Annotated in this window: 53 protein-coding genes (1 of these 53 only partly in view); 26 read left to right on the top strand and 27 right to left on the bottom strand. The window is 61.4% G+C overall.

All coding sequences use genetic code 11. The features are described 5' to 3' along the window. The 5 genes from JQ616_RS34855 to JQ616_RS34835 form a co-directional block, all read right to left on the bottom strand. Nucleotides 1-1,143 carry the 5' portion of a glycerate kinase type-2 family protein gene (locus tag JQ616_RS34855; RefSeq protein ID WP_212022762.1) on the bottom strand. The gene continues 153 nt to the left of window position 1, outside the view, so the window shows 1,143 of its 1,296 coding nt (coding positions 1-1,143); the start codon lies at nt 1,141-1,143; its stop codon lies beyond the left edge, outside the window. Next, complete coding sequence (oxlT, locus tag JQ616_RS34850) at nt 1,133-2,452, bottom strand: oxalate/formate MFS antiporter (RefSeq protein WP_212022688.1); 1,320 nt, start codon at nt 2,450-2,452, stop codon at nt 1,133-1,135. Before oxlT ends, JQ616_RS34855 begins: the two co-directional genes overlap by 11 nt. 64 nt (nt 2,453-2,516) lie before the next feature. Beyond that, complete coding sequence (locus JQ616_RS34845; protein ID WP_212022687.1) at nt 2,517-3,299, bottom strand: fumarylacetoacetate hydrolase family protein; 783 nt, start codon at nt 3,297-3,299, stop codon at nt 2,517-2,519. Between the two features lie 5 nt (nt 3,300-3,304). Next, nucleotides 3,305-4,324: a 2-dehydropantoate 2-reductase gene (locus JQ616_RS34840; RefSeq protein ID WP_212022686.1), complete on the bottom strand. Its 1,020-nt coding sequence runs from the start codon at nt 4,322-4,324 to the stop codon at nt 3,305-3,307. Nucleotides 4,325-4,409: 85 nt separating this feature from the next. Then, on the bottom strand, nt 4,410-4,823 hold the full coding sequence (locus tag JQ616_RS34835) for a CBS domain-containing protein (protein ID WP_212022685.1): 414 nt from the start codon (nt 4,821-4,823) through the stop codon (nt 4,410-4,412). Nucleotides 4,824-5,061: 238 nt separating this feature from the next. Here JQ616_RS34835 and JQ616_RS34830 point away from each other — a divergent pair, with 238 nt between their 5' ends. The 4 genes from JQ616_RS34830 (at nt 5,062) to JQ616_RS34815 (ending at nt 9,611) form a co-directional block, all read left to right on the top strand. Next, nucleotides 5,062-5,907, top strand: a complete 846-nt coding sequence (locus tag JQ616_RS34830) for an IclR family transcriptional regulator (RefSeq protein WP_212022684.1) — start codon at nt 5,062-5,064, stop codon at nt 5,905-5,907. 182 nt (nt 5,908-6,089) lie between these two features. Then, nucleotides 6,090-7,877, top strand: a complete 1,788-nt coding sequence (gene gcl / locus JQ616_RS34825) for a glyoxylate carboligase (protein WP_212022683.1) — start codon at nt 6,090-6,092, stop codon at nt 7,875-7,877. Nucleotides 7,878-7,913: 36 nt separating this feature from the next. After that, nucleotides 7,914-8,699: a hydroxypyruvate isomerase gene (hyi, locus tag JQ616_RS34820; protein ID WP_212022682.1), complete on the top strand. Its 786-nt coding sequence runs from the start codon at nt 7,914-7,916 to the stop codon at nt 8,697-8,699. A gap of 24 nt (nt 8,700-8,723) precedes the next feature. Then, nucleotides 8,724-9,611, top strand: coding sequence for a 2-hydroxy-3-oxopropionate reductase (locus JQ616_RS34815; RefSeq protein WP_212022681.1), 888 nt, complete (start codon nt 8,724-8,726; stop codon nt 9,609-9,611). 201 nt (nt 9,612-9,812) lie between these two features. On the opposite strand, the gene JQ616_RS34810 is transcribed toward JQ616_RS34815, so the two are convergent. Next, entirely contained in the window at nt 9,813-10,301 is a 489-nt protein-coding gene (locus tag JQ616_RS34810; RefSeq protein ID WP_433996031.1) for an Lrp/AsnC family transcriptional regulator, read from the bottom strand. A 483-nt stretch (nt 10,302-10,784) separates the two neighbouring features. Here JQ616_RS34810 and JQ616_RS34805 point away from each other — a divergent pair, with 483 nt between their 5' ends. The 7 genes from JQ616_RS34805 (at nt 10,785) to JQ616_RS34775 (ending at nt 17,919) form a co-directional block, all read left to right on the top strand. After that, nucleotides 10,785-11,177 (top strand): RidA family protein, encoded by a 393-nt coding sequence (locus tag JQ616_RS34805; RefSeq protein WP_249137650.1) that lies wholly within the window; start codon nt 10,785-10,787, stop codon nt 11,175-11,177. Nucleotides 11,178-11,217: 40 nt separating this feature from the next. Continuing rightward, complete coding sequence (locus JQ616_RS34800) at nt 11,218-12,603, top strand: MFS transporter (RefSeq protein WP_212022679.1); 1,386 nt, start codon at nt 11,218-11,220, stop codon at nt 12,601-12,603. Further along, entirely contained in the window at nt 12,600-13,403 is an 804-nt protein-coding gene (locus JQ616_RS34795; protein ID WP_212022678.1) for a putative hydro-lyase, read from the top strand. Before JQ616_RS34800 ends, JQ616_RS34795 begins: the two co-directional genes overlap by 4 nt. 77 nt (nt 13,404-13,480) lie before the next feature. After that, nucleotides 13,481-15,016 carry a gamma-glutamyltransferase gene (gene ggt / locus JQ616_RS34790; RefSeq protein WP_249137649.1) on the top strand — a complete coding sequence of 512 codons (1,536 nt, stop codon included), beginning with the start codon at nt 13,481-13,483 and terminating at the stop codon, nt 15,014-15,016. Nucleotides 15,017-15,024: 8 nt separating this feature from the next. Next, complete coding sequence (locus JQ616_RS34785) at nt 15,025-16,284, top strand: diaminopropionate ammonia-lyase (protein ID WP_212022676.1); 1,260 nt, start codon at nt 15,025-15,027, stop codon at nt 16,282-16,284. Further along, entirely contained in the window at nt 16,281-17,498 is a 1,218-nt protein-coding gene (locus tag JQ616_RS34780) for a M20 family metallopeptidase (protein ID WP_212022675.1), read from the top strand. The genes JQ616_RS34785 and JQ616_RS34780 overlap by 4 nt, the downstream gene beginning before the upstream one ends. Nucleotides 17,499-17,538: 40 nt before the next feature. After that, nucleotides 17,539-17,919, top strand: a complete 381-nt coding sequence (locus JQ616_RS34775) for a RidA family protein (protein ID WP_212022674.1) — start codon at nt 17,539-17,541, stop codon at nt 17,917-17,919. 639 nt (nt 17,920-18,558) lie between these two features. Here the strand turns inward: JQ616_RS34775 and JQ616_RS34770 are convergent. Further along, a complete protein-coding gene (locus tag JQ616_RS34770) occupies nt 18,559-19,782 on the bottom strand; it encodes an acyl-CoA dehydrogenase family protein (protein WP_212022673.1) in 1,224 nt (407 codons plus the stop codon). A gap of 513 nt (nt 19,783-20,295) precedes the next feature. On the opposite strand from JQ616_RS34770, the gene JQ616_RS34765 reads away from it, so the two are divergent. The 7 genes from JQ616_RS34765 to sfnG all read left to right on the top strand — a co-directional run bounded on the left by JQ616_RS34765 (nt 20,296) and on the right by sfnG (nt 27,811). Continuing rightward, complete coding sequence (locus tag JQ616_RS34765; protein WP_212022672.1) at nt 20,296-21,717, top strand: LLM class flavin-dependent oxidoreductase; 1,422 nt, start codon at nt 20,296-20,298, stop codon at nt 21,715-21,717. Nucleotides 21,718-21,723: 6 nt separating this feature from the next. Beyond that, nucleotides 21,724-22,494, top strand: a complete 771-nt coding sequence (locus tag JQ616_RS34760; RefSeq protein ID WP_212022671.1) for an ABC transporter ATP-binding protein — start codon at nt 21,724-21,726, stop codon at nt 22,492-22,494. Nucleotides 22,495-22,501: 7 nt separating this feature from the next. Beyond that, entirely contained in the window at nt 22,502-23,383 is an 882-nt protein-coding gene (locus JQ616_RS34755) for a branched-chain amino acid ABC transporter permease (RefSeq protein ID WP_212022670.1), read from the top strand. Between the two features lie 3 nt (nt 23,384-23,386). Beyond that, complete coding sequence (locus tag JQ616_RS34750) at nt 23,387-24,454, top strand: branched-chain amino acid ABC transporter permease (RefSeq protein ID WP_212022669.1); 1,068 nt, start codon at nt 23,387-23,389, stop codon at nt 24,452-24,454. Nucleotides 24,455-24,535: 81 nt separating this feature from the next. Continuing rightward, nucleotides 24,536-25,885, top strand: coding sequence for an ABC transporter substrate-binding protein (locus JQ616_RS34745; RefSeq protein WP_212022668.1), 1,350 nt, complete (start codon nt 24,536-24,538; stop codon nt 25,883-25,885). Between the two features lie 32 nt (nt 25,886-25,917). Further along, entirely contained in the window at nt 25,918-26,709 is a 792-nt protein-coding gene (locus tag JQ616_RS34740; RefSeq protein ID WP_212022667.1) for an ABC transporter ATP-binding protein, read from the top strand. Between the two features lie 16 nt (nt 26,710-26,725). Then, nucleotides 26,726-27,811: a dimethylsulfone monooxygenase SfnG gene (gene sfnG / locus JQ616_RS34735; RefSeq protein ID WP_212022666.1), complete on the top strand. Its 1,086-nt coding sequence runs from the start codon at nt 26,726-26,728 to the stop codon at nt 27,809-27,811. Nucleotides 27,812-28,331: 520 nt separating this feature from the next. Here the strand turns inward: sfnG and JQ616_RS34730 are convergent. The 10 genes from JQ616_RS34730 to JQ616_RS34685 all read right to left on the bottom strand — a co-directional run bounded on the left by JQ616_RS34730 (nt 28,332) and on the right by JQ616_RS34685 (nt 39,576). Next, the gene (locus JQ616_RS34730) at nt 28,332-28,751 is read right to left on the bottom strand and encodes a DUF2000 domain-containing protein (RefSeq protein ID WP_212022665.1); all 420 of its coding nucleotides are present in this window, start codon (nt 28,749-28,751) and stop codon (nt 28,332-28,334) included. An 82-nt stretch (nt 28,752-28,833) separates the two neighbouring features. Continuing rightward, nucleotides 28,834-29,652, bottom strand: a complete 819-nt coding sequence (locus JQ616_RS34725; protein ID WP_212022664.1) for an SDR family oxidoreductase — start codon at nt 29,650-29,652, stop codon at nt 28,834-28,836. Between the two features lie 3 nt (nt 29,653-29,655). Further along, nucleotides 29,656-30,450 carry an enoyl-CoA hydratase/isomerase family protein gene (locus JQ616_RS34720; protein WP_212022663.1) on the bottom strand — a complete coding sequence of 265 codons (795 nt, stop codon included), beginning with the start codon at nt 30,448-30,450 and terminating at the stop codon, nt 29,656-29,658. A gap of 106 nt (nt 30,451-30,556) precedes the next feature. Beyond that, complete coding sequence (locus JQ616_RS34715; protein ID WP_212022662.1) at nt 30,557-31,759, bottom strand: ABC transporter substrate-binding protein; 1,203 nt, start codon at nt 31,757-31,759, stop codon at nt 30,557-30,559. Nucleotides 31,760-31,851: 92 nt separating this feature from the next. After that, nucleotides 31,852-32,604 (bottom strand): enoyl-CoA hydratase/isomerase family protein, encoded by a 753-nt coding sequence (locus JQ616_RS34710; protein WP_349630084.1) that lies wholly within the window; start codon nt 32,602-32,604, stop codon nt 31,852-31,854. Between the two features lie 45 nt (nt 32,605-32,649). Next, nucleotides 32,650-34,650, bottom strand: a complete 2,001-nt coding sequence (locus JQ616_RS34705) for an acetyl/propionyl/methylcrotonyl-CoA carboxylase subunit alpha (protein ID WP_212022660.1) — start codon at nt 34,648-34,650, stop codon at nt 32,650-32,652. Between the two features lie 16 nt (nt 34,651-34,666). Continuing rightward, nucleotides 34,667-36,274 carry a carboxyl transferase domain-containing protein gene (locus JQ616_RS34700; RefSeq protein WP_212022659.1) on the bottom strand — a complete coding sequence of 536 codons (1,608 nt, stop codon included), beginning with the start codon at nt 36,272-36,274 and terminating at the stop codon, nt 34,667-34,669. Between the two features lie 166 nt (nt 36,275-36,440). Then, the gene (locus JQ616_RS34695; RefSeq protein ID WP_212022658.1) at nt 36,441-36,857 is read right to left on the bottom strand and encodes a Zn-ribbon domain-containing OB-fold protein; all 417 of its coding nucleotides are present in this window, start codon (nt 36,855-36,857) and stop codon (nt 36,441-36,443) included. Further along, entirely contained in the window at nt 36,857-38,038 is a 1,182-nt protein-coding gene (locus JQ616_RS34690; protein ID WP_212022657.1) for a thiolase C-terminal domain-containing protein, read from the bottom strand. Before JQ616_RS34690 ends, JQ616_RS34695 begins: the two co-directional genes overlap by 1 nt. After that, the gene (locus JQ616_RS34685) at nt 38,035-39,576 is read right to left on the bottom strand and encodes a class I adenylate-forming enzyme family protein (protein WP_212022656.1); all 1,542 of its coding nucleotides are present in this window, start codon (nt 39,574-39,576) and stop codon (nt 38,035-38,037) included. The genes JQ616_RS34690 and JQ616_RS34685 overlap by 4 nt, the downstream gene beginning before the upstream one ends. Nucleotides 39,577-39,706: 130 nt before the next feature. Here JQ616_RS34685 and JQ616_RS34680 point away from each other — a divergent pair, with 130 nt between their 5' ends. After that, nucleotides 39,707-40,516: an enoyl-CoA hydratase/isomerase family protein gene (locus tag JQ616_RS34680; protein WP_212022655.1), complete on the top strand. Its 810-nt coding sequence runs from the start codon at nt 39,707-39,709 to the stop codon at nt 40,514-40,516. 101 nt (nt 40,517-40,617) lie between these two features. On the opposite strand, the gene JQ616_RS34675 is transcribed toward JQ616_RS34680, so the two are convergent. Next, nucleotides 40,618-42,564, bottom strand: coding sequence for an AMP-binding protein (locus JQ616_RS34675; protein ID WP_212022654.1), 1,947 nt, complete (start codon nt 42,562-42,564; stop codon nt 40,618-40,620). 69 nt (nt 42,565-42,633) lie between these two features. On the opposite strand from JQ616_RS34675, the gene JQ616_RS34670 reads away from it, so the two are divergent. Then, nucleotides 42,634-43,446 carry an enoyl-CoA hydratase/isomerase family protein gene (locus JQ616_RS34670; protein ID WP_212022653.1) on the top strand — a complete coding sequence of 271 codons (813 nt, stop codon included), beginning with the start codon at nt 42,634-42,636 and terminating at the stop codon, nt 43,444-43,446. A 7-nt stretch (nt 43,447-43,453) separates the two neighbouring features. Here JQ616_RS34670 and JQ616_RS34665 read toward each other — a convergent pair whose 3' ends face one another. The 8 genes from JQ616_RS34665 to JQ616_RS39535 form a co-directional block, all read right to left on the bottom strand. Further along, nucleotides 43,454-44,218 carry a TetR/AcrR family transcriptional regulator gene (locus tag JQ616_RS34665; RefSeq protein WP_212022652.1) on the bottom strand — a complete coding sequence of 255 codons (765 nt, stop codon included), beginning with the start codon at nt 44,216-44,218 and terminating at the stop codon, nt 43,454-43,456. A gap of 766 nt (nt 44,219-44,984) precedes the next feature. Next, nucleotides 44,985-45,242, bottom strand: coding sequence for a hypothetical protein (locus JQ616_RS34660; protein WP_050406590.1), 258 nt, complete (start codon nt 45,240-45,242; stop codon nt 44,985-44,987). Between the two features lie 666 nt (nt 45,243-45,908). After that, nucleotides 45,909-47,012: a DNA polymerase IV gene (dinB, locus tag JQ616_RS34655; RefSeq protein WP_212022651.1), complete on the bottom strand. Its 1,104-nt coding sequence runs from the start codon at nt 47,010-47,012 to the stop codon at nt 45,909-45,911. Between the two features lie 93 nt (nt 47,013-47,105). Next, a complete protein-coding gene (locus JQ616_RS34650) occupies nt 47,106-47,399 on the bottom strand; it encodes a hypothetical protein (protein ID WP_212022650.1) in 294 nt (97 codons plus the stop codon). Nucleotides 47,400-47,759: 360 nt separating this feature from the next. Further along, a complete protein-coding gene (locus JQ616_RS34645; RefSeq protein WP_212022649.1) occupies nt 47,760-48,293 on the bottom strand; it encodes a thermonuclease family protein in 534 nt (177 codons plus the stop codon). Next, nucleotides 48,290-48,955 (bottom strand): SOS response-associated peptidase, encoded by a 666-nt coding sequence (locus JQ616_RS34640; RefSeq protein ID WP_212022648.1) that lies wholly within the window; start codon nt 48,953-48,955, stop codon nt 48,290-48,292. Before JQ616_RS34640 ends, JQ616_RS34645 begins: the two co-directional genes overlap by 4 nt. 1 nt (nt 48,956) lies before the next feature. Then, nucleotides 48,957-50,807: a recombinase family protein gene (locus tag JQ616_RS34635; RefSeq protein WP_283812704.1), complete on the bottom strand. Its 1,851-nt coding sequence runs from the start codon at nt 50,805-50,807 to the stop codon at nt 48,957-48,959. A gap of 679 nt (nt 50,808-51,486) precedes the next feature. After that, nucleotides 51,487-51,900 (bottom strand): hypothetical protein, encoded by a 414-nt coding sequence (locus tag JQ616_RS39535; RefSeq protein ID WP_083991904.1) that lies wholly within the window; start codon nt 51,898-51,900, stop codon nt 51,487-51,489. A gap of 169 nt (nt 51,901-52,069) precedes the next feature. Here JQ616_RS39535 and JQ616_RS39715 point away from each other — a divergent pair, with 169 nt between their 5' ends. The 3 genes from JQ616_RS39715 to JQ616_RS34625 all read left to right on the top strand — a co-directional run bounded on the left by JQ616_RS39715 (nt 52,070) and on the right by JQ616_RS34625 (nt 53,591). Continuing rightward, the gene (locus tag JQ616_RS39715) at nt 52,070-52,198 is read left to right on the top strand and encodes a hypothetical protein (protein ID WP_283812703.1); all 129 of its coding nucleotides are present in this window, start codon (nt 52,070-52,072) and stop codon (nt 52,196-52,198) included. Between the two features lie 500 nt (nt 52,199-52,698). Next, nucleotides 52,699-52,872, top strand: coding sequence for a hypothetical protein (locus JQ616_RS34630; RefSeq protein WP_212022646.1), 174 nt, complete (start codon nt 52,699-52,701; stop codon nt 52,870-52,872). 503 nt (nt 52,873-53,375) lie between these two features. Further along, a complete protein-coding gene (locus tag JQ616_RS34625; protein WP_212022645.1) occupies nt 53,376-53,591 on the top strand; it encodes a hypothetical protein in 216 nt (71 codons plus the stop codon). A 54-nt stretch (nt 53,592-53,645) separates the two neighbouring features. Here JQ616_RS34625 and JQ616_RS34620 read toward each other — a convergent pair whose 3' ends face one another. Beyond that, entirely contained in the window at nt 53,646-54,539 is an 894-nt protein-coding gene (locus tag JQ616_RS34620) for a 3'-5' exonuclease (RefSeq protein WP_212022644.1), read from the bottom strand. A gap of 636 nt (nt 54,540-55,175) precedes the next feature. Here JQ616_RS34620 and JQ616_RS39710 point away from each other — a divergent pair. The 3 genes from JQ616_RS39710 to JQ616_RS34610 all read left to right on the top strand — a co-directional run bounded on the left by JQ616_RS39710 (nt 55,176) and on the right by JQ616_RS34610 (nt 56,870). Beyond that, entirely contained in the window at nt 55,176-55,310 is a 135-nt protein-coding gene (locus JQ616_RS39710) for a hypothetical protein (protein WP_283812702.1), read from the top strand. A gap of 181 nt (nt 55,311-55,491) precedes the next feature. Next, nucleotides 55,492-55,674, top strand: coding sequence for a hypothetical protein (locus tag JQ616_RS34615; protein ID WP_212022643.1), 183 nt, complete (start codon nt 55,492-55,494; stop codon nt 55,672-55,674). Between the two features lie 215 nt (nt 55,675-55,889). Further along, nucleotides 55,890-56,870 (top strand): S1/P1 nuclease, encoded by a 981-nt coding sequence (locus JQ616_RS34610; protein ID WP_212022642.1) that lies wholly within the window; start codon nt 55,890-55,892, stop codon nt 56,868-56,870. Nucleotides 56,871-56,969 lie beyond the last annotated feature (99 nt).

Here is a 56,969-nt window from a genome sequence, read left to right as displayed (position 1 = left end):
TGTGGCGGCGCGCCGCAGCGTATCCGGACCGATCAAAGCGCCAGCCGCATCTTCCGTTCCATCAATTCCATCGCTGTCTCCCGCAATGGCCCAGATATCGGATGCACCGGACAGGGCTATGACAAGACCAAGCAAAAACTCGGTGTTGCGGCCGCCGCGGCCCGCCGGTCCGCGTCCAATGGTGACCGTCGTCTCCCCGCCCGAAAGCAGCACCGCAGGGGCTGGGCCCGGCTGCGCATGCCCTGCGACCGACCGGGCAATGCCCGCCATCACGGTTCCGAGTTCCCGGGCCTCGCCTTCGATCGCGTCCCCGAGAATGATCGGATTGAGACCTTCATCCCGGGCTGCATTGGCCGCAGCCTCAAGCGCGAGGGACGGCGCAGCGAGGATGCGGACGTCAGCGTCGATCTCGCCGGGCTTCGGGGTCTCGTCGGCTCGCTCGAGGATAAGCCGCGCCGTGTCCGGCAGGTCAATCGCAAACCGGCTCACGATCTCCCGGGCATCGGCCTTCGTGCTGCGGTCCGGCAGCGAGGGGCCAGAGCCAATCGCGGCGGGATCGTCGCCGGGAATATCCGAGATCACAAGGGTCGTGACGCGGGCGGGACGGGCGGCCCGCGCCAGCCGTCCGCCCTTGATCGCAGACAGATGCTTGCGAACGACGTTCATCTCGGCAATCGTCGCGCCGCTTGCCAGCAAGGCCCGGTTGACCGCCTGCTTGTCGGCGAGCGTCATCGGGGACGCAGGCAGCGTCATCAGGGCCGAGCCTCCGCCGGACATCAGGGCGATGACGAGATCATCAGCTGAAAGCCCCTCGACGGCACGCAGCATGCGCAAGGCAGCGGCCTTGCTCGTGTCATCCGGCACCGGGTGAGACGCCTCGAGGACTTCGATGCGGCCGGCGGGTACCGAATGGCCGTGGCGCGTCACCACGACGCCCGAGAGGTCGACATCAGGCCATGCCGCGTCGAGGCCGGCTGCCATCGCCGCCGAAGCCTTGCCCGCGCCGACGACGATGCATCTGCCCTTCGGCTTTGCCGGCAGAGCGCGCGCGATGGTCAGCTTTGGATCGCAGCTGGCGATGGCCGCATCGAAGATCCTCCGGAGCGCAGTCCGAGCTCGCAGGTCCGTCCAATCAGTGCTCAATCGCCGCGCTCCGGCCGGGTGCAGGGGCGATGGTGGCCTTTGCGGTCGTTTCACTGCCGAGAATGAACGCGCGCCGCATCGGCTTGATCAGCAGCAAGGCGGTCAGGGCCGCGGTGGCATTGAGTCCAACCGCGACGATGAACACGGCTTGCCAGCCGAACTGCGTGGAGATGATGCTCGCAAGCGGCACGAGCAGCGCCGCCGTGCCCTTTGCCGTGTAGAGCATGCCGTTGTTGGTGGTTGCGTATTTGGCGCCGAACGTGTCGCCCGAGGTTGCCGGAAACAGGCTGTAGATTTCGCCGAACACGCCGAAATAGATCGCCGTGGCCAGCACGAAGACAACCGGAATATGGCCATACACGGACAGCGTCAGCAACATTAGCGCCGCGGTCGCGAACGCGATGAACATCGTGTGCTCGCGGCCGATATTGTCGGAGATCCAGCCAAAAACCGGACGGCCGAAACCATCAAACACGCGATCGAGCGAGATGGCGAAAGTCAGCGCCGCCATCTGGAAGCCCGCCAGCGTCACCGGCGTATTGGCGATCTTGAAGTCATGGGCGATCGGCCCGATCTGCGCGGCGGTCATCAGCCCGCCGGATGCCACCATGACGAACACCAGGTACATGACCCAGAAGATCGGGGTGCGCAGCACCTGGGGCGGGGTGTAGTCGATCGCGCTTTGCGGCAGATTGAGCTGCTTTTTCCTGGGGGCCGCGACGCCATGCGGTGAGCGGACGAACCAGGCCAGCAGCAGCACCACGAGGCCTTGCCCGATTCCGAACGTCAGGAAGGTGCTCTGGTAGCCACTCGTGGCAATCATGTTGGCAATCGGCACGACGGTCAGCGCCGCGCCGGCGCCGAAGCCCGCGGCGGTCGCGCCTGCGGCGAGGCCGCGCCGGTCCGGAAACCATTTCAGCGCGTTGCCGACGCAAGTGCCGTAAACGGCACCGGCGCCGATGCCCGCGACGACCGCTGCGGCATAGAGCATGACGAGAGAAGAGGCGTATGAGTTCATCACCCAGGCCAGGCCGATCATCAGCCCGCCGAACATGATGACGATGCGGGGACCATATTTATCCACGAACCAGGCCTCCACCGGCACCAGCCATGTCTCGGTCATCACGAAAATCGTGAAGGCGAGCTGGATTGCCGGACGGCCCCAGTGAAACTGCGCGTCGATCGGATCAACGAACAGCGTCCAGCCATATTGCAAATTGGCGATCATCGCCATGCAGACGATGCCGATCGCGAGCTGAAGCCAGCGGAAGCCGCCGAGCGATGAGTTCGGTTTCATGCTGGAGGTCATGTGTGCTCCCAAAGCAGTATTTGCGGTTTGGTCCGGTGGCGTCAGGATCTCGTCCTGCGGCCGCCTACTGACGAAATTCGTTGGTCAGTTCGCCGATCCCGTCGATCGCGACGGTGACCGTATTGACGGGCTCCTTCATCACCCCGACGCCGATCGATGTTCCGCAGCAGATCAGGTCGCCCGGCAACAGCGTCATGTCGTGTGAGATCTTGCTGACCAGCGCCTGCGCGCTGAAGATCATGTCTGCGATCGGATAGTTCTGGCGCTCCACGCCGTTGAGGATGGTGCGCACCACAAGGCTCGCGGGATCGAGTCCTGAGGCAATGACGGGACCGAAGGGCCCATAGCCGTCGAAGCCCTTGGCCCGCGCCCATTGCGGGAAGGTCGGATCGCGATTGAGAATGTCCGCGGCGGTGACGTCGTTGGTGCAGGTGTAGCCGAAGATGAATGCGTCGGCCTGTTCGGGAGCGACCGCGGTGCAGCTCTTGCCGATGACAATGCCGAGCTCGCCCTCGTAGGTCGTCTTGCCATCATAGCCCACCGGACGCGTGATGACGGCACCGGGCGCCGTCACGCTGGTCTGCGCCTTCAACAGATACAACGGTTCGGGCGGCTCAGGTGATTTCAGCTTCGCCGCAAGTGCGTGAAAATTGTTCCAGAGCGCGATGATCTTGCTCGGTTGCGTCGGGGCTAGCAGCTCGACATCGTCAAGCGCCAGCGTTTGTCCCGTCGGTCGCGCGTCGCCGAACATGTCCCCGTCGTGCACGGAAATGCCGGACGGGGTGAGGTGCCCGAAGCCGATTACGGCGTGGTGGCGGAAGCGGACCCAGCGTGTCACATTGGTCATCGCGATCACGCCACCGCCAGCGACTGTGCTGCGGCCGCACCAGCGGCCCCGTCATAGAGACCTGCCAGTCTGGTGCGCTGCGCGACCAGCGCCAGCACCGCGTCGAGCGCGGGCGTCGCGATCCCGGTCATCCGGCCCATCTCGTGCACCACGGTGATCAAAGGATCGATCTCGACGGGGCGTCCTCGCTCGAGATCCTGCAGCATCGAGGTCTTGTGCGCGCCGACCTTGCGTGCGCCTTCGATGCGGCGTTCGACATCGACCCGGAATTTGACGCCGAGGCTTTCCGCGATCGTCTGGGCTTCCAGCATGATCGCCTTGGACAGCGCACGCGTGCCGGGATTGCTGCAGATCACGTCGAGGGTGGCGTGGGTGAGGACGCTGATCGGGTTGAAGCAGACATTGCCCCACAGCTTGAGCCAGATCTCGTCGCGGATGCGGTCGAGCACCGGCGCCTTCATGCCCGCCGCAGCGAACAGCTCGGAGAGGCGCTGGACGTCAGGCGTGATCTCGCCGGATGGCTCGCCGAGCGGGAAGTTGCTGCCGTAGACGTGGCGGATCACGCCGGGCGCCTCGATTTCGGTTGCGGGATAGACCACGCAGCCAATGGCACGCGCTGGGTTGAGTTCGTTCCACTGCCGTCCGCCGGGATCGATGCTTTCGAGCGTGGATCCTTCGTGCCGCCCGCCGTGCTTGTAGAAATACCAGTAGGGAATGCCGTTTACGGCGGTGACGATGCGGGTCCGATCGCCCAGCAGCGGGCGCATCGGCTCGATCACGCCGGTGATCGAATGCGCCTTGAGGCAGATGATGACGTAATCCTGCTCGCCGAGTTCGGCGGGGTTATCGGTACATCGAGGATGCACCACGCGTTCCTCATCGCCGATCAAGAGCTTCAGGCCGTTCTGCCGCATCGCGGCGAGGTGCGCACCCCGCGCGACCAGGCTGACGTCGGCGCCAGCGCGCATCAATTCGACACCGAGATAGCCGCCGATGGCACCGGCGCCGTAGATGCAGACCTTCATGAAATCCTCGCGAGCAGAGTGGGGACACGGTGCGGGCCGAGGCGGCGCGAACCGGATTGCGTGGCAATGGCCTTGAGAAAGTCCGTCAGGCCGCGCAGGCGGCCTCCTCGAAAGCAAGGGTGATGTCCCGCATGCTCACGACGCCGACAAGCCGGCCGTTGTCGATGACCGGGATGTGCCGGATCCCGTGACGAGCCATCAGATGCTCGGCATCGGTGAGCGTGTCCTGCGAATTGCAGGACACAAGCGGCCGCGGCGAAATGAACTGCGCAACCTTCATCGCAAGACCGCCGGTGCCGCGCTCGGCGATCACAGCGACGACGTCGCGCTCGCTGAACATGCCGACCACGGCGGCGTCCTTGCTGCGCGAGAGGTGCCTGACCACGAGTGCGCCGACATTGCTCGCGTACATCAGGTTCGCCGCAATGCTCACAGTCTCGTTCGAGCCGATCGTCACCACGTGCGCTCTGTTGGTGCGCAGGATGTCCCCGACGTACATGGCAGCGTCCTCCCGGTAGCATGATTGGGTCGTTGTGGAATAATCGTGGTATACATTATTCCAGAAGTCAAACGAAAGAATCGACGGGTTTCATAAGAAGAATGGCAAAAACACTGACCTATTCGTGCGCCCTATCATCTTGACTTGCGAGTGGTTTGGCATGCCAAATACCAATACCGCTGCTCGTCTTCACGAGCTATTTTTGTTCTGAACCACAACCGGTTAGGGGCAGGTCGCGATGAAGAGAGAGCCGATCCGGCGCAAGCCGTCCGATCCCGATTTTCGCGCGCAGCCGGAGCAGGACGGACGCGACGGCGGCGTCCAATCCGTCGATCGCGCGCTGCAAATCATCGAAGCGCTTGCAGAGGATGACGAAGGCTATCGGCTGACCGATCTTGCGATCCGGATCGGCTTGCCGCCGTCAACGGCGCATCGGCTGCTGACGACGCTGGAGAACCGCCGCTTCGTGCAGTTCGACCGCGAGGAATCCAAGTGGCACATCGGCGCGCAAAGCTTCGTGGTCGGCTCGACCTTCACGCGCCGGCGCAATTTTTCTGCACGGGCACTGCCTTATCTGCGCAAACTGCGCGACCAGACCAGGGAAACGGCCAATCTTGCGGTGGTCGATGATGAATCCATCATCATCGTATCCCGGATCGAAAGCCGTGAAATCATGCGCTCGCTGACCAAGGTCGGCGGACGTGTCGCGTTGATCGCTTCGGGCGTGGGGAAAGCGGTGCTCGCCGCGTATTCCGATGCCGACGTCAACGCGATCATCCGCCGTCGTGGCATGCCGCGCCTGACGGAAAAGTCGATCGTGCGGCCCGGCGAGCTGTTCAAGGAATTGGAGATCGTGCGCCGGCAGGGTTATGCGGTGGATGATGAAGAGGCGCGGCTCGGCCTGCGCTGTGTGGCCGCGGTCGTCTTCAATGACTGCAACGAGCCATATGCCGCGGTCTCGGTCTCGGGCATGGCGGACCGGTTGATCGATGATCGCTTGCCGGAGATCGGCGCCACCGTGCACCGGATCGCAGCCGAGCTCTCGGCAGAGCTGCGCGGCAGCAGCGGCACGCAGCAGGCGTAAGTCCGCCGGCTTTCGCAGTCGTTGCCGATTTTCCATTTTTCGTCGACGCTAATCACTTGGAGACATGCAAGAAATCGCGAGCGCTGCCACTGCGCGGAAAATCTGATCGATTGCGTTGAGATCGATGATCGCGGGCCTGATGATCCCACTCAGGCCAACTCATAGCGAAGCGGGATCATCAGATGAAGATGCGAGCGATAGATGCGGCGGTCCGCATACTGGAACGCGAGGGGATCACCTGCGCTTTTGGTGTTCCCGGCGCGGCGATCAACCCGCTTTACTCCGCGCTGAAGCGCAACGGCTCGATCCGCCATATCCTGGCGCGGCATGTCGAGGGCGCCTCGCACATGGCCGAAGGCTACACCAGGTCGGAAGCCGGCAATATCGGTGTTTGCATCGGCACGTCGGGCCCCGCCGGCACCGACATGATCACCGGCCTCTATTCGGCGATCGCGGATTCGATCCCGATCCTCTGCATCACCGGGCAGGCGCCGCGGGCTCGGCTCTACAAGGAGGATTTCCAGGCCGTCGACATCGAGGCGATCGCAAAGCCGGTGACGAAATGGGCGGTCACCGTGCGCGAGCCGGCGCTGGTGCCGCGGGTGTTCAGCCAGGCTTTCCATGTCATGCGGTCGGGGCGGCCGGGCCCGGTGTTGATCGACCTTCCCCTCGATGTGCAGTTGGCCGAGATCGAGTTCGACGACGAGACCTATTCGCCGCTGCCGGTCTATAAGCCGACCGCGACGCGCAAGCAGATCGAGAAGGCGCTCGAGATGCTCAACGCCGCGGAGCGGCCGCTGATCGTGGCCGGCGGCGGCGTCATCAACGCCGATGCGTCCGAGCTGCTGGTGGCCTTCGCCGAAGCGGTCAACGTTCCCGTGGTCCCGACGCTGATGGCGTGGGGTGCGATTCCCGATGACCACGCGCTGATGGCGGGCATGGTCGGCCTGCAGACCAGCCATCGCTACGCCAACGCCACGATGCTCGAATCCGATTTCGTGCTCGGCATCGGAAACCGCTGGGCCAACCGGCATACCGGCTCGATCGAGACCTATACCAAGGGTCGCAAATTCGTCCATGTAGACATCGAGCCGACCCAGATCGGGCGGGTCTTCAATCCGGACCTCGGCATCGTGTCCGACGCCAAGGCCGCGCTGGAACTGTTCGTGAGCGTCGCGAAGGAGTGGCGCAAGTCGGGCAAGCTGCGCGATCGGCAGGCCTGGCCCGCCGCCTGCCGCGACCGCAAGCGTTCGATGCTGCGCAAGAGCCACTTCGACAACATCCCGATCAAGCCGCAGCGCGTCTACGAGGAAATGAACAAGGCGTTCGGCCGCGACACCTGCTACGTGACCGTGATCGGCCTGTCGCAGATCGCGGGGGCCCAGTTCCTCAACGTCTATCAGCCGCGCAACTGGATCAACGCCGGACAGGCCGGTCCGCTCGGCTGGACATTGCCGGCCGCGCTCGGTGTGCGCGCCGCCGATCCGAACCGCGAGATCGTCGCGCTGTCGGGTGATTACGACTTCCAGTTCCTGATCGAGGAACTCGCCGTCGGGGCGCAGTTCAATCTGCCCTACATCCACGTCGTCGTGAACAATTCCTATCTCGGGCTGATCCGGCAGGCACAGCGCGGCTTCGACATGAACTATCATGTGCAGCTGTCGTTCGAGAACATCAACGCGCCCGAGATCGGCGTCTACGGTGTAGACCACGTCACCGTCGCGGAAGGGTTGGGCTGCAAGGCGATCCGGGTGACGGATCCGAACGACGCACAGGCGGCGTTCGCGACCGCGCGCGAACTGATGGCGAAGCATCGCGTGCCTGTGGTGGTCGAGTTCATCCTCGAACGCGTCACCAACATCGCGATGGGCACGGAGATCGACAACATCGTCGAGTTTGAGGAGGTCATCGATCTCCCGCTCGATGATGTGCCGAGTGCGGCACGATCCGGCACGCTGTTGCCGGCCTGACCACATCATTCAGCGCTCAAAGCGGAGATACGACCCGTGCCTCAATTTGCCGCCAATCTCACCATGCTCTTCAACGAGCTGCCGTTCCTCGATCGGTTCGCGGCTGCCAAGGCCGCCGGCTTCAGTGCGGTCGAGTATCTCTTCCCCTACGACTACGAGAAAAGCGAGCTGCGGGAGGAGTTGGTTCGGTCCGAATTGACCCAGGTGCTGCACAATCTTCCGGCTGGCAATTGGGCCGCCGGCGAGCGGGGCATTGCGATCCTGCGCGATCGGGTCGATGAATTCCGCGACGGTGTGGTGCGCGCGATCGACTACGCGAAGGCTTTGGATTGCCGGCAGCTGAACTGCCTGGTCGGTATCGCTCCCGCCGGAGCGGACGCGGCAGAGCTCAACGAAGTCCTGGTGTCCAATCTGCGCTTCGCTGCCGGCGCGCTCGCCCAGCATGGCATCAAGCTGCTGGTCGAGCCGATCAACACGCTGGATATTCCCGGCTTCTTCCTGAGCGGGACCGAGCAGGCGGTGCAACTCATCTCCGACGTGGGCTCATCCAACCTGTTCATCCAGTACGACATCTATCACATGCAGATCATGGAAGGCGATCTGGCGCGGACCCTGCAGAAGCATCTCGGCCGGATTGCGCATGTCCAACTTGCCGACAATCCGGGCCGTTATGAGCCGGGCACCGGGGAGATCAACTATTCCTATCTGTTCAAGCATCTCGACAGCATCGGATACCGCGGCTGGATCGGATGCGAATACAAGCCGCGGACGACCACGCTCGAGAGTCTTGCCTGGCACGCCGCGCAGACTCTCGTGACCTAATCAGGCTGACAGGAGCATCACCACATGAAGGACATTGGATTCATCGGGCTCGGCACCATGGGGCGTCCGATGGCGAGCCACCTCCTGGCTGCGGGCTATCGTCTGTTCCTGCACGACGTCGCGGCGCTTCCGGCGGAACTGATTGCGGCCGGCGGCATTTCTTGCGAGTCCGCCAGGCAGGTGGCGCAGGAAGCGGACGCAGTGATCATCATGGTGCCCGATACGCCGCATGTGGAAGCCGTGCTGTTCGGCAAGGGCGGCGTTGCGGAGGGCATCTCCAAGGGCATGATCGTGGCGGACATGAGCTCGATCTCGCCGCTGGCCACGAAGGAGTTCGCACGGAAGATCGATGCGCTCGGCGCCGATTATCTCGACGCGCCGGTCTCAGGCGGCGAGGTTGGCGCCAAGGCGGCGAGCCTGACCATCATGGTTGGCGGGCGGGAGCGGGCGTTCAACGCGATGAAGCCGCTGTTTGAAACGATGGGGAAGAATGTCACGCATGTCGGCGGCAATGGCGATGGTCAGACCACCAAGGTTGCCAACCAGATCATCGTGGCGCTGACCATCGAGGCGGTGAGCGAGGCCCTGCTGTTCGCGTCCAAGGCAGGTGCTAATCCTGCGCTGGTGCGTCAGGCGTTGATGGGAGGCTTTGCGTCGTCCCGGATCCTTGAAGTGCACGGCGATCGCATGCTGAAGCGCAATTTCGATCCGGGCTTCCGCATCGAGCTGCATCAGAAAGATCTCAACCTCGCGCTGGACGGCGCGCGGGCGCTTGGGCTGTCGCTGCCGGGCACCGCCGCAGCCCAGCAGCTATTCAACGCCTGCACCGCCCTTGGCGGTAAGGCCTGGGACCATTCCGCCATACTGCGAGCACTGGAAGTCATGGCGGGCCACGAGGTCGCCGCTGCCTGAGCCTTAGGCAAGGCACAGATGGCTATCGTAGAATTGGGTGGTGTGGGGAAACGTTCCCCCGCCGTTAAGTCTGCTCGTTGACAAGCATGCAGTACAAAACGCAGTACCGCTTCATCGATGAGCGCTCTTTCGCGAATGGCATCCGGCTTGATCTTGCATTCGGCGGCCGCGACGAAGTGAGAACCGCGGAAGAGTGGCACATCAACGGCGATACTCTCCGGGATCCGATGGCAATGTCAGGCCCATCGACGCCTTCACTCGGTCCATCACGACCAAACTCTTGAAGTGCTTGATGTTGTGATTTTCGAAGAATAGGCGCTTGGTCAACTCCTCGTACTCCTGCATGGAGCCCACCGTGACCACGAGTACAAAATCCGTCTCTCCCGTCACGTAGTAGCACTGCTGTACTTCGGGCGCCGAGGCGAAGCTCGCTTTCATCGCGTCCAGCAAGTCCAGCCGCTCGTTCACGATCTGCACTTCCACCAGAACCGTAATTGGCTGGCCAACGGAGGCGGGATTGAGGATGGCGACGTTGCCTTGGATGACACCGTGCTTTTCCATGCGGCTGATCCGCCGCTGGACTGCAGCCGCGGATAGATTCACCATCTCTCCGATCGTGCGCTGGGGCGTTGCGCTGTTTCGCTGCAGAATCTCCAGGATAGCCAGATCCTGGGCGTCGAGATCGTTCAAGCGAAGTTCTTGGGTCTGTGACATCGGACTTAGCAGTACTAGGGAAAATGTCCCCAGTTAGAGGCCGTTTCCCGACAAAGCACAATACCGTCTCATCTCCAGGACCGGCCGACAGCCACCAGCCCAATGAGATCTTTCCGGTGGCGCGCGGTGCACGAACGAACTTGAAAATCCGGGCCGCCGAGTGAATCGCTCATCTTCGAAGCGCGGACGCAACAAAATCGCGCAAATCGACCGTACTTGGAGGCCTTTTCTCGACAGACCACAATACTGTTTGTCGTGGCTGGCTTGGCTGGTTTGCGTTCGCCTCGCCAATGGTTAGCCGCCGCGGCCCCCGGATTCCTGCGAACCTTGAAGGGCTAGAGGCCTGAAGCTTGGGTTGCCGGAGAAGGCGACATTCACGTCTTTGGGGACGATCTGAGGCCGTTGCTGCCCCGAAATATCGATCGGCTTAAGTGCCGAGAGACGCCTGAGGAGGTGAGGATGAGCACGATCGCGCGTCACATGGTGCCGGGGTTGCCTCCGTCCATGTCGCCCAGCAGTCACGCCGTCGAAGTCGACGGTTTTGTATTTCTGACGGGCCAGTTCGCAAGAGATCTCGACGACCCCGGCTTGCAACTTCCTGAGGGTATCGCGGCGCAGACCGAGCGGACGCTCAAGAACATGGAGCGGGTACTCGCCAGCCTCGGCCTGGGCATGGATCGTATCGTCAGCGTGCGGGCGTTCCTCACGAACTTCAAACGCGATTACGACGAGATGAACAAGGTCTACGCCCGGTTTTTTCAACCGGATCAGAGGCCAACGAGGACCTGTGTCGGCGTCACCGATCTGGTCAGGGATGCCTTGATCGAGATCGACTGCGTCGCGAAGCGATAGGCGACGACCAGAGCAAAGAAAAAATCAGGAGAGGGACAAAATGCAACAGGCAAATTCGGTTTCGGCGCGGCTCGATCGTCTTCAAATCTCGAAGGTTCACAAGCGCATCGTTGCCCTTGTTGGCGGCGGCATGTTCTTCGACAATCTCGACATCTACATCGCCGGCGCGGTCCTGGGCGTGTTTCTCTCCAGCGGCTTTTCCAATCTCGATCAGAACGCGTATTTCGTCTCCGCGACGTTCCTCGGCATGTTCCTGGGGACGGGCTGCGCGGGCGTAGTTGCCGACCTGCTCGGCAGGCGGGTGACATTCCAGTGGAATCTGGCGATCTTCGGCCTGGCATCGCTCGCCGGTGCTGTCGCGCCGAACATAGAATGGGTGATTTTCCTGCGCTTCCTTTGCGGCGTAGGGCTCGGAGCGGAAATTGTTCTCGGCTACGGGACGCTAGCGGAGTTCGTTCCACCTCAACAACGAGGACGTTGGGTTTCCACGCTCTCGATGATTTCCAGCATGGGGCTGCTCGTCTCGACCCTGCTGAGTTGGGCGCTCATTCCAGTATTCGGATGGCGCATCATGTTCGTGATCCCAGGGATCGGGGCGCTGATCATTCTCTGGCTGCGTAAGGCCCTTCCCGAGTCACCGCGCTGGCTTGAGGTAAAGGGGCGCATCGCCGAGGCGGACCAGGTCGTTTCGAGAATCGAGAGCGAGGTGCGCGCCGAGCATGGCGAACTGCAAGCTCCGGAGCTTCGGCCACTTGTTGCACCCGAAACCATTTGGCAGCAGGCTTTGGTTCGGCCACTTGTGCTGGGAACGATGATGCAGGTCATCATGTTTGCGGCTCTTTACGGCCTCGTTTCGTGGATTCCGACCTTTCTTCTCAAGCAAGGCATTCCGATCAACCAGAGCCTTGGCCAGTCCGCACTCATGTCGCTTGGTGCGCCGACTGGAGCGTTTTTTGCCAGGCTTTGGGTGGATCGCCTGGGCCGACGCGTGGCCATCATAGGAGGATCACTCGGGGCGGCTGTCATGACCGTATTGTTCGGTCAGGCCAGTTCGCAACTCGTTGCGGTTTGCTTTGGTTTCGCCACCTTTGCGCTGATGTACTTCCTCTTCGCAACGATCCAGGCAGTTTATCTGCCTGAACTGTTTCCAACATCGGTGCGCATGCGTTGCAATGCGGTCTGCGTTGGCATTGCAAGGCTTACAACGGCCGTTGTTCCCTTTGGCGTGGTCTATCTTTTCAATACTTGGGGCGTGGCCGCAGTACTGTCTGCTATTGGCGGGCTGTTTTTCGTGCAGGCGGTCATCATGGGATTGCTCGGACGTGAAACGGCCGGACGTTCGCTTGAACTCGCGACTGAAGCCACGCATCGCGCTTCGCTGGAATACGGGTCCGTCGAGGCTACGGCGGACAAGGCGGTCTCATGAACGGCCGGCTCCCTGACTTCGACATCAGCAACGCGGCCTCGATCCGGAGGGCAGTTCGCATCGGCGGCTATGCCGGCTATACAGCCGGCTTTGCGAGAGAGCGCGTGCAGGCGAACATCTGCATTCTTCCTCGAAGCCATGCAGAGGATTTCCTTCTGTATTGCCAGCGAAATCCACAACCGTGCCCCTTGCTCGCTCGATCGGACGTAGGTGATCCCTATCTTCCCAGTCTGGGAACGGACATCGACATCCGCACAGATGTGCCGCGGTATCATGTCTTCCGCGACGGCGAATTCGTGGAGGAGGTAGCCGACATATCGCACCTCTGGCGCGATGATTTGGTGTCTTTCGCGTTGGGCTGCTCCTTTTCGTTCGAGTACGCTTTGGCCGACGCAGGAGTTCCGCTCAGGTATCTTGATCGCGGAGACGTGGCCGGCGTCTATGAGACCACGCTCGATACGAAGCCTGCCGGCGATTTCCGGGCCAAGCTCGTGGTCACGATGCGTCCGTTTGCAGCCAGAGACGCTATTCGCGCCATCCAGATCACATCTCGCTTTCCAAACGTTCATGGTGCGCCGGTTCACATCGGAGACCCAGGACTGATCGGCGTGGACCTGTCGAAGAGGTATCGCGGGGTCGGTTCGGGAGAGGTGCTCGCAAACGAGGTTCCGTTGTTTTGGGCATGCGGGCTGACCCCGCAGCTCGCGGTGGCCAACGCAAAACCGCCCCTGTGTATTACCCACGCTCCGTCGTCCATGCTCGTTACAGATCTGAGGAATGCGAGCCTTGCTTCATTTTAGAAAGTCCAAAGTCGAGTGAATGAACTATGAGAAACTTCGAGTTGCCCGGACGTTCCGAAGCGTTGGGCGTCAACGGAATGGCTGCCACCACGCATCCGCTCGCCACTCTTGCGGCGATCGACGTGCTGCGCGAGGGCGGCAATGCCGTCGACGCAGCTGTGGCGGCGGGCGCAATGCTGGCTGTCATCGAGCCGACGCAGACTGGCGTTGGCGGTGATTGCTTTGTTCTGCTGAAGCGCGAAGGACAGCCGGTGATTGCGCTCAACGGATCCGGCGCGGCGCCAGCAGCAGTCAGCGTAGGCCGGCTCGCCGAGGCGGGCATTACGGCGCTCGATCCCGAAAGCGCGCATACGGTTACCGTTCCGGGAGCCGTGCGGTCGTGGGCTCGGCTCGTGGAAGACCACGGAACGTTTGATTTTGCGCGGCTCTTGGCACCCGCGATCGGGGCGGCGGAAAATGGCTATCTGGTCACCGAGCGCCTGTCGCGAGACTGGGGCAGGCAATTGCCTAAGCTGTCCCGTCGAACCGCAACGGCCTCCGTCTTTCTTTCCGGAGGCGGAGCACCAGAGCCTGGCTATCTGCACGTTCAACCGACGCTTGCCCGTGCCCTCAAAGACGTCGCCGCAAAAGGGGCGGATGTGTTTTATGAGGGATGGATCGCAGAGAGCATCGTGAAGACGCTTCAAGCGCTCGGCGGCTTTCACACGCTTGATGATTTCGCAGCCTTCAGGCCCCGTTACGAAACGCCGATATCAGCGTCCTATCGTGGTTACGAATTGTGGGAATGTCCGCCAAACGGCTCGGGCGTTGCGGTGCTTGCCATGGCAAGCTTGCTTGATCGATATCATGTCGCGAATTACGCGGCCGTATCGGTCGAACGCTACCACTTGCTGGCAGAAATCGCCCGCATTGGATATGCGGAGCGAGATGCCTTTGTAGGTGACCCTGACGCCGGACCTTCACCGGTCGCGCGCATGACGGCATCGGCACGTGCCGATATCCTGACCAGCCGGATATCGCAGAATTCACGGCTGGTCGACGTCGCCCCTATCGCGATGCCGGAACACAAGGACACTGTGTTCCTATCCGTAGTCGACAAGGATCGCACAGCAGTTTCGTTCATCAACTCCATCTTTGACGATTTCGGTAGCGGAATCGTCGCACCCGAATGCGGTGTCTTGTTACACAATCGTGGCTTCGGCTTCGCGCTTGAACCGAACCATCCGAACACGCTCGTTGGCGGAAGACGCCCGATGCATACGATCCTTCCGGCCATGCTTACTCGCGATGGCGAGTGCGTGCTGTCTTTCGGTGTGACGGGGGGCCATTTCCAGCCAATCGGACAGTTGCAGGTCCTGTCGAACCTGCTCGACTACCAGATGTCCGTGCAGGACGCCATCGATCAGCCCCGCATCTTCGCTCGCGGAGACGTGTTGGATTTTGAGAGGACGGTGCCAGCGAACGTCGTGGAAAGGCTCCGCACGCTCGGGCACCGACCGACGCCGGCGCCCAATCCACTCGGAACTGCCCAGGCGATCTGGATCGATCGACAACGTGGATTGCTAAGAGGCGGGGCGGACCCCCGTCGTGATGGTATCGCACTAGGGTATTGAGAGATCAAATGTCGAGAATTCTGAGCGAACACTTCTCCCTTCAACTCAACCGCAAGCCTGTTCGCCGGGGGGCGTACGGTGAGAACGGACGCGGTGATATCCTCAGCCTCGCAGGCCTCGAACTGGCGCGAAATGAGATTGCCACGTGGCCCGGCTATCGTCCCACCGCGCTGCGGCGTCTGGACGGGCTGGCCCGCGCCGTGGGCGTGCGCACTGTCCTCTATAAGGATGAGGGAGCTCGTTTCGGTCTCGGCAGCTTCAAAGCGTTGGGTGGCGCCTACGCGGTGGCGTCGGTCTTGCAGCGAGAAGTTGAGGCGCGGACCGGTAAGCGTCCAACGACCGAGCAGCTTGCGGCCGGCTTGCTGAAGGAAATGACCGCCGGCATGACGGTGACTTGCGCGACGGACGGAAATCATGGGCGGTCCGTTGCATGGGGCGCCCGCACTTTCGGATGTCAGTGCGTGATCTTCGTGCACGCAACAGTGAGTCAAGGGCGTCGTGACGCCATTGCGGCCTGCGGCGCCGAAGTCCGCGTGGTCGACGGGACCTACGACGAGGCCGTTCGCGAGGCTGCACACGTCGCCGCGAAAAACGGCTGGCAAGTGATCTCGGATACCTCCTACGAGGGATACACTGACGTTCCCCGCTACGTCATGCAGGGATACGGGGTCATGGTGGAGGAGGCCATCGAACAACTGCCGCGCGCCGTGTTGCCGACCCATGTCTTCGTGCAGGGCGGGGTTGGCGGGCTGGCTGCGTCCGTCTGCTCTTATCTGTGGGAGCGCTTCGGGGCGAAGGCTCCCTTGTTCTACGTGGCCGAGCCTGAGACGGCACGGTGCCTTTACCTCAGCGCGGCAGAAGGGCGGCCGACAGCTGACCATGGTTCGCTGGATACGATCATGGCCGGTCTCGCCTGCGGCGAGGTTTCCCTTCTGGCTTGGTCGATTCTCGACTCGGGCGCCGACGGGTTCTTTTCGATTACCGACGCCTCCGCGGCGGAAACGATGCGTCTACTGGCCGAGGGTAGGTACGGCGACAATCCGATCGTCGCCGGTGAATCCGCCGTCGCGGGCCTGGCTGCGGCGCTCTTGGCCGCAGGCGACCCTGACATGCGGCAGGCGGTGAGGCTCACCGAAGACAGCGTGGTGTTGGTCATCGGAACGGAAGGCGCGACCGATCCGGCAGTTTACGAACGGATCGTCGGGAAGGCGCCCGAGCACGTGGTCGCCAACTGGTCGAACACGGTCAAGGAGGAAGAACTCCAATGATGCCCTCCAGTCTAAGCGAAGTTGTAACGCGTGAGATCGACGAAGATCGCGAGGTCCTTGTCGATCTATGTCGCCGGTTGGTGGCGGCGCCGAGCATGAATCCCCCGGGGCGGACGACGGAGGTAGCGAACGAACTACAGACCTTTCTCGCCACGCGTGGCCTGGCGAGCGAACGGATTACCGTCGACGATGACGCTTCGAACGTTCATCTGACGCTGCGTGGAGCGGCGAAAGGGAAGCATGTGGTGTTCAACGCCCACATGGACACAATGCAGCCTGGCGACGAGGCCGCTTGGAGCGTTCCGCGTCTGGAGTTGACGCGCAAGGAGGGGCGTCTTTACGGCCTTGGCATGGGCAATTTGAAGGGCGGTCTGGCCGCGATGGCTCTTGCGACCGCCGTCCTTGCACGGCATCGCGAGCGGCTTCCGGGAACATTGAGTTTTACGGCCGTCTGCGACGAAGTCATGTTCGGCGGACGCGGCACCGAGCATCTGCTCAGCGTTTGCCCGGATCTCGTCGGGGACTTCATGATCAGCGCCGAGGGGCCCGGATTTATGGACTTCGCTGTCGCGGAGAAAGGTCTCCTCTGGGTGGATGTCGAGGTGAAGGCACCGGGAGGGCATTCCTCCCGGGCGCTACGCGGCGAAAGCGCCGTCAGCAAGCTAGCCATCTTTATCGCCCAGGCTGATGCACTCAACGATGTGTTCGCGACCTTGCCGCATGAGCTCGATGGAGCTAGCGGCGGCGAGGGAAACTTGGGGCTTCGCCTGTCTGCCAACGCGGGGGTGCTCCAAGCCGGTGAAGTGCGCAGCCTGATCTCGACATCCGCAACTGCGCGATTCGATTTTCGGCTTCCGCCTGGAATCACTGCTGCGCAGGTCAAGGATCGCCTCCAGAAGATCGCCGACACCCTTCCGGGCATCTGCCTCTCGTATCCGAAGGAGTGGGACGCGAACTGGGAGGCGGTCGATAGTGCATACGCGAAGAGCTTGATTCACGTGATTGGCAAGGTGCGAGGAAAGACACCGCGTTTGGTGGTGCGGCTTCCGGGCAGCGATGCCCGCCACTGGCGGGACAAAGGCGTTCCCGCCGCCTGTTTCGGTCCGCAGCCGACATTGTCGTCTGGAGTGGACGACTATGCCAACGAGCAAGACGTACTCGATTGCGCCAAGATCTATGCGCTTGCGGCCGTCGATCTCATGGGCCTTCCTTGAGAGGACGCGCCTGTTAGCGTCGCAACAATGGAGTTGAAGAATGCGCAGAGAAGCGATCAAGGCCTCGGGGGCTGCTGCAGTCGGCCCATACTCGCACGGAGTCCTGGCAAATGGTTTCATCTACCTCTCAGGCCAGACTCCAGTGGATCCCATCACCGGCCGTCTCATCGAAGGCGGAATTGGGGCTCAGGTACGCCAATGCTTTCGAAATCTCGTAGCCGTATTGGAGGCGGCAGGCCTCTCGCTAGACAGCGTGATAAAGTGCAACGTCTTTTTGACGGATATGGGCGACTTCGCCACGATGAACACGATCTACGGGGAGCACTTCTCTGAGCCCTATCCCGCGCGTACAACGATAGGCGTCGCCTCGCTGCCATTGGGTGCAAGGATCGAGATCGAGATGGTTGCTGTCAGGTCCTGAGAGAATCTGGCCTCACTCAACCAGCGCAAAACATCAGAACCGACATCGCAAAAGCAACGGCCGCCGCCTCCCGGTGGAATTCGACCTCTGGAACCGCAGCACGCAACTGTTCTTGCTCTGCTATCGCCGGTGGAAACAAGAGGTAGGCGACGATCCCAACCCGGGTGCTACTTTGCATGGGGTTGTTTTCGATATTTGGCTGAGCGGCCCGGCAAGGTCGTCAAAAGCATCATGTTGCATTGAACCGGCGTTGCGGGTAAGCAACTGAGATGAAATGGAAATTTTCCGTTGCCCCGATGATGGATTGGAACGAGAGCTCAAGTTTTTCAATCAGTTAGAAGGCTGCGTGTGCATGACGTGTGCACCGGGAGGTCAAGAAAAATCTAACGAAGGTCACCTTCGGCGGAGGGACCAAGGAAGCGGATTGATGTCCGCGAACAAGCGTGAGCGGCGGAGATAGCGACTCGGGCAGCAAGAGCTGGGTCCTGACCTAAAATTTCGGACGTGACCCGCTGTAGAGCCGGACGTTCGGCCGACGCGCAACGCCCCTCGAACATCAGTGAATGCAGGCGGCGTTGTGGGGCACCCTACTTGTGGCTCCATCGGTTCGAGGCGAAAAGCCTTCGAGCGGGCGAAGTGTTAATTGCTGCGTTGTCTTGCTGAACGAGCACCGGCGCTCCAGGCATATGGAAGTGCCTCGCCATTCAACTCGTATGCGCCAATCGCGCGGAGCTTGAAGATCGCGGGATTGTGCGAAGCGATGGTACGTGCGTTACGCCAGTGCCGGTCGATGGCGAGCTTCTCCGAGTTGAGCGAGGCGCCGCCGACCTCGAACAGGATGGTTACGGCGTCGAGCACCAGCTTGATGACAGTCGTCTGCGCCTGTGCCGCCGCAAGTTCCGAGGCATCGAGCTGCTGAGGGTCCTGGTGGCGGCCATCAAGCGTCCGCGCGAGCTCGTCGACCGCGGCGAGGACCGTTGCCCGCGCGCCAAAGGCCGCGCTGAGGAGCTGGCCGATGACCTGCTGCACCAGGGGATCGTTGCGTGGCAGGTCGGCGACGGCATGGGTGAATGTGCGCGTTCGTGTCTGGATCCAGCCGCTCGTATCCGCCGCGGCGCGCTTCGCAATCCCTGCAAGCGTGGCAAGCAGGATCAGCTGAACGTGGGCGGTACCAAACACCCGGCCTTCCGTCCCATAGCCTGGACCGATGATCCGGTCGGGGGTGACCGTGACATCCTTGAACTCCGCGGTGCCGCTTGCCGTGAGCCGCTGGCCGAAGCCGTCCCAGTCGTCCGCAACGCTGACGCCTGGCTGGCTGGTGTCGATCAGAACGGTCACTCGTTTGCCGTCCTGGTCGGCCGCGACAAGAAGGTGATCGGCGTAGAGTGTGCCGGTCGTGTAATACTTCAGCCCGTTGAGCCGCAGCGCGGCACCCTCCGATGTGACAGCGGTCCGGTAGCGGTCGACCGCGCCAAGGCCCGGTTCGGTAACGGCGACACCGACTAGCGCGCCGTTCGCGATGGCGCCGAGCCATCGCGCCTTGATTGCCTCATCCTTGTTCAACCGCAAGTCTTCGACCAGGTTGAAGTGCGCCCGCAGCGCCTGTGGCAAGTTGGAATCCGCGGCCGCGAGCTCGATCAGCAACTCGAATGTCTGGCGGAGCGTTGCACCGAGCCCTCCGAACTCGATCGGCACGCGCAAGGCTCCGAAGCCGGCCTCCTTCAACAGTCTGATCTCTTCGATCGGCAGCGTGCGATTTCGTTCGCGTGCTACCGCACCTGCCGCGATCGTCTCAAAGATAGGAGCGAAGCGCTGGTGAAGGTCGTCGTCGCCGATGTTCGGTATGCCGGGATGAATCGTCATCGTGCTGCGTCCGCTCGTTCTATGGGTCCTTGAATGGACCGGCTCTATCGCTCCGAAGAATAGTCCGCGCGCCGACGAGAGCCAGACTGAATTTCCGTTCGGATACAGCATAATCGTTTGGAGCAGTTGGATGCGAGAAGAAAGATCTGTCGCGCAAGCCTCCCGTTCAATGTTCCGTCAAGCGAAGCCTGTCGCAGATTGAGATTGCGATGTCTGCGGTTATGTCAAACTCGAAACAAGTTACCTCCATGACGCGAGATCTGCGCAGGGGCGCGAGATCGAATCGAAGCGAGTTGTCGCCGCGGCATCGTTCGACCGTTCTGCATCGCCGCGCCCCTGATGTCAGGTTGGATTAAGCCAAGAGTGAGTTTTTCATCTCGCAGCGAGATGCGACGAAAGATGCGTCTCGAAAGGGATTGATAAACGCAATGGACGATTGATCGCGTCTTGTGGCGAGATGTCGCGCGAATGAGCCAACGGTGTCGTGCTGAGCGACGCAACGGAGATGTGTGAATGGCGCGACAGATCAGGTTCAATGCGTTCGACATGAATTGCGTCGGCCATCAATCTCCGGGTGTCTGGGCGCATCCGCGAGATCGTTCCTACAAGTACAAGGATCTCGATTATTGGCAGGATCTCGGGCGAACGCTGGAGCGAGGGATATTTGACGGCATCTTCATCGCCGATGTGATCGGCTACTATGACGTCTACAAGAACTCCCTGTTCCATGCGCTGGAGCAGGCAGCGCAGATCCCCGTGAACGACCCCTTGCAACTGGTCGCGCCGATTGCCCTCGCAACCGAGCATCTCGGCATAGGCATCACGGCATCGACCTCATTCGAGCATCCCTACACTTTCGCGCGCAGGCTCTCGACCGCGGACCATCACAGCAAGGGGCGTGTCGGCTGGAACATCGTGACCTCGTATCTGGAGAGCGGCGCCAAGAACATCGGCCAGGGCGGGCTGCGCCGTCACGACAACCGGTACGAAGTAGCGGCCGAATATACCGAGGTGCTCTACAAGTTGCTCGAGGGCAGCTGGGAGGAGGGGGCCGTTCTGCGCGATGCCGGGAAGCGGATATTCACCGACCCTTCGAAAGTGCACGAGATCGCGCACAAGGGAAAATACTTCGAAGTGCCGGGCTATCATCTCTGCGAACCGTCGCCGCAGCGGACGCCGGTGCTGTATCAGGCCGGTGCATCCGGCGCCGGCAAGGCCTTTGCTGGCGGGCACGCCGAATGCGTGTTTGTCGCCGCTCCGATCAAGCCGGTTCTGAAGTCCTACGTCGCCGAGGTGCGGCGGCTCGCGGCCGAAGCCGGCCGCGATCCGCGCAAGGTCCTGACCTACAATCTGGTCACGGTGATCGTCGATGAAACCGACGCCAAAGCCGAGGCAAAGTTCAGGGAGTATCAGCAATACGCCTCCTATGACGGCGCGCTGGTGTTCATGTCCGGCTGGAGCGGCATCGATTTCGGGCAGTACGCGCCGACCGATCTGGTCAGGAAAGTCGAGACCAATGCGATCGTTTCCGTCGTCGACAATCTCGCCAGTGGCAGCAAGTCCTGGACCATCGAGGAACTGGCGCGCTGGGGCGGTATCGGCGGGCTCGGCCCGGTGTTCGTCGGTTCGGCGTCGACGGTGGCCGATATCCTGCAGCAGTGGGTGGAGGAGACCGACGTCGATGGCTTCAATCTCGCTTATGCGGTGACGCCGGAGACCTTCGAGGACGTTGTCAATCTGCTGGTCCCGGAGCTGCAGAAGCGTGGTGTCTATCCGACCGGCTATCATCCCGGCACTTTGCGGGAGAAGCTGTTTGGAGATGGCCCCTACCTGCCGTCGAGCCATCCCGCTGCGGCCTATCGCGACATTGAGGCCGTCAAGCGCCGCGAGCGCGAGGCGGCCGGTGTCGCTTCGCGGCAGCCCGTCGAGGCGTAATGAACAATGGCCGAACCTATCCTGCAGCTGCGTGACGTCTCGCTGTCGTTCAAGGGGATCAAGGCGCTCAATGCCCTCAGTTTCGATGTGGGACGCGGCGAGATCTGCGCGCTGATCGGTCCGAACGGGGCCGGCAAGAGCTCGTTGCTCAACATCATCAACGGGGTGTATCGGGCCGACGGCGGCAGCATCACCTTCAATGGTGAGCAATTCGTCCGTATTCGACCGGCGCAAGCCGCGCATTTGGGTATTGGCCGCACCTTCCAGCACAACGCGCTGTTCCGGCACCTCAGCGTCCTCGACAACGTGCTGGCCGGACTGATCCGGCATTGCCGCTCCAGCATGGTCGAGCATGCCTTCGGTATCGGCCGTGACCGGCGCGAGTCGCGCGAGTTCAATCGGCGGGTTGATGAGATCGTCGCCTTTCTGGACCTGAGCAGGCACCGCGACAGAGTGGTCGCGACGCTTCCTTACGGCGTTCAGAAGCGGGTCGATCTCGCGCGTGCGCTGGTCGGAGGGCCTGACTTGCTGCTACTGGACGAGCCGATGGCCGGGATGAACCAGGACGAAAAGCAGGAGATGAGCCGTTTCATCCTTGAGACCAATGCGCGCCTCGGCACCAGCATCGTGCTGATCGAGCACGACATGAGCGTCGTGATGGGGCTCTCGCATCACGTGGTCGTGCTCGATTACGGCCGTAAGGTCGGCGACGGCCCTCCGGAGCAGGTGCGCAAGAACCCGGACGTGATCGCCGCCTATCTGGGCACGGCACATTGAGGTCCAGATGAGCTTCTTCGTTGAAACGCTGGTCGGCGGCTTGCTTGCGGGCGTCATGTACTCGCTGGTCGCGATCGGATTCGTGCTGGTCTTCAAGGCGTCCGGCGTCTTCAATTTCGCGCAGGGGTCGATGGTGCTGTGCGCGGCGCTGACTTTCGTCACTTTGCGCGACAAGGGCCTCGATTTCTGGCTTGCCGCGCTGATCACGCTTTCGGTGATGGTGGCGCTCGGAATCGCGGTGGAACGCGTCGTGCTGCGGCCGTTGGTCAACCGGCCGCAGATCACGCTGTTCATGGCGACGCTGGGTGTCTCCTTCGTGATCGAAGGCGTCGCGCAGATCGTGATGGGCGCCAGCGTGCACGAACTCGATCTCGGCATCGTCGATACGCCGATCGAGATCGGCGGCGTCCAGGTCAGCCAGTTCGACCTGGCGGCGGCGGGCACGGCCGGCCTTCTGGTGATCGCGCTTTCGATCTTCTTCAACAAGACGCGCGTCGGGATCGCATTGCGTGCGATCGCCGACGATCCCCAGGCCGCGCTCTCGATCGGGATCCGGCTCCAGACGCTGTGGCAGATCGTGTGGGGCGTTGCCGGCTTCGTCTCGCTGATTGCAGGTCTGCTGTGGGGCGCGCGCCAGGGCGTGCAGTTCGCGCTCACTCTCGTCGTGCTCAAGGCATTGCCGGTGCTCATCATCGGCGGCTTCACGTCGATCGCAGGCGCGATCGTCGGCGGGCTGATCGTCGGTGCCGGCGACAGCCTTGCTGAAATCTATCTTGGAAGCCTGCTCGGGGGCAGCGTGTCGACCTGGTTTGCCTATGTGCTCGCGGTCGCCTTCCTGCTGGTTCGTCCGGCCGGCCTGTTCGGCGAAGCGCCGATCGAAAGGATCTGATGCATGTCTGCGATCGGCACCGACGCCATCGAAGGGTTTAGTGCGGCTGATAACACCGCGCAGGCGACGCGGGATCGGCTGCGTGTCGGCGCTGCGGTGCTGCTGCTTGCGGCACTGTTCGGCATTCCGCTGGTGGCCAACGACTATTGGCTCAATGCCGTCCTGATTCCATTCCTGATCATGTCGCTCACTGCGCTGGGGCTGAACCTGCTGATGGGCTATGCCGGTCAGGCCTCGCTCGGCACCGGCGGGTTCATGTCGGTCGGTGCGTATGCGACATACAATCTGTTGCTGCGCCTGCCGGAGTTGCCGCTGCCGGTCAGCCTGCTGCTCGGCGGCATCATCTCCGGGCTCGTGGGGATCGTCGCCGGGCTGCCGAGCCTGCGGATCAAGGGCTTCTATCTCGTCGCATCGACGCTGGCGACGCAGTTTCTGCTCGAATGGCTGTTCAATCAGTATGGCTGGTTCTCGAACTATTCGACCTCCAGCTCGATCTCGGCGCCGCGGCTTGCGATCTTCGGCCATGATCTCTCGAACCCGACCGGTCGCTATTTCCTGACGCTGGCCACCGTCGTCGTCGTCACCGTCGTCGCGACGCGGCTGGTCCGCAGTCAGACCGGCCGGACCTGGATGGCGATCCGTGACATGGATACCGCGGCTGCGGTGATCGGCATTCCAGTATCCGCGGGAAAGCTGAAGGCGTTCTTCGTCAGTTCGCTGGTGATCGGAATCGCGGGGGCGCTGTGGGCCTTTGCCTATCTCGGCACGGTCGATGCGCGCAGCTTCAACCTGGATCGTTCGTTCCAGGTGATGTTTGCGATCATCATCGGCGGCATGGGCAGCATCAGCGGCAACTATCTGGGCGCCGCCTTCATGATCTTGCTGCCGATCCTGCTCGATCACCTCGGTGGCGGACTGTTCGGAGGCGCGGTCGATGCCGGTCAACTCGAAAATCTTCAGAAGGCGTTGTTCGGCGCGCTGATCGTCTGGTTCCTGATCAAGGAACCGAGAGGGCTCGCAGCGCTGCTGTCGCGCGCATGGACGCAGCTGACCTCGCGCGTCGACCGTTAGCAAGCAGCGCAATCATCATCCGTGGGTGTGAGGGACACGCACGGCCAAACCTGAATTCTGCATCAAATGGAGGGTAAGCAGATGTCTTTGCTGAAACGGAAACGGATCATAACCAAGGCGATCGGGCTGGCGGCAGTCGTTCTGTCGGCAGCCGTCGGCGCCGGCGCGTCGGCGGAAGAGGCGAAAACACAATACTTCCCGCTCGCGACGTTTCGCGTCGGCGCCTACGCATCGAGCGGCATTCCGGTCTGGGCCGGCGAGATCGATTATTTCCGCTACATCAACGAGGTCGAAGGCGGCATCAACGGCATCAAGCTGGTCTGGGACGAGTGCGAGACCAACTGGGAAGTCGAGAAGGGCGTCGAGTGCTATGAACGGGTGAAGGCGGGCAAGAACGGTTCGCCGGTGCCGATCTTCCTGCCGCATGGCGATCCGATTTCGAAGGCCCTGACCGAGAAATCGGTGGCCGACAAGATTCCGCTGGTCACGATCGCCTATGGCCGCACCGAGGCGATCGACGGGCGGGTGTTCCCGTACAGCTTCCCGGTCGTCTTCAGCTTCTGGAGCGAGGCTTCCTCGGCGGTCAATTTCATCGCCGAGAAGGTCGGCGGCAAGGACAAGCTGAAAGGCCTCAAGATCGCGACCGTCTATCATGACTCGCCCTACGGCAAGGAGACGCAGGTCCCACTTGCGCATCTTGCCAAGACCTATGGCTTCGTGGACATCCAGATTCCGGTGCCGCATCCCGGCAATGAACAATCGGCGCAATGGGCCAAGATTCGCCAGCTCAAGCCGGACTGGGTGTTCCTGCGGGGCTGGGGCGTCATGACGCCGGTTGCGATCAAGACCGCCGCCAAGGTCGGCTTTCCGGTCGATCACATCATCGGCGGGATCTGGTCGGGCTCCGAGGAGGACGTTCGTCCCGCTGGCGCCGTGGCCAAGGGCTATCTCGCAATCACGCCATTCCCCGCCGGCGCGAATTTCGAGATCCATCAGAAGCTCAAGAAGCACATTCTCGACAAGGGCCTCAGCGATCTCAAGGACCCGAAGAGCTTCGGCTCGGTCTACTACAATTCCGGCGTGGACGAGGCAATCGTCGCGGTGGAGGCGATCCGGACCGCGCAGGCGCATTTCGGCGTGCGGCCGATCAATGGCGAGGAAGCGCAGTGGGGCCTCGAGCATCTCGACCTCTCCGAGGAGCGCCTTGCGGAAATCGGCGCCACCGGTCTTCAGCAGCCGCTGAAGCTCTCGGCAAAGGACCACGAGGGCGGTGGCGCTGGCAAGGTGCTGCAATGGGACGGCGAGAAGTGGAACGTGGTGTCCAACGGCTGGGTGAAATCCGACCGGGAGTTGCTGTTGCCGCTGATCTATGAGCGCGCCGCCGCCTACGCCAGGGAAAAGGGCATCACGCCGCGCGATGCAACCAACTGATATTACCCTGAAGGATCGCTGAAGGGATCGGCATGACCACGTCGAAGTTTCTCGAAGTCGATAACATCGAGGTCCTCTACAGTCAGGCGATCCTGGCCTTGCGCGGCGTCTCGCTCAGGGTCGAAGAGGGATACATCGTTGCTCTTCTCGGCGCCAATGGCGCCGGGAAGACCACCACGCTGAAGGCAATCTCGAACCTGCTCGGGTCCGAGCGCGGCCACTTGAGCCGTGGGTCCATCACGTGGCGCGGCGAGATCACTGGAACGCTTGACCCCGCCGACCTTGTTGCCAGGGGCGTGGTCCAGGTTCTCGAGGGCCGCCACATCTTTCACCAGCTTACGGTCGAGGAGAATCTTCTCAGCGGCGGGTTCGTGCGCAGGCCGAGCCACCGTGAACTCACCAACGACCTCGAACGCATCTACAACTGGTTTCCAAGGCTCAAGCAGCGCCGTGGCGTGCGTTGCGGCCTGACCTCGGGCGGCGAGCAGCAGATGGTTGCGATCGGGCGTGCGATGATGACGCGCCCGACCCTCGTGCTGCTCGACGAGCCATCGATGGGCCTCGCGCCGATCATCGTGGAGGAGATTTTCCACATCATCCGTGATCTCAACAGGAACGAGGGCGTCAGCTTTCTGCTGGCCGAGCAGAACGCCCATCTCGTTCTTCAATTTGCCGATCACGGCTACGTGCTCGAGAACGGCAGGGTCGCCGCATCAGGCACCGCGGCTGAGCTCGCCGGCCGGGACGACGTTGCCGAATTCTATTTGGGGACCGCGGCCGCGGGATCGGCCGCCGCGGAGCCGATCCAAACCCCGGTCGCATGAGCAGGAGCAGCGCGTCATGGCAATTCGTTTCGGATATTGGATGCCGCTCGGCAGTGGCGGTTTCGTCATCAGCAATGTTCCGCAGCGTACCGACTGGACGCTCGACTACAATGCTGCTCTCGCCCGCGAGGCTGAGGAACTCGGCTTCGAATATGGCCTGGCGCCGGCGCGCTTCATCGCGAGTCATGGCTGGGAGTTGCAGCAGGAGGCCATCACCTGCACGGCAGTGCTCTCCGCGCAGACCTCGCGGCTGAAGCTGATCAGCGCGATTCACACCGGCTTCTGGCATCCGGCCATGATCGCGAAGGTGGGCGCCACGATCGACGTCTATTCCAAGGGGCGGTTTGCAATCAACATCCTCACCGGCTGGTTCAAGGATGAGTTTCGCGCCTTTGGCGAGCCCTGGCTGGAGCATGACGAACGATATCGCCGCTCGGAAGAGTTCATCCAGGTGCTCAAGGGCCTCTGGACACAGAACCGTTTCACCTTCAAGGGCGACTTCTACAGCATCAATGATGCCTGGTTGAAACCGCGGCCGATCTCGCAGCCATACCCGGAGATTTTCCAGGGCGGCAATTCCAAGGCCGCGCGCCGCATGGCCGCAAAATATTCAGATTGGTATTTTCTCAACGGCACCACGGTGGAGGGTGCCAAGCAGCAGATCGAGGACGTCCGCGCACTGGCCAAGGCGGAAGGCCGCACCGTCAAGTTCGGGCTCAACGGCTTCATCATCCAGCGGCCGACCGAACGGGAAGCGCTGGAGCAGCTCGAAGCGATCATCGCCGGCGCCGATCCCGAGATCGTTCAGGCCTTCGCCGACCAGGTCAAGCAGGCCGGCGCATCGACTGCGGAGAAGATCGGAATGTGGGCGGATTCGAGCCACGCCAACCTGGTCCAGCCCAACGACGGCTTCAAGACCCGCCTGTTCGGGCCGCCTGAGCTGATCGCCGAGCGCATCCGTGCCTATGAGGCGATCGGCGTCGACATGATCCTTTGCGCATTCCTGAATTTCACCGACGAGTTGCCGGCGTTCGGCCGCGAGGTGATTCCGTTGTTGAATTCGGCCAACGCCAGCCGGACCCACGAGCATGAGCCTGCTTGAACCTGCCGATCAAGCAGGCGGCGCCTCCCGATTTGTCGATCTGAAGAGTTAGCCTCGGTATCCCTCGCGGGCATTGGTTGTTTCTTGGGTGGCCTCTTTGGCGTGAGTTAGCTCAAATTGGCCCATCATGGATTGGAGCGAGAGCTCAGGTTTTTCAACCGGTTAGGAGGCGGCGTGTGCACGACGTGTGCACCGTGACATCAAGAATAATCTCACAACATTCAACGTAAGCAGGCACGCTAGCGCACCACGGTCGCGACTGCCGACAGCGCTACACGTGAGCCACGTCGAGGATCGACGCCGTTAATTTTGGCCGAGATGATCGGCTGGGCATGAAAGCTGCGCGCCGTCCATGGCGGTCGGAGCTACAAGACGACCAGGCTGACTAGCGCAAAAGTTTTCCCACCGTGATGAGGACAGCTTCGGCCCGGGAAGGTCTGCGGGCTGGCCGGCCACCGGTCGAAATCCCGGGAGATTGATGTCACACGGCTTTCCTTGAGGTCGGCAACGAGCGGCATCTTCAGCGCAAGAGCTTCAAATTGCCCGTCAGCGACCGAACCCATTTTTCAGGTCCGTAGAAGCCCAGGCCGTCAATAATCTCGTTCGAGAGTGAGCGCAGGGGAAATTCAGCGAGATAATCCTCAAAGCGATGCAGCGCCCTGGCGAATTGCGGAAAAGGTACCAAAACGGCGCCGCTCACTAATGGCTGCGCGCGCGTCAGCAGGGCGGACAGCGCTTCGGGCGTGGCTTGCAGAATTGGTACTGGACGGTTTGCACTGGTCCGGACAGTGAGCCCGTTGCCGTCGGTCAAGCGGGTTCCTCCAAGATCGGGCTCCGCTGCGCCGATACCGATGCTCAAGGCTGCAACTGTGTTCGCGATCAACCCAAGCGGCAGGGCTGGATTCACGATAATGGCGATGCGCGCGCTGACGGCATTCATTATGAAATCATTCCTGCAGCCGGATAAGTCCCAGTCCTTCCATGCGTCCCTGCCGGGAAGCTCTCCCTGACGGCTACGGCCGTCATTCGATCAAGATGTCTGGCGCCAGCTGGCTGGCTGGATCAATTGCATAAACTGACAGGTCGTCGACACCCTGCGAACGCAAAACCTCCTCGTCGATCAAAGTCCTGCCCGACAATTCGCGACTGTCTTGGGTTACGATGAAGTGTGCAGCATCGGCCATGATTGAAGGCGAGCGGCTGCGGCGATAATCCGATTCGTAGTGCACGCGCACGGCGTCGGTTGCGATCATGGTCTTTGGCCAAAGAGCATTGGCGGCAATTCCAAACGATCGAAATTCCTCGGCCAGTGCCAGCGTGTACATGGTCATGCAGTACTTCGAGGTGGCGTATGCGGGATATTTGCCGAGCCAGATTGCCGACTTCGGTAGTGGCGGCGACAAGGTGAGGACGTGGGGATTTGACGATCGCTTCAGATGCGGTACGGCATGATAGGCACAGATGTAGGTTGCCCTGCCATTCACCGCACTCAGCAAATCGAACTTCCTGGCCGGCGTATCGAGCAGTCCGGTCGGACTGATGGCGCTGGCATTGTTCACGAGGATGTCCAGCCCGCCGAATTCCTGGACCGTCCTTTCGATGGCGTTTGCGAGCGCGTCTGCGTCGCGCACATCGACGCGGAGGGGAAGGGCATCGGTACCGAGTCGACGGATCTCCTCAGCCACCGTATGGATCGTTCCGGGAAGGGTTGGGTGGGGCTCGCTCGACTTGGCCGCCAGCGCAATTCGAGCTCCTTCCAGTGCGAATTTGAGCGCGATCTCCCGGCCGATGCCGCGACTCGCGCCTGTAATGAAAACGACCTTACCGTCCAGGGATCCCATTTCTCATTCTCCTCCGAAAACCGGCGGCCGCCTCTCGTTGAACGCCTTCAGGCCCTCGCGAAAGTCCGCCGAGGAGGCGCAGTCGACGAACGAAGCAAGCTCTGCTGACAGTTGCTCATCGAAGGTTGCGGTATCGGCGCGCCAGATCAGGGCCTTCACCGCACGGCTTGCGGCGGGTGAATTATCGGCTAGCGCTTGCGCCATTCCGGTCAGCTCGGCCTCGAGCTCCCGCTCCGCACATACTCTTGTGATCAGCCCGCGCGACAGGGCCTCGCTTGCGTTGATGCGATCCGAGAGGAGCATCAGCTCCAGCGCTCGTCTCGGCCCCACCAGGGACGTCAGCGAGTGTGTCAAGCCGCCATCGGCTGGAACGCCCAGCCGTCGGTACGCCACTGAAAAATGTGCCGTTTCGGCGGCCAGAACGAAATCACAGGCCAACGCCAGAGACATTGCTCCGCCGGCGCAAGCCCCATGGACCGCGGCGATAGCCGGCTTTCCTGAACGCCTCAGTGAAAGGAGTGCGTCGTGGAAAGAAGTGATGATGTCCGTGGCTAGTCGCGGGAACGTGGCGCCGGCAGCAGAGAAAGCTCGAAGATCTCCGCCGACCGAGAAATGCGCGCCGCGGCCTCGAATGACTACGACCTTGACGCTCGCGTCACGCTCGAGGTCCAAGGTCGCCGTCCTGAGTGCCGTCGCCAACTCGAGCTCGATCCCGTTGCCTCGCTCGGGTCGGTTCAACCAGATCGTCCCGATCCCGTCGGCGACGACGAGTTCGATTGGTGATGATGCCGTGCTCATGAACTGATCGTCCTTCCGATGTTCGGCGATGATTACCTTGCCCGCCCCCGAAGGTCCGTTCGGTCAGGCGGCGGCCTTCGCTCTCTCTTGCGCCGATCAGATCGCTTCACTTCTTGAGAAGCGTGCACTTCGATTCGCTGACCGGCCGATAGGCGTCCTCACCCCGGATCGTCTTGACGATCTCGAGATAGTCCCACGGCTCCTTCGAATCTTGCGGCTTCTTCACGCGCGCCAGATACATGTCACGGATGACCCGCCCGTCCTCGCGCAGCCTGCCGCCGTGTACGAAGGTGTCCTCGACCGGAAGTTCGCGCATCTTGGCCATGACCGCGGCAGGATCATCGGTGCCGGCGGCCTTGATCGCCTTGAGATAGTGCAGCACCGAGCCATAGACGCCGGTGTGGATCATGGTCGGCATGACGTTGGTTCGGGCGAAGAACCGCTTTGACCAGGCGCGGGTCGTGTCATCCATGTTCCAGTAGGAGGCCGTCGTCATATAAGTACCTTGTGCCGCCTGCAGGCCGACTGCGTGCACGTCGGTATCGAACATCAGCAGGCCAACAAGCTTCTGGCCGGCCTGAACCAGGCCGAACTCACCGGATTGCTTGATGGCATTGTCGGTATCCTGGCCCGCATTGGCAAATGCTACGACATCCGCCTTGGAGTTCTGCGCCTGCAGTACAAACGACGAGAAGTCGGCCGTGTTGGTCGGATGCCGCACGCTGCCCAGCACCTTGCCGTCCAGCTCCTTGATGAAGCGCGTCGCGTCTTTCTCAAGCTGCTGTCCGAAGGCATAGTCGGCGGTGACGAAGAACCAGGACTTGCCGCCCTCCTTGATCACCGCCGACGCGGTCACCTTGGATAGCGCGTAGGTATCATAGGAAAAATGGACGGTGTTCGGGCTGCACAGCTCGTCGGTCAGGGAGCTCGCGCCCGGGCCGGAGAGCAGCGCAATCTTGTTGCGCTCCCGCACCATATTGTGAACGGCTATCGCAATTCCCGAGTTCGGAATGTCGGCGACTGCGTCGACCTTGCCGTTGTCGAACCAGTCGCGAACGATCTGCAGGCCCACGTCGGTCTTCATCTGGTGGTCGGCGCTCACGATTTCGATCGGCTTTCCGAGTACCGTCGGGCCGAACTCCTCAACGGCCATTTTTGCCGCCTCGACCGAGCCGGGACCGCTGTTGTCGCGTCCCCAGCTTGAAAGGTCCGTTAGCACGCCGATCCGGACCACATCATTCGAGATTTGGGCCGAGGCGGTCGACGCTGCCGCAACCAGGATGGCGAAGGCCAGGAAAGTCCTCTTCACGTGTTCTCCCTCATTTTCTTCTATTGGACAGTGGAGTGTTGGTCGCGCGGGCAGGATGTCTGCGCGACGATGCGTAATCGCGGATGTTGCAGCTACCCGTTTTCGAAACGTGGCGAGCGTTTCTCCAGAAATGCGTTGATGCCTTCGCGTGCATCGGCGTGCGTCAGGAGGAACGGAAACCCGTCGATTGCGTGGCGCATCTCGTCGCCGCCGAGACCGCGATTGTAGAAGGACTTGGCCATCTGCACGGCAAGGCGCGGCTGTGAGGCGATGCGTTCCGCGAACGCGATTGCGTCGGAGAGAAGGCGTTCGTCGGGAACGACGCGCGATACGATCCCGAGGCGGCTTGCTTCGGTGGCATTGACGGGATCGCCAAGCATGCTCATCTCCTTGGCTTTCGCGCGCCCAACAATGTCCTGGAGGCGCACGATAGCGAAGCCAGGCAATAGGCCTAGCTTGATCTCGGGTACGGCGAAGCGGGCACTCTCGGCCGCCAGGATGAAGTCGGATGCGATGGCAAGCTCGAATCCACCGCCATAGGCGATCCCGTTCACGGCAGCGATCACCGGCTTGAGTGCGCGTTCCGGAGCGCTCAGGACCTCCATGGCGTCGATGAAGAAGGCGCGCACTTTCTCCGGATCGAAATCGAAGGTACCGATATCGGCGCCGGCGCAGAATGCCTTGCCGCCGGCACCAGTGATGATGCTGACACGTACCCCATCGTCCTTGTCGGCCCGCTGCAGGCCCTCTCGTATGCCTGCGCGAATGCCGGTGGTCAGTGCGTTCAGCTTTTCCGGTTCGTCGAGCGTCAAGATCGCGACCTTGCCGCGGACGTCGTAGTTCACGCTTCCTAATCGCAACATATGCTGTCCTGATCGTTCATAAGGCGGCTACTGTGGGATGAGTTCGGGCTCGACGATGGCGACGACGGCGTTTCGCTCGACGGTATCGCCGGGTTTGAAGTGGACGGCGGTCACCACACCGTCCACCTCGCTGGCGATGCGCAATTCCATCTTCATGGATTCCATGACGACGATCGGATCGCCTGCCTTCACGCGGCTGCCGACCGTGACGTCGATCTTCAGCACGACGCCGGTCATCGGCGCGCGCAGCTCGCCGCTGATCTCGGCGCTGGCGCTGATGTATCTGAGGTAGGGGATCGCGGTCATGGTATGGGCGCGGCGCGGATCGTGCACGAAGATCGCATGGTCTTTCTGGGTGATCCGCACCGTCTCGCAGCGCGCGTTGACTGCGGCAGCGAACATGTCATCGGCAAGCGGCGAAAGCTGCACCCGAATCCTGGCATCGTCCACGCCGATCAGCATCGAGCCGTCTGGGTGCAAGGGTGCAAAGCGGATCTCCGCGCTGTCGCCTGCGGTCTCGAGGTGGAGAATGGGGATCGGTGACAAGCCGTCATCGGCAGCCGCCATCTGCCAGCCGGTCAGGCTGCTGGACTGCCAGGGATTGCCGGAAGCGGCAGCGCGCTGCCGCTTCATCCAGAAATACGCGCCAACTGCCAGCGCTTCGGAGTCAATGCCGCCGGCGGCGGTCGCAAGCGTGTCGATCCGTTCGTCGATCAGACGGGTATGAAACGTCGCGGCCCGGGTCGCGGGCAGAGCGATCAATCGGCGGAGGAAATCCCGGTTGGTGATGACGCCGAAGACCGAGGTCTCGCCGAGTGCGCGATCAAGCTGGTCGAGCGCCTGATCACGAGTAGTGGCGTGAGCAATCAGCTTGGCGAGCATTGAGTCGTAATAGGGCGTAACGGTCGATCCGCTTTCGACACCAGTCTCGACGCGGATGTCGCCCGACGGGAACCTGACGTAAGCGAGCTCGCCGGTGGACGGCATGAAGTTGTCATTCGGATCTTCGGCGCAGATGCGCGCCTCCACCGCGTGGCCCTGGCACACTACCTCGCCCTGTTTCGCAGGGAGTCCTTCGCCGGCGGCAATGCGGAGCATCGCCTCGACGATGTCGATGCCGGTGACCAGCTCGGTTACCGGATGCTCAACCTGGAGCCGGGGATTGACCTCCAGAAAGTAGTAGTCGGTGCCGCTGACGATGAATTCGACCGTGCCGACACCACGATATCTGAGCTTGCGTCCAAGTCGGACGGCGTCGTCGAGGATGCGTTGGCGAAGGGCGGGAGGCAGGTTGGCGGCTGGCGCTTCTTCGATCAGCTTCTGGTGGCGACGCTGCAGCGTGCATTCACGTTCGAACAGGTGGATCACGTTGCCGTCGCCGTCGCCCGCGATCTGCACCTCGATGTGTCGGCCCTCCAGGATCAGCTTCTCGACGATCAGTCCTGCGTTACCGAAGGCATTCCGTGCCTCGCGCATCGCGGACTCGATTTGGTCGCCAAGCCCGTCGTAGGTCGAGATCGCCCGCATGCCCTTGCCGCCGCCGCCGGCCGCGGCCTTGAGCATGACGGGAAGGTCGAGCCGGCGGACGAAACGTTCGACTTCGAGGCGATCTTCGCTCGGCGCTTCACTGCCGGGTATGGTAGGGACGCCGGCGGCGATGGCTTCCCGTTTCGCGGATGCCTTGTCGCCAAGCCGCTCGATGGTTTCCGGCGTCGGTCCGATGAATACCAGACCGGCGGCTTCGACGGCCCGGGCAAAGTCCGTATTCTCGGCCAGGAAGCCGAACCCGGGATGGATCGCCTCCGCGCCGGTGGTTTTCGCGGCGGCGATGACGGCATCGATCCGCAGATAGCTTTCCGAGGCCGGCGCGCCCCCGATCTCGATGGATTCACCAATGGTCTTGACGTGCAGGGCGTCGGCGTCTGCGGTGGAGTGCACGGTGGACACCGCAATGCCGAGGCGTTGGCAGGTGCGGGCGATGCGGCAGGCGATTTCGCCTCGATTGGCAATCAGAATTTTCTTGAACATCGCGGATCCCCTGCATCTACATCCGGAACACGCCGAAATCGGTGTGCTGACGCGGGACGCGCCCGGCGAGGTCAAGTAAGAGCGCCATCACATTGCGGGTTTCGAGCGGATCGATCACCATGTCGCACCAGGTGTTGCGGGCGAAATTGTAGGCATTGGCGAAATCCTCGAATGTCCGCCGGGTCGGCGTCATGTAGGCCTCGCGCTCGCCTTCCTTCCAGGTCGTGCCTTCGCGTTTGTGCACCTCGTCACGAACCATCGCGAGCGTGGTCGCGGCCTGGTCGGGACCCATGATGGCGGAACGGGCATTTGGCCACATCATCATGGCGTTCGGCCGGAACGCCCGGCCGCACATGGCGAGGTAACCCGCGCCGTAGGCATTGCCCATGATCAGCGTGTATTTCGGGACGTTGGCGCTCGCCATTGCCGTAATCATCTTCGCGCCGTTTTTGGTAATGCCGCCTTCCTCGGCTTCGCGGCCAACCATGAAGCCCGTGACGTCGGCCATGAACAGCAGCGGAATGTCGCGCTTGCAGCACAGCTCGATGAAGTGCGTGGCCTTCAGCGCACTTTCGGAGAACAGGACGCCGTTATTGCAGAGGATGCCGATCTCGAAGCCCATGATCCGTGCGAAGCCGGTCACCAGCGTATCGCCATAAAGCGGCTTGAACTCGTGGAATTCACTGCCGTCTACGAGACGCGCAAGGACGTCGCGATTATTGGTGGGAATGCGTGGATCCGAACTGATCAGGCCGTAGATTTCGTTGGGGTCGAATTGTGGTGCACGCACCGGAGCGACGGTTCGGCTTTGCCGCGGAATCTCGCCGAGACTGGCGACGATCTCGCGCGTGATGGCAATTGCATGGGCGTCGTTCTCGGCGAGATGATCAGTGACGCCGCTCACCCGGCTATGCATCTCGCCGCCGCCGAGTGCCTCGATGCCGACCTCTTCGCGAGTTGCCGCATAGACCAGCTGCGGCCCGCCGAGGAACATGGCGCCCTGGTTTCGGATGATCACGGTCTCATCGCTCAAGGCGGGAATGTAGGCTCCTCCGGCGGTAGAAGGACCGTGCACCACCGCAATCTGCGGGATGCCTTCAGCCGACATTCTGACCTGGTTGTAAAAGATCGAGCCAAACTGGCCATCGTCAGGGAAGATATTGGGCTGGTCGGGCAGGTTGGCGCCGCCGGATTGGACCAGCGTCACGCAGGGCAGGCGGTGCTGCCAGGCGAAGCGCTGCGCACGAACATGCTTCTTGCAGGTGATACCGTAGTAGGTGCCGCCCTTTACGGTAGGCTCGTTGGCGATGATCATGCAGGGACGATCGGAGATCATTCCGACGCCGGTGATGATGCTGCCGCCGGGCGGCACGCCCTCGTACAGGCCTTCGCCGGCCAGTTGACAGAATTCGAGGAATGGGGATCCGGGATCGATCAGTGCCGCGATCCGCTCGCGCGGCAGCAGCTGATCACGTTCCTTGTGAAGCTTGCGCGCCCGTTCCGGACCGCCGAGCGCTGCCGCAGCGCGGCGCCGCCTGAGATCCGCAACACGCTCGGCATAGGCGCTGCGGTTGCGGGCGTATTCCTCGGTCGAGGTGACGACGTCCGATTTCATGATTGCCATTGCGGGAGGTCCTGGCGGCTGTGGGGCAAGCCGATGGATGGCTTGCCGCGAGTATGAAACGACCGGTGGGTTGGCGATGCGAGTGCTACAAAATCGCGGCACGGCAAAATTCTAACAATTGTTAGAATCGATAGCGCGTGGATGCAAGCAGAACTCATGCTGGTCCTCAGGCTTTCCGGAAGCGGGGCAGGGTTATGTCGTCAGACACCTGGTCGAATGCGAGCTCGACCTCCATGTCAAAGGTGACGTCCTCCGGATCGCTTCCCGTCAAGGTGCTGATCATGCGCGGCCCTTCCGCGAGCTCGACGAGCAACACGGCATAGGGGACATCCGCCTTGAATGCGGGACCAGGAGCTCGATGGACCACGCTGAAGGAGTGTACCTTGCCGCGGCCGGTTGCCGGCCGGTGCTCGAGCTCATCGCCGCCGCATTCGCGACAAGTGGCTTGCTGGTAGTACTGCACGTTCCGGCATCGGCGGCAGTGCTGCAGCAGGAGCTTGCCATGTCGCAAGCCCAGCCAGAACGTGGTCGTATCGGCATCCGGTGCGGGCAGGGGCTTTCGCGTGGAATCCTCGGGTGCCATCACAACGTTCCCTCCGTGCCGAGAATGGTCGTGGCGTTGGTGGCGAATCCCGCGCCGAGGCTGTGCACCAACCCAAGTGCGGCGCGTTCGACCTGCCGCTGGTCGCATTGACCGCGCAGCTGCGCGATCACCTCATGGAAGTGGAACAGGGCACCGGGCATTCCGGAATGTGCGAATGACAGCAAGCCGCCATGGGTGTTGGAGGGTATCTGGCCGCCGTAGCTCATCTGTCCGTCGGCGACGAACGGACCGCCTTCGCCCTTCCGGCAAAAGCCGAGGTCCTCAAGCATCATGACCACAGTGCCTGTGAAGCAATCATAGATGCCGGCGACATCCATATCGCTCGGCTGGTAGCCGGCCATTGCATACGCCCTCCGGCCGGACTCGACGGCTCCGGTCGTGGTCAGGGACGGCATCAGGAAGATGTGCTCGTGGGTGTAGCATTCTCCGCAACCGAGGATGTAGATCGGCTTCCCGATCCCGAGGGCCTTCGCATGTTCGGCCGATGTGAGGACAAACGCCGCGCCGCCGTCCGAGATCAGCGAGCAGTCGAGCTTGTGATAGGGCGTGGTGACCATCGGCGAATTCAGCACGTCTGCTATGGTGATCGGTGCGGTCTGTTGTGCACCGGGGGTCCGCGCCGCGTGACGCCTGTGCACGACGGCGACCTCCGCCAGCTGCTCTGGCGTGGTGCCGAACTCCCTCATATGCCGGTGCGCGGTCATTGCGAAGGTGTTGGCAACCGGAATGCCGAACGGCATCTCGTATTGTTGATCGCGGCTTTCCGTGAGCGAACGCAGCGCCAGGTCCGGCGTCAGTCCCGTCATGAGACTGTCGGCCGCGACCAGCAGCACCACCTTGGCGAGACCGCCGTGAATGGCGGCCGCACCAATGCTGAACATCGTCGCCGCCGTGGCGCCGGACACCTGCAACGTGTTCGAGAATGTCGGCCGGATTCCAAGATATTCGCTGAAGGCAACGCTGAAGCGATGGAACGGTGAGGCGAAGGCGTGGCTCGACAGCACGCCGTCCACCTCGCCCTTGGCGACCCCGGCATCGGCAAGCGCGTTTCTGGCTGCCTCTGCGGCAAGCGAGAGCGGACTGCGGCCTGGCACCTTGCCGACCGCTGATAATCCGATGCCGATGACGGCAACCTTTCCTCTGAGGCTGGTGTCGCTCATGTCGAAGCTTTCAACAGGCGCTCGAGTTCGTGGCGCTGGACCTTGCCGCTTGTCGAGCGAGGGAATTCACCAAAGGCAATGAAGCGAAATTCGCGCGGCCGCTTGTAGCTTGCCAGTTCCCGGCGGCACAGCTCCGTGAGTTCGGCCTCCGTCATCACAACCCCTTCGCGGCAGGCGACAAAGGCGACCGGGGCTTCTCCCCACCTTGGGTCGGCAGCGCGGACGACTGCGACTTCCGCGATCCGGTCATCACCGAGCAGGACACGCTCGATTTCGGCGGGATAGATATTCTCGCCACCTGATTTGATCAGGTATTTGGCACGGTCGACGAAATCGAGCGATCCGTCGGTGTTGCGCCTGAACACGTCGCCCATGTGAAACCAGCCGCCGCGGAAGTCGCGCGCGTTGGTCTCGTTGGCGCGCCAATAGCCCGAGAACAGCGTCGGGCTGCGGATGGCCAGCTCGCCGGGCTCGCCGGCTGCGACCTCGTTGTCGGAGGTATCCACCAGCTTGATCTGGCAGAACGCATTTTGCCGTTTGGACAGCCTCGTTGGCACATCGCCGGGCGCAATCAGCGCTCGCGTCGCCGGCGGCAGGCCGGTCTCGGTCGAACCGAAGCTGTTAAGATAGGGCGCGCCGAGCAGCTGGGTGACCTCGGCAATGGCATGTGGGGCGACAAGATCCGCCATGGCTCCGCAGACCCGCACGCCTTTCACTTTGGTGCGTTGCGCTTTCAGGCCATCGATAAGGGCCTCCACCATGCCGGGAATGAGAACCAGCCAACCAATGTGGTGTTGGGAGACCGCCGCCAGCAACGGCTCCAGCTGGAAGCCGTCGATCACGACGACGGTTCCACCTCGCAGCAGGGTGGCCAACGCATGATCGGTCGAGGCCATGTGGAACAGCGGTGCCCATGCGACGAACGTGTCGTGCGGTGCGATGCCGAGCTCGGAAGAAAACACCAGCGCCCGCATCACCATTGCGCGGTGCGAAATCACGGCACCTTTCGGCAGGCCGGTCGTTCCGCTGGTGTAGAGAATGACGAGCCCATCTTCCGGTTGGGCGATGGACGGGCAAGCCCGCCCATCCTGTCGGGCGAGCTCGCTTTCGTATTGAGGCCCAATCTCCAGGATTGGATTCGCCCTGACAGCCGGCGGGAGGCCTGCTGCGAGGTCGACCTCGATCAGGAGCAGCTTGGGCGACACCAGCTCGATGCAATAGGAGAGCTCGCGCTCCGACAACCGCCAGTTAAGACAAGCCGTGATGATCCCGAGATTGGCGGCAGCCAGCTCGATCTCCAGGTATTCGGGGCGGTTGCGCGACAGCAAGCCGAGCCGGTCGCCCCGTTGCAGGCCCCGCGCCGCAAGCAGGGCAGTTAGCCGACGGACCCGGTCGCGTAACTCGCCGTAGGTTACGAGCCGGTCGCGGTATTCGATCGCAAGCCTGTGGGCGTGAAGCTCCGCGCAGGCCTCGAACAGCGCACCGACGGTTCCGATGCCGGATCCGCCGTCGGTCTGGATATTGAGGCCGGTTTCCATCAACGTTTCCTCGAGCGCTCTTTTGATATTCTTGTTTCGAACCAGTGCTTGCGCCGGCCGATTGTAAATTCTAACATCTGTTAGAATTAATTGGTAGCGCTTCTTATGCGCCAAGAGCGGGAAGATCAATATGTCCAATCGATACGCGGCCTACACGAGATTGAAGCTCGACTATCCGGCTGAACGGATCCTTCGGATCACCTTCGACCGACCGGAGACCTACAATTCCGTCGACGCCGAGACCCATACACAGCTCACCCACATCTGGAGAGACATCGACAGCGACCCCGACATCAACGCCGTGATTGTCACGGGGGCGGGCAAGGCATTCTCGGCTGGCGGCGATTTCGAGCTGATCAAGTCGCTGCTCGACAATCCGGCCGCGCGGATGGCGACCTGGAAGGAGGCCAAGGATCTCGTCTACAATGTCATCAACTGCAACAAGCCCATCATCTCGGCGATCAACGGTGTCGCCGTGGGAGCCGGCCTCGTGGTGGGGATCCTTGCCGACGTGTCGATCTGTGGCAAATCGGCGCGGATCGTCGATGGGCACACCAGGCTCGGTGTCGCCGCTGGCGACGTCGCATGCATCATCTGGCCGCTGCTCTGCGGGCTGGCGAAGGCAAAGTACTATCTGCTCACATGCAAGCCGTTGTCGGGTGAGGAAGCCGAGCGGATCGGCCTGGTTTCGCTGTGCGTCGAAGATGCGGAGCTGCAAAACATCGCGTTGGAAACAGCGCGGGATCTCGCAACGGGTGCGCAGAGTGCGATCCGCTGGACCAAATATGCGTTGAACAACTGGCTTCGCGTCAACGGGCCGCTGTTCGACACGTCCACTGCGCTCGAGATCCTCGGCTTTGCCGGCAATGAGGCTCGCGAAGGGCTGGCCTCGCACCTCGAGAAGCGCAAGCCTGCGTTCCCCAAGGATTGCCCGATCTAGATTCGCCCATGTCTCGTCAAGGCAACTCACTTGTGGTTGCCTTGACGCCTTGCTTCGCACTATGCGGACGTTGCCCGGTCCGGACCAGTCCGGGCCGACTGTTACACTTTGAGCTTCTGGCGAATGTGCTCGATCGCCTCGGGATTGGCCAGCGCCGACAGATCGCCGGGGTCCTTGTTCTCGAACACTGCGCGGAGCACACGGCGCATGATCTTCATGTTGCGCGTTTTCGGCAGGTCATCGACCAGCAACACCCTTTCCGGGCGGTACGAGGTGCCCATTCCGTGCACCAGGGCTTGGGCGAGCTCTTCTGACAGCACGCGTGAATCCTTTGTACCGGGGCTCGGCACGCAGGCACACACGATAGCGGAGCCTTTGACAGGGTGCGGGACGCTGAAGACGGCGGCTTCCGCAACCTTGCCGGTTGCGGTCAGCACGCCCTCGAGCTCCGCCGGTCCGACGCGCTTGCCCGAGATCTTGAGAGTGTCGTCCGAGCGGCCAAGAATATAATAGAGGCCGTCCTTGCCGCGCATGGCAAAGTCGCCATGCACCCAGATTCCCGGAATCGTGTTCCAGTAGCTCTCGAGATAGCGCTGGTCGCCCTTCCACAGGCTCTTGGTCAGCCCGATCGATGCATGACGCAGCACCAATTCGCCGACCTCACCGTCGGGGACAGGGCTACCCGCCATGTCGACGATATCTGCGCCGACGCCGAGGGCCGGCCGGGAGAACGAACACGGGTTCATCGGATGGTTCGGGGTGCCGGTGAAGATGCATCCGCCGACTTCCGTTCCGCCGGAAATGTTGATGATCGGAATCTTCGACTTGCAGACGTGCTCGAAGAACCATCGCCACGGCGTTTCGGTCCAGGCCTCGCCGCCCGAAGCCGTTATCCGCAGGCTGGAGAGGTCGTATCCGTCGACTTCCTCGCCATGGCGCATCATGCCGCGCACAATGGTCGGCGAAACACCGAGATAGGTGACCTGGTGATCGGCGATCAGGCGCCAGAAGCGTCCCGTATCGGGATAATCGGGGGTCCCCTCGGCGACGAGCAGCCTGCCGCCGGCGAAGCTCGGAATGCAGGCGCACATCGCGCCCACCATCCACCCCATGTCACTGAAGAAGAAAAACAGGTCGGTTGGCTTGAAGTCGCCGCAGATGATCATATCCCGCGTCACCATCGAGCCAATGAAGCTGATATGCGTCCACACGCAGCCCTTTGGTTCGCCAGTCGTTCCGGACGTATAGAGAAGGATGGCGGGATCTTCCGCGTCCATCTCGACGGTCGGAAGGTTTGTCGCCTCCTTCGCGATCTCATCCCACCAGTGGTCGCGATCCATTCGCATAGGAGTGTCGATGCCAAGCCCGCCGCGGTCGGCCACGATCACATGCTGGACGGTTGGCGCGGTCTCCAGCGCCTCATCGAGAACCGATTTCAGCGGAGCAGGAGCGCCGCGGCGCCAGGTGCCGTTCGCGGTAATGACGGCCTTTGCTTCACCATGGTTGAGCCGCGCCCGGATCGGGTCGGGCCCGAAGCCGGAAAACAGTGGCATCACGATTGCGCCGATCTTCAGGATTGCAAAGAAGGCCACGAAGGTTTCGGGCAGGTTGGGCATATAGATCGCAACAACGTCGCCCTTGCCCATTCCAAGCTTGCGCAGGCCCGAGGCTAGCCGCCCGACGGCGGACTCGAATTCGGCGTAGCTCAGTCGTCGCTGCTCGCTGTGGTCTTCGCCTTCCCAGACCAGGAATGTTCTGTCCCAGAGTTCAGTTCCGCGGTGCTTGTCGATGCAATTGAGGACGATGTTCGTGGTCCCGCCGACGCACCAGCGCGCCCACGGTTCGCCCCGTGCACGATCCAGGATCTTCTCGGGCTTGCGATAGAAGCGGACGTCGCAGAACTCGAACACTTCCCGCACGAGCCAGGCCGGATCAATCTCGGCTTTGACCGCCAGCGCGTCGTAGTTGGGTTGCCCCGTGGCGCGAAGAAACGCGCTCAGGTTGCTCTTCTCCACCAGTTCCGCCGGGGGCGTCCAGAGATACGCCATCTTGCTTCCTCCTGCCTCAAGAGCTGCGCCATGTTCTTGCATCTGGCGTGCGGCGATGTATTCTAACAAATGTTAGAATTCAAGGAAGAAGATATCGTGGCTGAAAAAGAGCAAGTCCGCTATTCGGTCGAAGACGGCATAGCGACCGTGACCATCGACCGTCCCGAACGCAAGAATGCGCTCTCGGTAGAGGCGATGAACGGCCTGACCGGCGCCTGGGGCAGGGCAGAGGCTGACGCCGCCGTCCGCGCGATCATCCTGACCTCAACAGATTGCGGGGTATTCTGCGCAGGGTTGGATCTGAAGCAGGCCGCGGAGATCCGGGCGAGGGACGGGGTGGATATTCTGACGCTGATGCGCGATCCCATGCAGCACGCGATGCAGAAGGTCTCCAAGCCCATCATTGCTGCCATGACGGGATCTCTGATGGCCGGCGGGATGATGCTTGCGCTGAAGTGCGACTTGAGGATCGGATTGCGCGGCACCCGAGCAGGGATAACCGAGGTGAAGATGGGGCGCGGGTCCCCGTGGGCGGTGCCGATGTTATGGATGGTCCCGCAGCCGCTGTTGATGGAGATGGTCCTGACCGGCGAGACGATCCCGATTGAACGGCTCGCGGAGCATGGTTTCCTCAATTCGCTTGAGGACACGCCACAGGCCGTGCGCGAACGTGCGCTGGAACTGGCCCGGAAAATCGTCGAGGGCGCGCCACTGTCCGTCAAGGCGGCCAAATCGAGCGTGCTTGCTGCAATGGACCTGGGGCTTGCACAGGGGCTCGTTGAGGCAGAGCGTTTGCATAAGGAGGTCTATGCCAGTCTCGACGCGATCGAAGGGCCCAAGGCGTTCGCAGAGAAGCGAAAGCCGGTCTGGCAGGGCCGATAGATTGGGATCAGGGCTTGTTGACGCCTTCGAAGATCAGCGTCTCCGTGCGGCGGGCCAATTCGAGCACGGCATCCCTGTTTTCCAGTCTGAACCATTCGATCGTCCAGTTGAGAGCGCCGATCACGAACATACGCAATGGCACGACCTCCATATCGGCGCGGATCTCGCCGGCGCGTCGGGCGTCGATGAAGAGTTGGTCCCAATATTCAGCGTATGCGCGCCGCAACGGCCGGTGCGGCTTCTTCAGTTGCTCCGGCAGTTGCCCGTAGATTCGAATGTTGGCTGATGTGAAGTCGCTCGTCTCGAGGAGCGCGACGAGATGGGCCTCGATCGCAAGAGCAATCTTGCGTCGGTGTGATACCTTTCCGGCACGTTCGACCGAGTTCTTCACGGTCTCGAACACGTGGCGGAGGCCGCGGTCCAGCACCTCGTCGAGAATCTGCTCCTTGGAATCGAAATGATAGTAGATGCTGCCGGCCTTGATTTTGGCCCTTGCTGCGATCTGGCGTAGGGTGGTGGCCGAAAACCCCTGGCGACGAAACAGCTGTGCTGCTGAGTGCAGGATGAGGTCACGCGACCGCTCGGATTTGGGCGTTGCGACCGCAGAGGTTTTGTCAGGCTCGGCCTTGCGCCCACGGCTTACGGAGGGGGCCTTCGGCCGGCGCACCGCCGGCCTCGGACCGGACCGGTCACCGGAACGCAGGGATGACCGCGCCGCCTTCATGCCTACCGCAAGCTCCATCTTGAAATATTGGCCTGCCGGTTCGTGCAACCAATGATCGCTGTCGAAGCAGATTCCGCCGCGTATGGCAACATCTGACAGAAGGCATATTCGAATTGAATCTTAGGCACTGGCAATTGAGGGCCGAGGTCAGTTGGAGGGATTATCGCCGGCCGCGCCCGCCGAACATGTTTCTGCCCCCCGTGGCAACCGCGGAAATTCATCATCTGGCTTCGGCCTGTCGCACTTGGGGCAGGGCGCGCCAGCGCCACCGCACCGGCACGCGCCTTTTCCTAGCGAAAAGCGATGCTGAGGTGTTCACCGCTCACGTGCGAGGCTTTCCAGCGTTGTCCTCAAGTGGCTTGTCGGCAGTGCGGCCTTCGGCCATTGCCTCGACGGTTTCGACAACGACCTGCCGCGCGGCTCGATCCCTGATCGCTCGGAACGCTCGCAGCAATCGAAATATGTCTGCCGCGTCTCGAGCAAGCTGCTCCTTCGTCAAAGCTTGAATCCCCACAATGATCGTTGGAGCGGGCCTGGAATCGAAAAGGACCGTCCGAGGGCGGTCCTTTTTTGGCCGGTTGCAATTGGCTTGTAGAAACTCAAAGGTGAAAAATGCTCTGCAAGTTACGGTAACGTCGGCAGAGATAATATTACGGCCGACCTATCTGTACCGAAATCCGGATCAATACGGTGTTCGAGCGTCGAACCGGCCGTGGATTTGCGATAGTCGCAGTCTGCAACGAGCCGCTCCTGATCCCCTGCGGTCACTGCGGTGATCCGGCGCCTGAACAACGGGCGGCATTTGACGGGCTCATTACTGAAGGACCTTCGGCAGCACGACAACTACGTCGATTTCCCGGCCGACGATCTGCGAAGCAACGATTGCGATGCGCGGGGCGAAATTGTCCTCGATCTCGGCCGCGGTCGACTCGTCCCTTGCGTAGACATATAGAAGTGGCCCGTCGATCTCCGCAAAGCGGATGCCGGCAAAGACGCGGTCAAACGTTCCCGCGCCCACGATGAGCGCCATTCTTGCTTGTATCGCGTAGTCCTGGATTTCGGTCAGGTCCATTTTGCTACCGGTAGGATTAGGGTAAGGAGCTGTCGCTGGGTGATAGATGTTTACGCCTCCTGTCGTCGGCAAGGGCAATTTCAGAATTAGCCGAAAGACTTGGCGCCGACGCGGTGTTCTCACTTCCAATAAGGAATAGTGCGGCAGTCAGGGCGATCGCTCGCGCGCTGGAATCCGGAGATTTTGTTATCTCACCCGACGTCGGGCCGCTTTGGCACGTCAAATACATGTACAGCCACCTCGGCTCGATGACCGTCGTCGACATGGTCGTGCTGACACCGGAAAGGACATTCACGAGTACCGAAATCTCGTTGCGGCTGCGCGTGTGACCCTCGTAACCGCTCCAGCCTCAGGGACGCTATTGCAACTCCTGGAAATGGCCGGTGCTATCTACGAGGATGGACCTTTCCTTCCCATCCCGTGTTGCCTTGAACGTCTTGATCTTTCCGGATGGCACTTCGCGGATATGCGAATAGCCAGCTGCCTCAAGCCTGGTCCTGATATCTTCCAGGGTGAGGGCAGATGCAGCTGGGAGTACGTTGAAAATCGCGAGAAAACAAAATGCCGCGAGCCCTTGTGCATTCATGTCCATTTGCCTGGGCGACGGGTGGTGGCTTCTTGGTGTCCCAGAAGTATCGATCCAATTCCTCTCGAATGTCTAGCGCGTTAGATCGGGAGATCGAGTTGAGGCTCCGATGGGCCTTGGTCATGAAGCGCGGACAGCGAGACGCCGAGCAAGCGTACGGATTTCTGCAGCGGCATCTCGTGCCGCAACAGGTCGACGGCAAGACGTTCGAGGTCCGCGTGGTTCGACACCTGGGTTGGCACAGATCGGCTGCGTGTGATGATCTCGAAATCGAAGAACTTGATCTTTAGCGTCACCGTGCGTCCCCGGGTGCCAGTGCTTTCGCAATGCCGCCAGACCTTTTGGATGAGCGGCTGGAGCTCTGCCGCCAAAGCGTCGAACGCTGCCAGATCGTTCGAGAACGTATTCTCTGCGCCGATTGACTTCCGGATCCGGTTCGCCCGAACCGGACGCTCATCAACCCCGCGCGAGATCCAGTAGTAGTAGGCGCCTGATTTGCCGAAGTTCGCGCTCATGAATTCGAGCGTCTGATTGCGGATATCGAGCCCAGTGAAGATGCCGAGACCGTTGAATTTGGTGGTCGTCGCCGGGCCGATGCCGTGGAATCTGCCAACCGGGAGACTTTCCACGAAAGCGGCCCCCATCCTGGGGGTGATGACAAACTGTCCGTTGGGCTTGCGATGGTCGGAGGCGAGCTTCGCCAGGAACTTGTTGTAGGAAATCCCGGCGGAGGCCGTGAGGCCCGTTTCGGCGAGGATTTTGGCCCTGATCGCCGTGGCGATTTCGGTTGCGAGGGGGATGTTCTGAAGATTTTCGGTGACGTCGAGATATGCCTCGTCCAGCGACAGCGGCTCGATGATTTCCGTGTGCTCGGCGAAGATGTCCCGGATCTGGCGGCTGATGGCCTTGTAGACCTCGAAGCGCGGCTTGACGAAGATCAGCTCCGGACACTGACGCTTGGCGGTGACCGACGGCATTGCCGAGCGAACCCCGAACTTGCGAGCCTCATAGCTCGCTGCGGCCACGACGCCGCGTTCTGCGGAGCCGCCAACGGCCAATGGCTTGCCGCGCAAGTCGGGATTGTCCCTTTGCTCCACCGACGCGTAGAACGCGTCCATGTCGATATGGATGATCTTGCGCGGTCGGGCCTCGCCGCTGTCCCGCGCCTGCTCCGGCGAACTCATTCGGCGACAATAGCCGAGGCCGTCGCGCGCGGGAATGGCGGGGAAAGCGGGGAAAAGTCCGGTTCCGGACTGGCCGGTCGGACGTCGTGAGTCTCATGTTGCCAGACTTGCTACTGCCGCTTCGACGATATTGCCCCGCGCTTGGACAGTATGGCTTTCGTCCAGAATGTTCGTCTTTATTTCGTTGCGAGCATTTTCATGAAGAAGTTTGACGAGCGGACAACCGCTAACCTCGACGTTGTTCTGGATGAAGTCTGCCGCGATCTCCCAAACGGGGGCGGCGACCACGAAACGAGGAAGTTCATTGCGCGGCGGCTGCTGCGGGCCGCTCACCAAGGGAAAAAGACGCTTGGGGCCCTCGAGCGTGTTGCCCGAAAGGCGCTGCACGGCTTCCTGGAAGGCCGTCCGGCATAATGGCCTGGGCCTGGTCTTCTATCTCCCAGTCGAAGCCCATCCGAACTTGCGGGCATGCGCACACAAGTGGAGTATTCCATGTACGATATTTATCTGAACAGGAGCAACGAGCTCCTGGTTGTTGCTCGGGGCGGCTCTATCCCTCCCGCGGTCGCCGGAAGGTGGCGCAAGCAGAAGCGTGTCGTTCGGTCCGTCAGCCACAGCATTCGGGATGACGTTGTGCAGCATGGTTATCACCACCGCAACCTCGCGAGGCGATTGGTCGTCCCGGCGAGGGCGGGGCTGCAGTAGGGGATTCGACTGCGGCTCTTGGTGGATGCTCGGCATGAGTGCTTACTTCGCCTCGTCCGAGCAGTAGGACGGCCTCTGGCCCGCTCGGATGCAGGTTCTGTAGAGCCACGGGGCGACGAACGAACCAGACCAAATGCCACGGCCGGCGGCTTGTGCCTTGGTTTGAGCTTCGGCGTAGTAGCCGTGAGAGTATTTCGGCCAATCCAGGGCCAGTCCTTTTCCGACGAGGTAGTGGGCCATGTCGGGCCCAGGATCGCCGACCTTGCAGACGGCGACGGTCCGGCCATACTGGTCCTTGCCTTTCGAACTGCAGATCACCGGTCGTTTGACCAGGTAGAGGAGAACGTCCAACGCGGTCGCGGCTTGTTGACCGCACCGGTAGAGCTTGCTGTCGTCATTCCTGCACAGCTGATCGCTTTCGGGAGCGTCGATGCCCCACAATCGGATGCGCGTGCCGTGGATTTCGATCGTGTCGCCATCGATCACACTGGCGCGGCCCACGATGTCATCCGCTGTCGCGGGCGTGGCGACAAGCACGCCGACCGTCGCGGCCGCGAGACGCCACCGGCGCCTCATGGCGACACCAGGATGTCTTCCTTGGCCTCACCCCTGGCAACGATCTTCATAGCATCGTTGGGCAACGGGCGCTGAAGCGCCTTGGCTTCGTCCCACGGCGCGCGCATCCAGACGTCGCGCTCCTCGTCGGTGGTTATGATCACCGGCATCGCCTTTGGGTGGATCGGTGCAACGACCTCATTCGGCTCGGTCGTCAGGAAGCCGTAGACGAGGTGCGGTCCCGGCACCGGCTTGGACTTCGTCCCGCGGTCGCCCTTGAACTCGGTCCAGATACCGGCGAAGGCGGTCAGCGGTCGATCATCGCTGAGCGCGAACCAAACGACGTCCTTTTTCTTCGTCTGCGGGTTCGGCTCGGGAGCGTATTCGGCGAAGCTGTTGAAGGGGACGAGACACCGGTGCTCCGGCTTCAGCCAGCCGCGCCAGTGCGGCGAGGACGTGTTGCGGATATTCGTAACGGGCGGGCCGCCAGTGCGTGGCGGCGGGGGCATGCCCCAGCGCATCAGCACCATCTCGCGTTCGTGACCGGCATTGCGGATAGCGGGGGCGGGGTAGTCCGGAAAGACGCCGGGCATGGGAGCCAAGTTGCCGACGTATCGGTTGACGACCCGAAAGAGGTTCAGGATTGCCGCTTGGTTGGTCGTGATGCTGTAGAGATTGCACATGTCAGTGTCGTACTCCACCCGACCTTCTCACGGAGTGATTTGTTGTTTGTGATGGCATCTGACTGAGCTTGCGAAAGGAGGTTGGGAAGGTCGCGTTTTCATTCTGTTTTGCCAGATGGAGAGCGCTAATCCTGCTGCATTCTTCTCGCGAAGTACGCAGCCTGCCATAAAGAGCTGCCATAACGGCCTCAAGGCTGTCGAGCCGCATTCGACTGAAGAGACGATCCGACACGCGTAGCTTCTTCCTGTCCTTCGTCAACGGAAGCGCAGCGGTTGGGAGAAGGAAATAGTCGCGAATGCGGCTATTGCCACTATCCATCCGAATCAAAAGCGTAAGCTCGGCCTTTTGGTACTTGAGCTTTCGTACCTCCCATCGGCGAGACCTATTGCCACCGTCCGAAACGGCGCGCGCCACCGCTACCGATACAGTCAATCCTCCGGAAATCGTAACAAGGTACAGTTCGTGCAAGAATGAGGCGTTCACGCCGCGCCCCCTAAGATTGATGATGATATCATCGACCACCGAGCAGATCGTGTGATCAATTTCGACGGCGATCTCCATAAAGCGGTACCGATTGCCGGGCCTGTAGCCAACAAGTTCATAGGCTCTCATGAGTGACCCAAATCTATTTGTGTATACAGCGGGGTGACGCACGCCTTTTGCCGCCTGGATGATGTGGACTGACAATCGTCCCTTTCTTCGCAAGAGAGCCGCTAAACTATCAAGCAACTGCTGATCGGTTTCCTTCTTGTTGTTTGCGACTTGCGCGAGCCGCTTTCGTGCCCGAGCGAAAAGACGGGCATCGACGATACCTTCAAAGGCGTTGTCGTGACGTATCCACATTTCAGGCGGGTTGTCGACACGTCGCTCGCCAAGCTTCATTGAGCTGCGATTGAAAACGATATGACCCAAATAGATCTCGTTCGCGAGAAGGTTGCTGACAGTCAGCGCGGTCCATCGTTTCCCGCCGGGACTTAATAAGCCTTCAGCGTTTAGCTCTTCCGCAATTTGCGTCCTATTTTTTCTGCGGATCACGAACGACGAGAAGATGCGGCGGACGATCCTGACTTCTGAGCGAGGTCCTCGGACGAGAACGACCCGTTCAGATTTCAAGTTCTTCTGCTGGCCGCGCTCCAGCACTCCTTTACGCTTGCCATTTGCGTCGACAAGCATCCGACGCAGCCCGAACGGTGCCGCTCCGCCCCGCCAGTATCCTCGGTCGACGATATTCGACTGACCCAAAAATGCATTTCGCGACAGGTCCCGGCTGAAGCCAGCAGCTCTAGCGCGCTCCAGGGCCTTGAGCATCACTGATGACAGGCTGCCATCATTCTCAAATTCTGAAGCGCAATAGTGAACCGATATTCCGGCTCGTCTGCAGATGAACTCGTAGAAGGCGCTTTCGTCAGTGTCCTGAAAACGTCCCCAACGGCTAACGTCGAAGACGAGGACGCAATCAAAATCCGACCGCCCACCGTCGACGTCATCAATGAGTTGCTGCAAACCTTTACGGCGGGCGATGGTAAGACCACTGCGCCCCGGATCAGAATAGGTGCGGACGATTTCCATGCCTCGGCGTGCTGCGTAGACAGCGATGGCTGCTACTTGAATTTCGATCGAGTACTTTTGAGGATCGGACGACATCCGCACGTATTGTGCTGCACGAAGCGTCGGGGGCGATTGCTGATGCACCTGCAGGGCGGTTGTATCTTCAGGCCTTCGCCCGTGCGGTACCGGCGCACGTTTTATGACCTTCGGAGAAGATGATCGTGGCTTGGACACCGTCGAACACCTGCGATATCGATGCAACCGAGCAACCGCCGTTGGTCGGTAATGCCGAAATGCCTTCATGGTTCCTTTGAAAAGCCGGGACGAGCGGGCTTATCCCTGCGGTCTCATTCCCAAGCGCTGGCCGCAAATGCTGCCATGCATGCCCACGACTTCGTCGAGGCCATATCAGACGTTTGATCTCGCCGCTTACTCGTCAGCCGTGACGCCCGACCAATTAGCAGGTCGTCTGCACCATTCCGCCAACCCGCCTCGATTGGCATGTGATTGGCGATGAAAGGGGGGCCGCGGACGCCGGTGCATTGACGACCACCGAAGGCGTATCAACGAATTGTTGCCCTCGAAAGGCAAATGTCGGCATTTTCCCATCGGATGGGCCGCATTGATAAGTGAGCGTGTACCAAGTAACCGGTCCAGGCATGAGGTCTGCGACAAGACCACCGGAATGGCTTTCGCTATCGAGAACCTGATAGGGGCCGGCACACGCCTGTGAAGCTTGCTGTAAGCAGCCAGAAGACGAAGCGTAGCATTTCGCTGTGCTCACCGGCTTGCCCGACGGTCCATTAAAGGAGGGGCCCGCAGTCTCCATACATCCAGTCAAACCCGGGCTCGCAGCAAGCAGCAAACTCGCGGCAGCGATACTCCAAAGTCGCATTTCCAGTTACTCCCCACCTGGGCTGACCATAGCTGCACAGAGGTTGCTGGATCAATTGGGCTAAGACTAAAGTTGTGTCCACAGGGATCATCGTTCTCCGGGCCACCAAGTCGACGGTGGATTCATGGTTGAGATTTTGTTCGTCCGCAATGCCACTAGATGGCTGCGCTTGAACGGATGGCCTGCTCGGCGCGAGCATCCTTTGCACCGCATGTAGCGCTCGAGCTCGTGAATAGGCGTCCACTTTGGGCGCCGTACAATATCCAGGGCGACCGTCTGGTGAGTATCGCAACCGAGGCATTTTACCTCGAGGTAGCGATAGCCGGCATTGAGGGCGTCACCGAGGGCAGGTGACGGCTGGGCTGGACCTTGGAAGGCGAGCATCCGGGCATTCCACGCCTGGCAAGCGATCGCGTCGGCCTCTAGCCGTACTTCCTTCGCCCGCTCGGCGAGATGCCTGACCGTCGCGCCGAACATGTACTCCCGAGATTTCGAGCCCATGCTGATCCAGTAAGCAGGAGTCGGAGAGCGCGACAAATTATCAAGCTGTTGCGGCACGGAACACGACGAGGCCACTGCGGGTCGTGGGATATGCCTCCGATGTCGACTGAGGAACCGGCGCGCCGGGAACGACCGCCAGCAGCGGCCGTTGATCACACGGAGGATCACCATGAAGGACAATTCTGAAATGTTTCCCAACGCCGAGCTTTGGTTGGCTGCCGTGGTGGGCTGCACGCCGGCGCTTCTGATTACCGTCTGGATGATTGTATCGCTGATCCAACCGCAATTTCCGGGCTGACGTTACTCGCATCTGAAGGCATGATCGAAGATCGCGGTAACGGCAGGGAGATTGGCCATCAAAAGTCGCGGCGGGAAAACGCCAGCCAACAAGCAATTGGTTTAGGACCGAACTCAGCGGCGGCCCTCTTGCTCCGACTTCACCGAATTGCAGCCATAGCAACGAAACACATTCACCGCTTCGTACTTGCCAACGGATGGTAGCTCGGCCAACAACGCCATATCACGACCGCAAGCGTCGCATTTGCACGCTAGCGCTTGCGTCACTTGCTTGGACATTGTTGGCATAGCGAACGTCCCCATGCGCTATTTGCCGAGGGGGCGATCATGATCCTCAAAACACGCCCGTTGTATCCGTGCGAATACGGGCACTTCGTTTTTAGTACTACTTCGCGAGCTTGATAGGCCGTATGGGTCATTCACATGCTCCAAATGGGCTAAGCATCCGGCGCGGTCGCCGCGTGGTAGAATGTTGGACGTCAACATCTCATAGTGAGCGGCATGACGATCAAGACGCCTCATTTTCAGCCCGAGAAGACAAGGGACGGTCGGTGGTTTGTCGCGGTCAAGACCGGCAATGGGCCGGATTCCCACATCGGAGATTTCGAAACGGAGGCCGACGCCGAGCGCTGGATCGCAACCAAAGCAAAGTATTGGCCCGGTAGAGAGAGCTGAAGCGCGGGGCTCCAGTCACCTTCTAGCCTCCCGGCGATACAGGCGTTCTAGCTCAAATAGGTCAGATGAACGCGAATGGCCGCCTTGCAGCGCGAAACCAGGGCAGTCTCATTTACGTTTTTGATCTGTCGGCTACCGCTTCTGTTTGAGGCAGGGGCAATTGGAAGTGGCCGGCAGCGGCCGTCCGCTTTTCCAAGTTACGGGCGGCCCCAACTCCGGCGTTGAACCGGTTGCAGCGGCATCCTCCAGGTCCAAATACGTGGTCGGGAGGATCGCGTTTTCGCCGACGCGCAGTGTGGAGCACAGGTAGTCGCGCGCCGCAGCAGTCGAAATCCTGGTGTCTCAGGCGGAGCCTTCATGAGGAGAGCAGGTTGACCGCTGGCTATTGCAATCCCAGGGCGCTTAGGAACAGTCAGCGTTCGGTGGACGTTGATGTTCAGGCAATAAGTCCGTTGGTGCGTGGATAACGTACGAGCGTCGCGCGCAGGCGCGAGGAAGTTTACATGGTTGACGAATTTTCAATGGCACCGGCCGCTACGCCAGAACAGCGAATAGATCAGGCATCAGAAGCGATCCGTCGTATGGCTGAAGACACCATGTTCGAACCCCGGCCGCAGCAGGATCGGTGGCTGCATCATTTGAGCGAAGCGACGAGGGCGGCTCCGCTTCAATCCATTGCGGTCGCTTTTCTGCTAGGGGTTTTCCTGGCTCGTCGCTAGTCGCAACGTTGGTTGAACGCAAGCAATCGCGCCGCGCCGGCATCCATTCGCAAGTCAGCCCCTCACTGAAAAGCGGTCGAACGCAGTCAGTATCTGGACCTGGATATCAACCTCTGCCTGATAGATCGTCTTCTGCAGGTATTCGATTTCGATATTCTGATTGCTCTCGTCGACATCGATGTACCACGACCGCGGCCGGCCGTCGGCGCCGTCGCTCCAGCGATAACCACGCCGCTTGAGCGCGTCCTTGAGCTCGAAGGGGGACCGCTCGGCCCAGATCCGGATCGTCTTGCGGCGGGCCCGCTCCAGCAGCAGGGAGAGCACGGTGCGATCGAGCCGGGGCAGGGTGATCGCGAGGATCTCGAGCAGCGCCAGGCAATCGTCGACTGCGCGGTGCGTCTCATGAAACAGCCCGGCCTTCATCAGGAGATAAGATAGGCGTGAACCCTCGAAGCCATGGCCGCGCCATTCGACCTCGCTGACCGAGCAGGCCCAGGCCTTGAGCGTGAAGAGAGCCGCGTAACGCTCCATGAATTTCCGGTCGAAGCCGGCGTTGTGGGCAATGACCACGACCGCATCGGAGGCGAATTCGTTGACGCGCGCTTCGTCCAGGTTGTGGCTTTCGACCATCGCATCGGTGATGCCGGTCAGTGCCGTGATCTCCGCGGGAATGGCGACAGACGGCTGGTTGAAGCAGCTGAAGGTGTCGATGACCCGGCCGATCCTCCCGTCCGGCAGATAGGTGAACTTCACCATCCCGAGCTCGATGATCTCGTCACGCGCCGGATCGAGGCCGGTGGTCTCGACGTCGAGCAGGATTGCGGTCTTGGTCGATTGCCCGTCGCTCGGCGTAAAGTCGGAGCGGGGAACCAGCCGGCGTAGCACCCGGTAGTCGGGTGACTGCTCCAGCATGCCGGCGATCTCGGCGAGGGGCGGTTGAACGGTCATATCGAGCGGCGGACGATCATTTGATTGAAAGATTGGCCAAGTCTAGCCGATCGGACCGGTCCTGGCGCAGCAATGCTTGTGGATAGGTCCTTGGCGCAAGGACAGCTCTCGAAGGACAGCTCCCGGCGGTACCGACCACCTTCTCCCGCGGAACCAGCTCGGCATCCAGAGGAGGTGGCTGCGCGCCGCAGGATGCGGACGGGCTCTCGTGGACCGTGCCGCGTCGCGTCACGGCCTTGCGGCTTCGATCCCTCGCGCCGCGGCACAGCATGCCTCGATCACATTATTCGGAAAATACGAAATAAGACTCGACGGAACACCCAACTCACTCGTATCATTGTGGCTCGATCCCAGGTGAGGTCATCGTGATGTCGGATCAGCAGGCGAGATCTTCGGATCTCGTTGAGATCGCCCGTAGGAGCGGCGAATTTCGGAAGCACTATGGAATTGCGCTTGGCGCATTCCTTTACCTCAGTTCGATCAGCGCAGCGCGGCCGAGGTCGATCTGGTGGAACGGTGTGCTGACGGCATTGATCGGTGCAGCCGCTGTCTGGCTCAAGAGCCGAGGGAGCGGTGGCTAGCAAGCGGGACTCTTCGGTGCGTTCTTGGGCGAGTGCGCGCGGTCGCGATGGTCAGGTGTCTCAGCTGGTCCAGGCGATGGCAACCTATGCTGCCAACAATCCCGGCTTCGACCCAACCAGCTCGAGCATCCACACGGTGCCGAACGACGCGGGCCTGCAAAGCACCATGTCCGCGGCCTGGCACGCCTGAGACGCCGGAATACCCGAACGAGCGCGGTAGCCGGTTGCGGCGCCGCGCTCGTCCGCCGGATGCGGGATCCCTCGGAGGCATGCTGGCTGCCGCGCCATGTGTGGCGCAGAAAGCGGACCTTGCCCGGGCAGGCAGACTCACCGTAACTCCGATCGACTGCATCCTGGTTGGGGACTTACCGATGAATCGGTCGAATGGGCTGCCGGACGACGGCTATGCGTTGATTGTCGATGGCCAGGTGAAGACGGAGTTCAAGACGAGGGAGGGCGCCGAGGCCGGCGCCAGGGATTTGAAGCGGCGCTTTCCGGTGCTGCAGATCCGGCTGTATGACGCCGAAGCCAAACGGGCCGAAGAGTTCGCCTGACTGGCTGATCGTCTTCGAAGACGAGGGCATGCCGCCGGCTGCGGCGGCTTGCTGGCACCCGGATTGGAGCGAGGCTGCATCATGTTGACATTCTCAACCCGAGCTTGTCCCCTCGCGACCGAGGTCGAACCGGAGGTGTCTTGTCATGCGAAGATTCATCGCCACGCTTCCCCTCCTGTTGCTTCTGCTGACAGCCCAGCAGGCGAAAGCCTGGAATGCCGACGGTCATCAGATCGTCGGCGCCATCGCAGATGCCATGCTGTCCGCGAAATGCCAAGGCGCAAGTTGCATCCATCCTCGGCGTCGATCTGAGCACCGCCGCGCCCTGGCTCGACTGCGTGAAAAGCGTCCATCGTCAGGATGACGGTACATTCAAATACATCGTGGAAGAGGCGTTTGAGGCTCCCTGCACGCCGTTCAAGGATGCCAGGGACCTGATGGAAGCGTATGTCGGACGCAATTTCGTGCAGTGCAGCTACACGGTGCATCGCAAGGAGAACGGCCACGAGTTCGACGAGGAGATGGGATGTCACAACACCTTTCATTTCGACGACATCTCGATCCTGCGCGATCGCTTTGACCGCAACTTCCAGGGGACCAATGAGCATGACATCGTTGCCGCCATCAATGCAGCCATTGCTGTCCTTAGGGATCGCCCGTCGCCGCCGCCTTTCAATATCGCAACCAAGGCTGAGGCGCTTTTTCTTCTTGCCCATCTGATCGGTGACCTCCACCAGCCGCTGCATGTCGGGGCGGTCTATCTCGATCTGCAGGGGCAGCAGGTCGATCCGGACGTGACCCATACGATCGATCCATCAACTGAGACGATTGGCGGCAACGCCCTGTTCGACAACAACAAGAATTTGCATTCCGCATGGGATGCTCCGCCGACCAGCTTCCATGTTCCGCAAGCCCTCGACCTGTTGCCAATAGCGCAGCAGATCGCAAAAGACAGTGATCAGATCGAGAACTGGTCGTTCGCCTGGGCGAGCGATACGATCAAGCTTGCGCCGCGAGCGTTCGCCTGCGCCAGCTTCGCCAAGGTGCAGCCGAGTGCCGCTCACCCGAACGGTGGCTGGTCTATCACCTTCACCGATCATGCGGCCTATGTGGATGCCCGCGATCAGATCAAGCGTGAGCAACTCGCGAAGGCCGGCGCTCGGTTGGCGAACCTGCTGAATGCGATCTGGCCTTAAGGCGTGATAGGCTTTCCAGTTCGGGCGGACATCTTCCCCCCGAGCGATCCAGGCAAGCTCAGTAGGGCAATCGCGACTCGACAAATTGTTTGTGTTGCG

Origin of the sequence: Bradyrhizobium tropiciagri (assembly GCF_018130545.1) — a bacterium.
GTDB classification, from domain to species: domain Bacteria; phylum Pseudomonadota; class Alphaproteobacteria; order Rhizobiales; family Xanthobacteraceae; genus Bradyrhizobium; species Bradyrhizobium tropiciagri_A.
Note: the sequence above shows the minus strand (reverse complement) of the source record. Positions and strands in the feature narration are given on the sequence as shown.

Excerpts from the sequence above, each read along its gene's own strand:
- oxlT (WP_212022688.1), bottom strand. The coding sequence starts at position 2,452 with ATGACCTCCAGCATGAAACCGAACTCATCGCTCGGCGGCTTCCGCTGG.
- JQ616_RS34845 (WP_212022687.1), bottom strand. The coding sequence starts at position 3,299 with ATGACCAATGTGACACGCTGGGTCCGCTTCCGCCACCACGCCGTAATC.
- JQ616_RS34840 (WP_212022686.1), bottom strand. The coding sequence starts at position 4,324 with ATGAAGGTCTGCATCTACGGCGCCGGTGCCATCGGCGGCTATCTCGGT.
- JQ616_RS34835 (WP_212022685.1), bottom strand. The coding sequence starts at position 4,823 with ATGTACGTCGGGGACATCCTGCGCACCAACAGAGCGCACGTGGTGACG.
- JQ616_RS34830 (WP_212022684.1), top strand. The coding sequence starts at position 5,062 with ATGAAGAGAGAGCCGATCCGGCGCAAGCCGTCCGATCCCGATTTTCGC.
- gcl (WP_212022683.1), top strand. The coding sequence starts at position 6,090 with ATGAAGATGCGAGCGATAGATGCGGCGGTCCGCATACTGGAACGCGAG.
- JQ616_RS34815 (WP_212022681.1), top strand. The coding sequence starts at position 8,724 with ATGAAGGACATTGGATTCATCGGGCTCGGCACCATGGGGCGTCCGATG.
- JQ616_RS34805 (WP_249137650.1), top strand. The coding sequence starts at position 10,785 with ATGAGCACGATCGCGCGTCACATGGTGCCGGGGTTGCCTCCGTCCATG.
- JQ616_RS34800 (WP_212022679.1), top strand. The coding sequence starts at position 11,218 with ATGCAACAGGCAAATTCGGTTTCGGCGCGGCTCGATCGTCTTCAAATC.
- JQ616_RS34795 (WP_212022678.1), top strand. The coding sequence starts at position 12,600 with ATGAACGGCCGGCTCCCTGACTTCGACATCAGCAACGCGGCCTCGATC.
- ggt (WP_249137649.1), top strand. The coding sequence starts at position 13,481 with ATGGCTGCCACCACGCATCCGCTCGCCACTCTTGCGGCGATCGACGTG.
- JQ616_RS34785 (WP_212022676.1), top strand. The coding sequence starts at position 15,025 with ATGTCGAGAATTCTGAGCGAACACTTCTCCCTTCAACTCAACCGCAAG.
- JQ616_RS34780 (WP_212022675.1), top strand. The coding sequence starts at position 16,281 with ATGATGCCCTCCAGTCTAAGCGAAGTTGTAACGCGTGAGATCGACGAA.
- JQ616_RS34775 (WP_212022674.1), top strand. The coding sequence starts at position 17,539 with ATGCGCAGAGAAGCGATCAAGGCCTCGGGGGCTGCTGCAGTCGGCCCA.
- JQ616_RS34770 (WP_212022673.1), bottom strand. The coding sequence starts at position 19,782 with ATGACGATTCATCCCGGCATACCGAACATCGGCGACGACGACCTTCAC.
- JQ616_RS34765 (WP_212022672.1), top strand. The coding sequence starts at position 20,296 with ATGGCGCGACAGATCAGGTTCAATGCGTTCGACATGAATTGCGTCGGC.
- JQ616_RS34760 (WP_212022671.1), top strand. The coding sequence starts at position 21,724 with ATGGCCGAACCTATCCTGCAGCTGCGTGACGTCTCGCTGTCGTTCAAG.
- JQ616_RS34755 (WP_212022670.1), top strand. The coding sequence starts at position 22,502 with ATGAGCTTCTTCGTTGAAACGCTGGTCGGCGGCTTGCTTGCGGGCGTC.
- JQ616_RS34750 (WP_212022669.1), top strand. The coding sequence starts at position 23,387 with ATGTCTGCGATCGGCACCGACGCCATCGAAGGGTTTAGTGCGGCTGAT.
- JQ616_RS34745 (WP_212022668.1), top strand. The coding sequence starts at position 24,536 with ATGTCTTTGCTGAAACGGAAACGGATCATAACCAAGGCGATCGGGCTG.
- JQ616_RS34740 (WP_212022667.1), top strand. The coding sequence starts at position 25,918 with ATGACCACGTCGAAGTTTCTCGAAGTCGATAACATCGAGGTCCTCTAC.
- sfnG (WP_212022666.1), top strand. The coding sequence starts at position 26,726 with ATGGCAATTCGTTTCGGATATTGGATGCCGCTCGGCAGTGGCGGTTTC.
- JQ616_RS34730 (WP_212022665.1), bottom strand. The coding sequence starts at position 28,751 with ATGAATGCCGTCAGCGCGCGCATCGCCATTATCGTGAATCCAGCCCTG.
- JQ616_RS34725 (WP_212022664.1), bottom strand. The coding sequence starts at position 29,652 with ATGGGATCCCTGGACGGTAAGGTCGTTTTCATTACAGGCGCGAGTCGC.
- JQ616_RS34720 (WP_212022663.1), bottom strand. The coding sequence starts at position 30,450 with ATGAGCACGGCATCATCACCAATCGAACTCGTCGTCGCCGACGGGATC.
- JQ616_RS34705 (WP_212022660.1), bottom strand. The coding sequence starts at position 34,650 with ATGTTCAAGAAAATTCTGATTGCCAATCGAGGCGAAATCGCCTGCCGC.
- JQ616_RS34700 (WP_212022659.1), bottom strand. The coding sequence starts at position 36,274 with ATGGCAATCATGAAATCGGACGTCGTCACCTCGACCGAGGAATACGCC.
- JQ616_RS34695 (WP_212022658.1), bottom strand. The coding sequence starts at position 36,857 with ATGGCACCCGAGGATTCCACGCGAAAGCCCCTGCCCGCACCGGATGCC.
- JQ616_RS34690 (WP_212022657.1), bottom strand. The coding sequence starts at position 38,038 with ATGAGCGACACCAGCCTCAGAGGAAAGGTTGCCGTCATCGGCATCGGA.
- JQ616_RS34685 (WP_212022656.1), bottom strand. The coding sequence starts at position 39,576 with ATGGAAACCGGCCTCAATATCCAGACCGACGGCGGATCCGGCATCGGA.
- JQ616_RS34680 (WP_212022655.1), top strand. The coding sequence starts at position 39,707 with ATGTCCAATCGATACGCGGCCTACACGAGATTGAAGCTCGACTATCCG.
- JQ616_RS34675 (WP_212022654.1), bottom strand. The coding sequence starts at position 42,564 with ATGGCGTATCTCTGGACGCCCCCGGCGGAACTGGTGGAGAAGAGCAAC.
- JQ616_RS34670 (WP_212022653.1), top strand. The coding sequence starts at position 42,634 with ATGTTAGAATTCAAGGAAGAAGATATCGTGGCTGAAAAAGAGCAAGTC.
- JQ616_RS34660 (WP_050406590.1), bottom strand. The coding sequence starts at position 45,242 with ATGGACCTGACCGAAATCCAGGACTACGCGATACAAGCAAGAATGGCG.
- dinB (WP_212022651.1), bottom strand. The coding sequence starts at position 47,012 with ATGAGTTCGCCGGAGCAGGCGCGGGACAGCGGCGAGGCCCGACCGCGC.
- JQ616_RS34645 (WP_212022649.1), bottom strand. The coding sequence starts at position 48,293 with ATGAGGCGCCGGTGGCGTCTCGCGGCCGCGACGGTCGGCGTGCTTGTC.
- JQ616_RS34640 (WP_212022648.1), bottom strand. The coding sequence starts at position 48,955 with ATGTGCAATCTCTACAGCATCACGACCAACCAAGCGGCAATCCTGAAC.
- JQ616_RS34635 (WP_283812704.1), bottom strand. The coding sequence starts at position 50,807 with ATGAAGGCATTTCGGCATTACCGACCAACGGCGGTTGCTCGGTTGCAT.
- JQ616_RS39535 (WP_083991904.1), bottom strand. The coding sequence starts at position 51,900 with ATGGGCTCGAAATCTCGGGAGTACATGTTCGGCGCGACGGTCAGGCAT.
- JQ616_RS39715 (WP_283812703.1), top strand. The coding sequence starts at position 52,070 with ATGAAGGACAATTCTGAAATGTTTCCCAACGCCGAGCTTTGGTTGGCT.
- JQ616_RS34630 (WP_212022646.1), top strand. The coding sequence starts at position 52,699 with ATGACGATCAAGACGCCTCATTTTCAGCCCGAGAAGACAAGGGACGGT.
- JQ616_RS34625 (WP_212022645.1), top strand. The coding sequence starts at position 53,376 with ATGGTTGACGAATTTTCAATGGCACCGGCCGCTACGCCAGAACAGCGA.
- JQ616_RS34620 (WP_212022644.1), bottom strand. The coding sequence starts at position 54,539 with ATGACCGTTCAACCGCCCCTCGCCGAGATCGCCGGCATGCTGGAGCAG.
- JQ616_RS34615 (WP_212022643.1), top strand. The coding sequence starts at position 55,492 with ATGAATCGGTCGAATGGGCTGCCGGACGACGGCTATGCGTTGATTGTC.
- JQ616_RS34610 (WP_212022642.1), top strand. The coding sequence starts at position 55,890 with ATGCCGACGGTCATCAGATCGTCGGCGCCATCGCAGATGCCATGCTGT.